The 57,671-nt window shown below is 57.9% G+C and carries 43 protein-coding genes and 4 pseudogenes (2 of these 47 cut by a window edge); 24 read left to right on the top strand and 23 right to left on the bottom strand.

What is annotated here, in order from left to right:
• The 5 genes in view from dpdH to dpdD are tightly spaced (at most 15 nt apart) and all read left to right on the top strand, a layout consistent with a single transcriptional unit that may run on beyond the window.
• On the top strand, positions 1–2,293 hold the 3' portion of the coding sequence (dpdH, locus tag SOP95_RS03970; RefSeq protein WP_323606238.1) for a protein DpdH. 806 nt of this gene lie to the left of the window's left edge; only the last 2,293 of its 3,099 coding nucleotides appear in the window; its start codon lies off the left edge, out of view; the stop codon is at positions 2,291–2,293.
• Complete coding sequence (dpdI, locus tag SOP95_RS03965) at positions 2,284–3,000, top strand: protein DpdI (RefSeq protein WP_323606236.1); 717 nt, start codon at positions 2,284–2,286, stop codon at positions 2,998–3,000. The genes dpdH and dpdI overlap by 10 nt, the downstream gene beginning before the upstream one ends.
• 15 nt (positions 3,001–3,015) lie before the next feature.
• Complete coding sequence (gene dpdJ / locus SOP95_RS03960; RefSeq protein ID WP_323606234.1) at positions 3,016–7,584, top strand: protein DpdJ; 4,569 nt, start codon at positions 3,016–3,018, stop codon at positions 7,582–7,584.
• Complete coding sequence (gene dpdK / locus SOP95_RS03955; RefSeq protein WP_323606232.1) at positions 7,581–8,114, top strand: phospholipase D-like domain-containing protein DpdK; 534 nt, start codon at positions 7,581–7,583, stop codon at positions 8,112–8,114. The genes dpdJ and dpdK overlap by 4 nt, the downstream gene beginning before the upstream one ends.
• Positions 8,111–10,357, top strand: a complete 2,247-nt coding sequence (dpdD, locus tag SOP95_RS03950) for a protein DpdD (RefSeq protein ID WP_323606230.1) — start codon at positions 8,111–8,113, stop codon at positions 10,355–10,357. Before dpdK ends, dpdD begins: the two co-directional genes overlap by 4 nt.
• 484 nt (positions 10,358–10,841) lie before the next feature.
• Here the strand turns inward: dpdD and queE are convergent, their stop codons facing one another.
• The 6 genes from queE to SOP95_RS03920 all read right to left on the bottom strand — a co-directional run bounded on the left by queE (position 10,842) and on the right by SOP95_RS03920 (position 16,671).
• Positions 10,842–11,477 carry a 7-carboxy-7-deazaguanine synthase gene (gene queE, locus SOP95_RS03945; RefSeq protein WP_323606228.1) on the bottom strand — a complete coding sequence of 212 codons (636 nt, stop codon included), beginning with the start codon at positions 11,475–11,477 and terminating at the stop codon, positions 10,842–10,844.
• Positions 11,478–11,540: 63 nt separating this feature from the next.
• Positions 11,541–12,242, bottom strand: coding sequence for a 7-cyano-7-deazaguanine synthase QueC (gene queC, locus SOP95_RS03940; protein ID WP_323606227.1), 702 nt, complete (start codon positions 12,240–12,242; stop codon positions 11,541–11,543).
• 28 nt (positions 12,243–12,270) lie between these two features.
• On the bottom strand, positions 12,271–13,326 hold the full coding sequence (gene dbpB, locus SOP95_RS03935) for a DGQHR domain-containing protein DpdB (RefSeq protein ID WP_323606226.1): 1,056 nt from the start codon (positions 13,324–13,326) through the stop codon (positions 12,271–12,273).
• Positions 13,323–14,621, bottom strand: coding sequence for a tRNA-guanine transglycosylase DpdA (dpdA, locus tag SOP95_RS03930; protein ID WP_323606225.1), 1,299 nt, complete (start codon positions 14,619–14,621; stop codon positions 13,323–13,325). Before dpdA ends, dbpB (SOP95_RS03935) begins: the two co-directional genes overlap by 4 nt.
• Positions 14,618–15,739, bottom strand: a complete 1,122-nt coding sequence (gene dbpB, locus SOP95_RS03925; RefSeq protein ID WP_177048106.1) for a DGQHR domain-containing protein DpdB — start codon at positions 15,737–15,739, stop codon at positions 14,618–14,620. The genes dpdA and dbpB (SOP95_RS03925) overlap by 4 nt, the downstream gene beginning before the upstream one ends.
• Positions 15,736–16,671 carry a hypothetical protein gene (locus SOP95_RS03920; protein WP_323606223.1) on the bottom strand — a complete coding sequence of 312 codons (936 nt, stop codon included), beginning with the start codon at positions 16,669–16,671 and terminating at the stop codon, positions 15,736–15,738. Before SOP95_RS03920 ends, dbpB (SOP95_RS03925) begins: the two co-directional genes overlap by 4 nt.
• A gap of 180 nt (positions 16,672–16,851) precedes the next feature.
• Between SOP95_RS03920 and dbpB (SOP95_RS03915) the strand changes: the two genes are divergently transcribed.
• The 4 genes from dbpB (SOP95_RS03915) (at position 16,852) to SOP95_RS03900 (ending at position 19,381) form a co-directional block, all read left to right on the top strand.
• Positions 16,852–17,907 (top strand): DGQHR domain-containing protein DpdB, encoded by a 1,056-nt coding sequence (gene dbpB, locus SOP95_RS03915; RefSeq protein ID WP_323606221.1) that lies wholly within the window; start codon positions 16,852–16,854, stop codon positions 17,905–17,907.
• Between the two features lie 32 nt (positions 17,908–17,939).
• Positions 17,940–18,377, top strand: a complete 438-nt coding sequence (locus SOP95_RS03910; protein ID WP_323606220.1) for a hypothetical protein — start codon at positions 17,940–17,942, stop codon at positions 18,375–18,377.
• A 44-nt stretch (positions 18,378–18,421) separates the two neighbouring features.
• A complete protein-coding gene (gene queD / locus SOP95_RS03905; RefSeq protein ID WP_323606218.1) occupies positions 18,422–18,784 on the top strand; it encodes a 6-carboxytetrahydropterin synthase QueD in 363 nt (120 codons plus the stop codon).
• A gap of 249 nt (positions 18,785–19,033) precedes the next feature.
• On the top strand, positions 19,034–19,381 hold the full coding sequence (locus tag SOP95_RS03900; protein WP_323606217.1) for a hypothetical protein: 348 nt from the start codon (positions 19,034–19,036) through the stop codon (positions 19,379–19,381).
• 109 nt (positions 19,382–19,490) lie between these two features.
• Here the strand turns inward: SOP95_RS03900 and SOP95_RS03895 are convergent, their stop codons facing one another.
• The 9 genes and pseudogenes from SOP95_RS03895 to SOP95_RS03855 all read right to left on the bottom strand — a co-directional run bounded on the left by SOP95_RS03895 (position 19,491) and on the right by SOP95_RS03855 (position 28,112).
• Positions 19,491–19,775, bottom strand: a complete 285-nt coding sequence (locus SOP95_RS03895; RefSeq protein WP_323606216.1) for a hypothetical protein — start codon at positions 19,773–19,775, stop codon at positions 19,491–19,493.
• Positions 19,776–19,902: 127 nt separating this feature from the next.
• Positions 19,903–20,043: pseudogene (locus SOP95_RS03890) on the bottom strand (transposase domain-containing protein); the annotation flags it as partial.
• A 468-nt stretch (positions 20,044–20,511) separates the two neighbouring features.
• Positions 20,512–20,799 (bottom strand): hypothetical protein, encoded by a 288-nt coding sequence (locus SOP95_RS03885; protein WP_323606215.1) that lies wholly within the window; start codon positions 20,797–20,799, stop codon positions 20,512–20,514.
• Between the two features lie 150 nt (positions 20,800–20,949).
• The gene (locus tag SOP95_RS03880; protein ID WP_323606214.1) at positions 20,950–23,250 is read right to left on the bottom strand and encodes a phage/plasmid primase, P4 family; all 2,301 of its coding nucleotides are present in this window, start codon (positions 23,248–23,250) and stop codon (positions 20,950–20,952) included.
• 14 nt (positions 23,251–23,264) lie between these two features.
• Positions 23,265–23,483 carry a helix-turn-helix domain-containing protein gene (locus SOP95_RS03875; RefSeq protein WP_323606213.1) on the bottom strand — a complete coding sequence of 73 codons (219 nt, stop codon included), beginning with the start codon at positions 23,481–23,483 and terminating at the stop codon, positions 23,265–23,267.
• A gap of 86 nt (positions 23,484–23,569) precedes the next feature.
• Positions 23,570–24,127, bottom strand: coding sequence for a hypothetical protein (locus tag SOP95_RS03870; RefSeq protein WP_323606212.1), 558 nt, complete (start codon positions 24,125–24,127; stop codon positions 23,570–23,572).
• Positions 24,128–24,130: 3 nt separating this feature from the next.
• Positions 24,131–25,513 (bottom strand): tyrosine-type recombinase/integrase, encoded by a 1,383-nt coding sequence (locus SOP95_RS03865; protein ID WP_323606211.1) that lies wholly within the window; start codon positions 25,511–25,513, stop codon positions 24,131–24,133.
• A gap of 422 nt (positions 25,514–25,935) precedes the next feature.
• Positions 25,936–26,793, bottom strand: a complete 858-nt coding sequence (locus tag SOP95_RS03860; protein ID WP_323606210.1) for a TauD/TfdA dioxygenase family protein — start codon at positions 26,791–26,793, stop codon at positions 25,936–25,938.
• Positions 26,794–27,080: 287 nt separating this feature from the next.
• On the bottom strand, positions 27,081–28,112 hold the full coding sequence (locus SOP95_RS03855; protein ID WP_323606209.1) for an AraC family transcriptional regulator: 1,032 nt from the start codon (positions 28,110–28,112) through the stop codon (positions 27,081–27,083).
• 151 nt (positions 28,113–28,263) lie between these two features.
• On the opposite strand from SOP95_RS03855, the gene SOP95_RS03850 reads away from it, so the two are divergent.
• Both SOP95_RS03850 and SOP95_RS03845 read left to right on the top strand, forming a co-directional pair.
• Positions 28,264–29,589, top strand: coding sequence for an MFS transporter (locus tag SOP95_RS03850; protein ID WP_274075974.1), 1,326 nt, complete (start codon positions 28,264–28,266; stop codon positions 29,587–29,589).
• A 97-nt stretch (positions 29,590–29,686) separates the two neighbouring features.
• Positions 29,687–30,453 (top strand): annotated as a pseudogene (locus SOP95_RS03845) (putative sulfate exporter family transporter).
• A gap of 159 nt (positions 30,454–30,612) precedes the next feature.
• On the opposite strand, the gene SOP95_RS03840 reads toward SOP95_RS03845, so the two are convergent.
• Positions 30,613–31,626 carry an AraC family transcriptional regulator gene (locus tag SOP95_RS03840; protein ID WP_274075975.1) on the bottom strand — a complete coding sequence of 338 codons (1,014 nt, stop codon included), beginning with the start codon at positions 31,624–31,626 and terminating at the stop codon, positions 30,613–30,615.
• Positions 31,627–31,986: 360 nt separating this feature from the next.
• Between SOP95_RS03840 and SOP95_RS03835 the strand changes: the two genes are divergently transcribed.
• Complete coding sequence (locus SOP95_RS03835; RefSeq protein ID WP_274075976.1) at positions 31,987–33,048, top strand: alpha/beta fold hydrolase; 1,062 nt, start codon at positions 31,987–31,989, stop codon at positions 33,046–33,048.
• Between the two features lie 107 nt (positions 33,049–33,155).
• Here the strand turns inward: SOP95_RS03835 and SOP95_RS03830 are convergent, their stop codons facing one another.
• The 5 genes from SOP95_RS03830 to SOP95_RS03810 all read right to left on the bottom strand — a co-directional run bounded on the left by SOP95_RS03830 (position 33,156) and on the right by SOP95_RS03810 (position 41,118).
• Positions 33,156–34,805, bottom strand: a complete 1,650-nt coding sequence (locus SOP95_RS03830) for a 3-(methylthio)propionyl-CoA ligase (RefSeq protein WP_323606208.1) — start codon at positions 34,803–34,805, stop codon at positions 33,156–33,158.
• A 175-nt stretch (positions 34,806–34,980) separates the two neighbouring features.
• Complete coding sequence (locus SOP95_RS03825) at positions 34,981–35,460, bottom strand: 2,4'-dihydroxyacetophenone dioxygenase family protein (RefSeq protein WP_323606206.1); 480 nt, start codon at positions 35,458–35,460, stop codon at positions 34,981–34,983.
• Between the two features lie 106 nt (positions 35,461–35,566).
• A complete protein-coding gene (locus tag SOP95_RS03820) occupies positions 35,567–36,439 on the bottom strand; it encodes a TauD/TfdA dioxygenase family protein (protein ID WP_323606429.1) in 873 nt (290 codons plus the stop codon).
• 453 nt (positions 36,440–36,892) lie between these two features.
• Entirely contained in the window at positions 36,893–39,496 is a 2,604-nt protein-coding gene (locus SOP95_RS03815; protein ID WP_323606204.1) for a LuxR C-terminal-related transcriptional regulator, read from the bottom strand.
• A gap of 254 nt (positions 39,497–39,750) precedes the next feature.
• Positions 39,751–41,118: a DUF1329 domain-containing protein gene (locus SOP95_RS03810; protein WP_323606202.1), complete on the bottom strand. Its 1,368-nt coding sequence runs from the start codon at positions 41,116–41,118 to the stop codon at positions 39,751–39,753.
• Positions 41,119–41,367: 249 nt separating this feature from the next.
• On the opposite strand from SOP95_RS03810, the pseudogene SOP95_RS03805 reads away from it, so the two are divergent.
• The 6 genes and pseudogenes from SOP95_RS03805 to SOP95_RS03780 all read left to right on the top strand — a co-directional run bounded on the left by SOP95_RS03805 (position 41,368) and on the right by SOP95_RS03780 (position 51,280).
• A pseudogene (locus SOP95_RS03805) lies at positions 41,368–43,268 on the top strand (DUF1302 domain-containing protein).
• Between the two features lie 183 nt (positions 43,269–43,451).
• Positions 43,452–45,953: a LuxR C-terminal-related transcriptional regulator gene (locus SOP95_RS03800; RefSeq protein WP_323606200.1), complete on the top strand. Its 2,502-nt coding sequence runs from the start codon at positions 43,452–43,454 to the stop codon at positions 45,951–45,953.
• Positions 45,954–45,989: 36 nt separating this feature from the next.
• On the top strand, positions 45,990–47,030 hold the full coding sequence (locus tag SOP95_RS03795) for a saccharopine dehydrogenase family protein (protein WP_323606198.1): 1,041 nt from the start codon (positions 45,990–45,992) through the stop codon (positions 47,028–47,030).
• A gap of 187 nt (positions 47,031–47,217) precedes the next feature.
• A complete protein-coding gene (locus tag SOP95_RS03790; RefSeq protein WP_323606197.1) occupies positions 47,218–48,864 on the top strand; it encodes a DUF1254 domain-containing protein in 1,647 nt (548 codons plus the stop codon).
• Positions 48,865–48,950: 86 nt separating this feature from the next.
• Complete coding sequence (locus SOP95_RS03785) at positions 48,951–50,426, top strand: DUF1254 domain-containing protein (protein WP_323606195.1); 1,476 nt, start codon at positions 48,951–48,953, stop codon at positions 50,424–50,426.
• Between the two features lie 194 nt (positions 50,427–50,620).
• Entirely contained in the window at positions 50,621–51,280 is a 660-nt protein-coding gene (locus SOP95_RS03780) for a MarC family protein (RefSeq protein WP_274075979.1), read from the top strand.
• A 64-nt stretch (positions 51,281–51,344) separates the two neighbouring features.
• Here the strand turns inward: SOP95_RS03780 and SOP95_RS03775 are convergent, their stop codons facing one another.
• On the bottom strand, positions 51,345–51,791 hold the full coding sequence (locus SOP95_RS03775; RefSeq protein ID WP_323606193.1) for a hypothetical protein: 447 nt from the start codon (positions 51,789–51,791) through the stop codon (positions 51,345–51,347).
• A gap of 104 nt (positions 51,792–51,895) precedes the next feature.
• Complete coding sequence (locus tag SOP95_RS03770; RefSeq protein WP_323606428.1) at positions 51,896–52,690, bottom strand: transporter; 795 nt, start codon at positions 52,688–52,690, stop codon at positions 51,896–51,898.
• Between the two features lie 230 nt (positions 52,691–52,920).
• Between SOP95_RS03770 and SOP95_RS03765 the strand changes: the two are divergent.
• From SOP95_RS03765 to SOP95_RS03740, 6 genes and pseudogenes are all read left to right on the top strand, one after another.
• Positions 52,921–53,263: pseudogene (locus tag SOP95_RS03765) on the top strand (DUF3313 domain-containing protein); the annotation flags it as partial.
• Positions 53,264–53,383: 120 nt separating this feature from the next.
• Positions 53,384–53,749 (top strand): hypothetical protein, encoded by a 366-nt coding sequence (locus SOP95_RS03760; RefSeq protein ID WP_406591676.1) that lies wholly within the window; start codon positions 53,384–53,386, stop codon positions 53,747–53,749.
• 14 nt (positions 53,750–53,763) lie between these two features.
• Complete coding sequence (locus tag SOP95_RS03755; protein WP_323606190.1) at positions 53,764–54,222, top strand: glycine zipper 2TM domain-containing protein; 459 nt, start codon at positions 53,764–53,766, stop codon at positions 54,220–54,222.
• Positions 54,223–54,481: 259 nt separating this feature from the next.
• Positions 54,482–55,714 carry an acyl-CoA dehydrogenase family protein gene (locus SOP95_RS03750; protein WP_323606188.1) on the top strand — a complete coding sequence of 411 codons (1,233 nt, stop codon included), beginning with the start codon at positions 54,482–54,484 and terminating at the stop codon, positions 55,712–55,714.
• A 10-nt stretch (positions 55,715–55,724) separates the two neighbouring features.
• Complete coding sequence (locus tag SOP95_RS03745; protein WP_323606187.1) at positions 55,725–56,969, top strand: thiolase family protein; 1,245 nt, start codon at positions 55,725–55,727, stop codon at positions 56,967–56,969.
• Positions 56,966–57,671, top strand: partial view of an AMP-binding protein gene (locus tag SOP95_RS03740; RefSeq protein WP_323606186.1) — the 5' end (the start) only. Its footprint extends 899 nt past the window's final position; the window shows 706 of its 1,605 coding nt (coding positions 1–706); the start codon lies at positions 56,966–56,968; the stop codon falls past the right edge of the window. Before SOP95_RS03745 ends, SOP95_RS03740 begins: the two co-directional genes overlap by 4 nt.

Genomic DNA, 57,671 nt, shown 5'->3' with positions numbered 1-57,671 from the left:
TACAGCTACTCGCCTGCTCAACGAGAGCAAGGTTGTCGACCAAGCGATTCGCCAGCTATTCAATCTGCACCAATCCTTGGGTGGTATGACTTTGCAAGAAGTCATCCAGGAGATTCGCCGCCTGTTACTTCAGCAACAGCGCGAACTGGTGATCTTTGTGGAAGACTTCAAGGCACTCACCGGTATCCAGGATATATTGCTAAAGGTGCTCATCCAGGAAGGTGTGCGCAATGGGGTTAGGGAGTTGGCGACGATGCGTTCTGTCATCGCAGTGACAGATGGCTATCTAGATTCCGAGGACACAATCGCAACCCGTGCGAAGCGTGAATGGAAAGTGGAAAGCGAATTATCCACCGAGCAAGAAGTTTTGCGCCGTACTAAGGCGCTCGTTGCTTCTTATTTGAATGCTGCGCGCTGGGGCTACCGTGAGTTAGTGCATCACTTTGAGATAAAGGGTGGTGCGCATGCCGGGCAGGAAGCCTGGATCGGGCCATATGCCGACCATGAAGATACTAGCGATGACCCTGTGTTGGCCGCTTTTGGGAAAGAGGGCGAGATTCCGCTATTCCCATACACAGAGCAAGCCATTGAACAACTCGCGCGGTCTGTGCTCACCCGGAACAATGCCCTGGTCTTTACTCCGCGGTTCATTATTGACAATATTTTGCGTGACTTGCTTTTGTCAGGCAGGCCAGCATTCGAACGTGGGCAGTTTCCGCCACCAGACGTCAATGCCCCTGGGACGAATGCGGAGGTCACGCAGTGGCTAGCTTCGCTTCCAGTGTCTGAAGAAGTGCGGGAGCGCTACCGGCGTGTCGTCGCGATCTGGGGCAATGCTCCTCGTACGTCGGAGGAGATCGGCTGCATTCCGAAGGAGGTATTCGATGCCTTCAAGCTGAGTCGGCCGAACATCGAGTTCCGCAGCGCCCTACAACGTAAGCCGAAGATTGATCCGATTCAACCGTCTCCGAATTCACAACCAAAGCCGAAGGACGAGTACCTCACTGAGGCTCTTGAGAGATGGGCGCAAAAAAGTGAGCGTCTACCCCAGCAACCAGTTGCTAACCAAATCCGGAAATCGATCGCGTCCGCTCTCAATGAGCGGATCGATTGGTCAGCCGAGCGTTGCATCAAGTCGCCTATTATGCCCACGGATGTATTCATACCGAACGCCGGGGGGGGAGGTAACAAGGGGGAAAATGCGTTATTGGTGGCGGACGATCACACTGATCCCTCCGGCCAATTGCGAACAGAACTGGCCGCCGTGGTTCGCTTTTACGAATTGAATGACGGGAAGATGTACTACGAAGGAGCTGACGACGACCTGGTTTGGATCGGCAATCTTATTGACCGACTGATGCCGCAGGCGCTGGCGCTTCTGCGGGCTAAAATACGGCAGAAACTCGGCATGGCAGTACGATTGCTATCCATAAATAGCAGGATCCTCGGTCTTATGGAGCGCTACCGCACCCCAGCCAGTCTCGCTGCATTCTTGTTCGGTGCGCCAAGTATCCCCCAACGTTTGCCTGACGGGGTACCTGCAGAATTCGGCGATTGGCGCGCCTTGCAGGAGCAGGCGTTACGAATACGTCCCGAGTTACTCCAACTCGTTGCCTTCTACTGCGGCAGCTTCCAAGGTGCTGGTAAGACGCCATATGCCATAGACATGGCGAGGGTAACCGACTACTTGTTGCCTGAGAGCGAAGTGACCAATCTGAACTCGCTTGACTTGATCTCTGCCGAGTTGAAGCAGGCGCTCGCGGTGATGAGCGAAGCGCGTGTGAAGCTCCTAGTGCGCAGAGTATTGCAGGGGGCGGGTAATATTCGAGCAAAATTAACATCAGAACTCGGCGAAAGCTTCGACAAGCAAGAAATTGCAGTAGAACTCAAGGCGCTCGCAGATCAGTTGAAGGAGTCCGGCGTCTGGAACTTGGATGAAATTGGCATGGGCCACATGGCCTTCAAGAATTTGTGCGAAGAGTTCCGCAGCGGCGCGCTGCTCGAGGCACTGTCCGTGCTTATGAATTCCGGAGCAGGGGAAGCGGGGGAGAGCGATGGCCAGTTGATCAGTCGTATGGGGCGTTTTGACGTCCATCCGCTCATCGTGGCGTCGCGTTTCGTCGAAGCGGCGGGCAAGGTGGTGCGCGCTTCGGAGAAGCGCGCTAAGGGATTGGAGGACCAGTTCCAGGGCGTGGACCCCCAGGCGCAGGCTAGTGAGATCCAGATCTTGTTCGAAAACCTCATGAGTGAAATGAATGCTCTGGAATTGGAAGGAGCAACCGCATGCTCTTAAACGATGCACGAAATGTCCGCGTGCGTTTGATGCATGCTGAAGCCGCCAGCAGTGGCATCGAGGAAGCTGAGGCGTTGGCGGCAAAGCGGAATGAACTGCAGGAACTGGCCAATCGGATCGTGACCGTGGCACGCCGAAACACCTTGCTTCGGGAGGAGAGCGTTCCCCTGTCGCGAATTGAGGCCATCGATAAGGCGAAACAACTGATCAGTCAGATCAATGCCCGCTTTGTCGAGTCACCTAAGGCCACTACCTTGGTGAACAAGCAGCGCTGGAGTAAGTTGGTGTCGACACTAACCGAGTTCAGAGCTTCGGCAGAGGCACAGCAGAAGCAGGACTGGAAAGTCTACTTCAGCAGCAAGTTGTTTGGTGGAGTCCCTCCCGAGCAACGCAAGCAGACCATTCTGCAGGCACTGCCGGAAAACCAGATATCTTTGGATCGTTATACGCGCCTGTATCAGCGTTTCAATCAATACCGTAATCTCGTGCCTGCTACTGTTGAGGCTTTGCGCGAGGTGCTCGCGTGTTCGAAGGACTTAGCGAATATCCAGTTTGTCGAGAGTAACGACGTGCCAGTTCCGGTTAAGGCGTTCTTTGACGCCACCGCCACTGGGAACGGAGCTAACCTCGACCTGCTGACCCAAGAAGTCATTGAATGGCTACGCACGAATAACATGCTGGCTAACTATGTAGTGCGGGCACGCTAATTGAACGGAGTCATCTTGGAAGCACGCGAACGTTTTCTTGCCTCGGTACTGGATTGCATCGAAGAGCGTGAAGCAAGGTTGCTGGTTTGGGGCATCGTCGATGGTGTCTTCAGTCAAGAAGAACTCAGCGACTTGTTCAATCCCCTGATCGACGAAGCCATCGATGATGGTATCGAAGACTTTTTCTCTGCTGAGGATGTCCTGGAGGAACTACGACTACGCAAATGGATTGTCGAGGTGCCCAGGAGTGGTGGCGCAATCGGTTACCGATCACGCATGGCGGAAACCGTGCGCTTACTGCAGCGCTTGCGGCAGTTGTTCCCGAAACACTCAGGTTCAAGTGGATGGCAGCAGGCCCCTAGCTTAGTTGCCGACTTCCGTTTTCTGCGTCGTCGTCGTCGTTATCCGGCGCGAGACATCTCCGTCGACCAAGCGTTGGCCATGATAGGTGAGGCCTCCTCGAGTCCCGCGCTGCTAGCGGCTGTAAAAGCGCTGCTAACGCCCCCCGATCGCACTGTCCGTCTGTCCGGCTTCCAGGTACGCGCTGCCCAGCGCATTTTGCGCGCGATCGAAACTGGGAAGGACTTGGCGACCATCGTTTGCGCGGGTACTGGCAGTGGTAAGACGCTTGCCTTTTACATACCGGCGCTAGCATCGATGTACCGCCATGTGCTGGCAGAAGGCAAAGCCGAGCGCTGGGTCAAGGCGGTCGCCTTGTATCCCCGCACCGAGCTGCTAAAAGATCAGTTGCGCGAAGTCTTGCAGCGCACCCGAAGCCTCCAAGCCGGTTTACCGCAAAAGGATCAGGTGTCGATTCGCGTTGGTGCGCTCTATGGCGATACCCCGTTTTCCGCACAGTTCTGTGAGTGGGCAAAAATAGGCAATGATCAGGTCTGTCCGACTCTTGCCTGTCTCGACTGTGGCGGTGAGTTGCGTTGGTTGCACAAGGATCGAAAGGAGGGACGCGAACGTTTGGTGTGCGCTGTTTGCGAAGCAGTGTTAGACGGCAGTGTGTTTCCGCTCACCCGGGAGTCGCTCAAGAACTCCGTACCAGACATCCTATTCACCACCACCGAGATGCTGAACCAACGCCTCTCGGACAACTCGATGATGCATCTTTTCGGCGTTGGCCCCAGGGCGCTGCATGCGCCGGAACTGGTGTTGATGGATGAAGTGCATACTTACGAAGGTAAGCACGGTGCGCAAGTCGCATATCTAATGCGGCGCTGGCAGCGACTACTCGATCAATCGTTGCGCTTCGTCGGCTTGTCGGCGACCTTGCGCGAAGCTTCACAGTTCTTTGCGGCGCTAACAGGTTGTCGCACGAACCTTGTAGATGAAGTGTCACCGCGTGCTGACGAGATCGAATCCGAAGGTGCCGAGTATATGATTGCCCTGCGCGGCGATCCGGTCTCGCGCACGGCATTGCTGTCCACAACCATTCAGACTGCCATGGTGCTGCAGCGCTGCCTCGATCCAAAAGCCGCGCAGCCGGCACAGTCGGTCAGTCGCGGCGTTTTTGGCCAGCGCACCTTCGTCTTCACCGATAACCTAGATGTGATCAATCGTTTGTATTTCGACTTGCTCAGTGCTGAAGGACGCAATAGCTATGGTGACCCTGACATGCGCAATGCACCTGACGGCGGTTTGGCAGTGCTGCGCGAGGCCGGCTCCTCTCTCTTCCGCTATGCCAACGGGCAAGACTGGCGCTTCTGCCAAGACTTGCATATGGGCCTCAAGCACCGTTTAGTGATCAAGCGTGTTAGCTCCCAGGATCGTGGTGTTGACGCCAGCGCGGAAGTTATTGTCGCCACTGCCGTCCTGGAAGTGGGTTTCGACGATCCGGTCGTTGGTGCAGTAATCCAGCACAAGGCGCCGCGCGGAATCGCGGGCTTTCTGCAGCGTAAGGGCCGCGGCGGCCGCACCCGCGGCATGCGGCCCTGGACGGCGGTCGTGCTGTCTGATTATGGTCGCGATCGCGCTGCTTACCAGAGTTACGATTTGCTGTTCGATCCGGAACTGCCTGTTCGTACATTGCCCTTGGCGAACCGTTACATCACCCGAATGCAAGCAGTGTATGCCACCATAGATTATCTGGCATTGCGACTGCAGGACGGTCCTGCAGGTAGCGTTTGGAGCGACCTGAGCGGTGGCGACAAGCTCAATGCGCAGCGTCGTCAGCGCCTAATACGTGAACTGCGTAGTATTCTTGAAACCGAAGCAGGTAGCCGGCGTCTCTCCGACTATTTGCGCCGTGCGCTGCGCCTGTCTGACGAGGAGTTGTCGGCAATACTGTGGGAGTACCCGCGACCGTTGCTGACAACTGTGCTGCCGACCGCGCTCCGGCGTCTAGCGAGCCACTGGAGTGCAGACGGTAACCCGCAGGAGGATTACAAAGCCTTCAACACTCCGTTACCGGACTTTATTCCGGGTTCTCTTTTCGCTGACCTCAATTTAGCCGAGGTCGCCATCGATCTGCCAGAGTCGCACTCGGCAAGTCCTTCCAATGCATCTGTTATGTCAGTGTTCGCCGCACTGCGCGAGTTCGCGCCCGGTCGCGTCAGCCGGCGCTATGGCGTGCGCTATCGTACTGAGCGCCACTGGATCGCACCGTCGCCGGACTTCCAAAGCGGATCGGGCATCTGCAGCGATGTCTTGGGCCTCGATGTCGATGCCATCGGTAACCACGTGCTGCTAGGGGAGTATCTGGTACGCCGGGGCGGTGAAACGGTAGCTCTGCCAGTTTACCGCCCGGTACGCCTGGTACCGCAATCCCCCCCGGCGGCAGTTAAAGACTCGTCGAATGCCTCCTTGGAATGGCATAGCCAAATCGTCGCCACCATCGAACCGGGCTGGCTGACGCCGCCCGCAGGCAGTCGGTGGGCAGAGATTGTCACCCGTATCGGCTTTTTTACGCACTCGCGCCATGCTTCAGTAGAGATTCGACGCTTCGCGGTGGGCGCTTCGGCGGAGATTGGTGTTGGCGCGGAGAAGGTGCGGACCGACACGGTGTTTCAACGTGAGAACCAAGCGGTGGGGCTGGGTGCGCAATTTGCCGCCGACGGTATGGTGTTCCAGATCGATATCCCCCCCGATTTACACCTACGCCAGATTCTGGGCGACGAAGCGAAGTGGCGCGCAGTACGCAGCGCTCGGTTCATTGACCTTGCTTGGCGCGGTGAGCGATTAGCCATGATTGCGAGCCCCTTCATGCGCGAGTGGATAGCACAGATTTACCTGTCTGCCATGACCTATGAAGCGATGCACCGACAGATCGGCTTGGCCGAGGCCGACGCTTCTATTCGACAGGGTCAGGCATCGATCTCGCTTCCAGATGTGCTGGGCCTGTTATTTCAGTCGCAAGTGGTGGAGGTGCAGGGCGGCGACGAGACGGTGGGCAGCCCAGAAAAGTTACGCCAGGAACTGGATGCCTGTCTGCGCGATCCCATCGTGATTGCGGAATTGCACGAGTTTGGCGCCATGCTTTGGGAGCCAATCGATTCCGGCTGGGAACTGTGGCTACGTGGGGTCTACCATTCCACGCTTGCTGCAGCACTTCTACGTTCGATTACCGACCTATGCCCGAGCATCGATCCGGAAGACCTGACGGTCGACTTAGAACGCGGCCCGGCACTCCCCGGCCAAGCCGTCGGCTTTGACTCAGAAGTGGTGGAGGCGTGGTTTACCGAGCGTAGTCCAGGGGGCAACGGACTGATCGAGGAGTTTATGCGGCGCTACGCGGAAGACCCGCGGCGCTTCTTCGCTACAGTACGCGCCAATCTGAGCATGGGCGAGTTTGAGTTGATCGACCATCAACTCAAACAAATGGTCACCGTGCTAGCCGAGGACAATGGTAACGGAGATTCGGAAAGCGCCTCACTGGCGCGCCAATTCCGTGCCGCCGCCAGCCAGGAAGAAATGACACAGTCTTTTCAACGCTTACGTCGGAAGTTGTTGCAGGAAGGTTTTTCCCCCTTCCACGGCTTTTTAGTGGCGCTTGGTAACCGTGTTCTGCGACCGGGATCGGGCGCGGCGACGGATCTCTACCTTTCCCGTGTGCTTGATCATTGGCAGAGTGAGGAGGCGCGTATCGGCATAGAGGTCGATCTGCGCGTTATGAGTTATTACCTAAGCCAATCGGACGATATCGATCGTATTGTGTCCGATATCGGCTCCCCTCCAGGCAACGACCGCGCGGCCTGGCGCATTGGCGCTATCTATGGCCTCTTATGGCCCCGCGGTCGGGCGATTCGCCAGTCCGCACTGAAGATAAGAAATCCCTTCAGTGAATTGCCTTTGATCGAGCGCCTCTTGGTGGTGGAAACCATCGGCGACGACCGTGTTTGCATTTCGCTGCTGGACCGTGACTGGTTGCTGCGATCTGCCGAGCAACTCAACGCCGGCCGCCAAGTTACGTTGACCTGCCCGGAAACCGAACGTGCTCGCCTAGCTTCCGCGCTCAATGCACTGGTAACCAATCCGGTCGAATCCGGCTACTTGCGCGCTTATGCCCGCCTACAGGGCATTCGCCAAACCCAATCAATGATCGAAGCTGATATTGAACTCGTCGAGGCAGTGCAATGAATATTCTCCATCGGCGCATTTTCAAGACGCAAACCACTGGCGTCACCACGATCCAGGAGTTATTGCAGACTATGTTCGTGGCCGAAGTGTTGCAACCCGGCCACGACATTTGGATCGTTTCTCCTTGGATCAGCAATGTTGTCTTGATCGACAATCGGTCCGGTAGCTTTGATGCCCTCAATCCCGAATGGGGGAGGCGAGAGATCCGCCTCGCCGATGTCCTTGTGACTCTGATGAATTACGGTACAAAAGTGCATATCGTCACCCGGAGCGAAGCCAGCAACGATGCCTTCCGTACCCGGATCGCCGATTTGACTCGTGAGCATAGTCTGGAAGATCAACTCGCGATGCACATCCACGGCCAATTGCATACCAAGGGCATCCTGCTCACGCGTTGCCTGTTGATGGGTTCAATGAACCTGACCTACAACGGCATGATGATCAATGACGAATGGGTCGAGTTTTCGCTCGATCAGCACGATCTTGGTCGAACCCGCCTTGAATTCGCCCGCTACAGGGAGGCTGCATGATTGACGTCTTGCCCTCTCAGGAAAAGTCCTGGCTAGGGCGTTTTTTCTTTGGGCGCAATGCCCTGCACTGGGAAGCCATTGTCGGTGGTAGCGCGCCGGCGGCATGGCTGGAGCAGGTAAACCCGTGGATCGCAACTTTTGTTACTCAAGACTACCAATCGCCTATTGTGCTGCCGGTATTCGATGCTGATGGGCCGTCTCATTGGTATGCAATGGCTAGCAATGAGGCATCGGCAGTAGCATTGGTGCAGGAGTTGACAGCTGTTGTTGGCCCAAGTTACAGCGATTTCCATGGCCAACCACTGCAGGTCGATTGTGGCGACGAAATCGAGTGTGCCTTGCAGAAACGCTTTGGCCGTTTCGTATTCTGCTTGCGGCCAGTGAATGCGGCAGCGCGCAGCGATGTTACACAATCCTTGCAGTTGTATCTTAGTTTGCTGCGCCGCCGCCCAGACATCCCTGACCGCACCCAACGTCCGTTCGGCAAGATACGTGCTGAGTTTGATCGGGCGCTACTGGCCGGTAACGAGGCAGATGCTCAACGGTTACGCCACGAATTGGTTGCCAGCGGCCGTATTGATGTTGAACAGCACAAGTATTTGGATATTCGCATGTTGGCCGGTCTCGGTCGCCAGCATCAACTGGCGCACGATTACTCGCTGATCAAGTCTGTTCTAGGTCTGTCTTTACCCGCTCAGACCATCACCGACTTGGTCGAGGCGCTTTATGCAACTTATATCGCAGCCATCGAGGATGACCCGAACGTCGAAGCCATCCTGACAGTTTTTCGAAATGACATCGCACGTCACTTCGGCCCGCTGTTTAAGGAACGGAAAGGTGTTCGTCAACCTAATGTACTGAAGGCCTTCCTGCTTCATGAACTTGTGCAGGACGAACCGAATATGGCGCGTTGCGGGGCGATTGCTGCCGCTTATCCGGCTCAAGCCGGGCCAGAACTGATCGAGTATTGGTCCAGCCGTTTGGTGTCTGCCCCATCGTTGCGTTCCGATGTCTTTGAATTGGCACGTCAGGCCTTAGCTGATGACGACTATGAGTTGGCGCTGCAGTTGTCGTTTGAATCCTTCCCTAGCGCTTGGACGTACAGTGCCATGCTGCGTTGCGCAGTGGAACTAGAGGATATTGAAACCACTCGGCGGGTGCTCGAAGCGGTGGGTAATGCACCCGAAGCCGCGCGGGCAACATGGACAAAACGTGATCTGAGCAGACTGCAGCAGTTGCAGTCAGAACCGTCAGAAGCGTCGCAAGAGCGTCCTGACACCGATTGGATGTCCTGGGTTCGCTATGTTGAAGCCGGGCGCTGTGAGCGTCCTCCGCTGCAGATCCTGGAGGAGGCACTCACGCGTTGGAGTGCTGAGGCCTATGCTTCGGATCCAGAGGCCTGCCGTCAGTTGGCCGAGAAGATCGGCAACGCGAGCGGTGAGGCAGAATGTGTGTTTCGCGATGCCTTCGGCGCCTTGGTGGAGTTCTTTGTCGATCGCTTGGCACATCCAGTGCGTGGCTTCATACCGCTTTACACCATGCTAATCCGCATCGTTGCATGGAATGGCGTGGTCTCGGCAAATGAACTCGAATTGGCATCTGCTCTCATACAGGCGTTGGTCAGCCTTGGTCCCTCGAAGGACGACTACGTCGAAGCGCTCGATGCCTACTCTGAGATAATTACAGCGAACAGTACGCCCGGTAATATCGACTGGGCGCTCAATGCAGCTGAAATGCTGGCCTTGCACGGATCTCCAGACAGTGAATCGCGACTGCGGCTTTTTATGGCAGTCGTGGAGTTGGCGCGCACCCAGAACCATCGTCTCAAGCCGACTCAACATGCAATCCTGTCTCTACTGGCAAAGGATTACAGTTGTACCAACTTGCTGGAGTCCTTTTCCTTTCAGGAAGAGGGGCATGCGGAAACAGCGCATGCTGATTTCGACGGTTTAATCGGCATCTATACGCTGACTGAATCCGCCGGGCAGCGTGCGCGTCAATTCCTGCGAATGCTCTTGCCGCTGGCACGGGTAGAGTTGAATGCCGACGTGGTAGCAACTGACAGGCTTAAGCATCTGGCAGTAACCGCCGATATCTTCGTTTTTGCCTGGAGGAGCAGTAAGCACCAGGCCTATTACGCGGCGAAGGAAGCACGCGGCGACCTGCAAACCCTGCTCCCCATGGGGAAGGGAAGTGCCAGCATTTTGAGTTGTGTGTTGACGGAACTCGAAAGGCTGGGATGAAGCGTTTAAGCATCGAAAAACTGCAGATTGGGGTGGCGGCGAGAAAACTAATTGACTCTATGCCTGTGGAGTTTTGGAAGGAGGAGTGGATGATGAAAAATTTGAATACTCTGCAGGCAGGGACATTGTTAGTCGCGGTGTGCGTGAACTAAAAAAACAGCTTATAAGTAACCATTATAGATTTTTTTGGTGTAAGGGCAGTCCTATTAATCTAAATGTCAATGAATAAAGGTGGGGTCTTTTTTGATTTCTAGTAGATGGAAGTGCTTGGAGGACTAAGAGATATCAACGAATATCGCTGGTGTTTCTTGGTCTGCACGACATTGCTTGTTGTTATCGGTGTTGTGTTGGGGTTTATGTTGTGTTGGTTAGGCGCTAGCTATAAATTTTTTAGTGCCTCATTAACTAGCGTTTGGTTTTTTTATCGATTTTATAGGTTTTGTGGTGAGGTGGCTTTGGTTGGTTATGAAAGTCTATTGGTGGTTTAAGGTATTTTTAGTATTTTATGTTGTTGCAAGCCTAGACGCCATTTAGGATTGCTTTTGCAGTATTTGATTGTTTCCTCAATATTATTTTTGGTATTTTGGTTGTCCATCGGTTGGAGGTAGAAGTTTTTGAAGTCAAGGTGCTCAAATTGATTGGGCATCGAGTCGGGCTGCGGGAATACGAGTTTTAATTCGTCACCTTTAGTTATCTTTAGTTGTGCGGTGGATTTTGGGCTTACACAGATCCAGTCAATACCTTTGGGTGGTGCGATAGTTCCATTCGTCTCAACGGCAATCGTGAAGTCTAACTCATGCAGAGCGGCAATCAATGCGTCATCGACCTGAAGCAAAGGTTCTCCGCCGGTTAATACCACATATTTATGATGTTGATGGGATATAGGCCAAAATGAATCAATGGCGCGGGCGAGAGCTTCAGCATTTTTGAATTTATCGCCACCATCCCCATCTGTTCCGACGAAGTCAGTGTCACAGAATGTACAAATCGCGTTAGTCCTGTCCTGTTCCCGTCCCGACCAGAGGTTACAACCAGAGAATCGGCAGAATACCGCGGGTCGACCCGCTTGGTTGCCTTCCCCTTGAAGGGTGTAAAACATTTCTTTGATGCTGTAAGTCATTTGGTTTACTCATCTGATTCAAATAGGTGGCGAGTGCTCTGATTCGCCACCGCTGAACCATCGTCAATCTCGTTCTTGAATGTACTGCTCGTACCCAGTTTTGCGCAGTTCGCAAGCTGGGCACGTTCCACACCCGTAGCCCCATTTATGTTTTTGTTGTCGAATCCCGAGGTAGCAGGTGTGGGACTCTTCTTGAATCAGGTTCACAAAATCTTGATTTCCTAAATCTTCAGCCAGACGCCAGGTCTGCGCTTTGTTGAGCCACATTAAGGGCGTTTCTATGATCACAGGAGCATCCATCCCGAGGCTCAAGGCCACCTGGGTGGCTTTCAGGGTGTTGTCCCGGCAGTCAGGGTAGCCTGAGTAGTCGGTTTCGCACATGCCGCCGACCAGCACTGTGAGGCCCCGCCGGTAGGCAATCGTGGCTGCGAACGTCAAGAACAGCAGGTTCCTCCCGGGTACAAATGTATTGGGAAGTCCATTCTTTTCAAACTCTATGGTTTTCTCAGCGGTCATCGCTGTATCGCTGATCTGGCCGAGTAATTTGAGGTCAAGCACGTGATCCTCACCGAGTCGCTGGGCCCAGTTCGGAAATCTGTTACGTACCTCCTGCAAGATATTCAGCCGACATTCGAGTTCGATTCGATGCCTCTGGCCATAATCAAAGCCAATGGTCTCGACGTGCTCGTAGCGTTCCAGCGCCCAGGCAAGGCAGGTGGTTGAATCTTGTCCGCCTGAAAAAAGAACTAAGGCTTTGGTGTGCATACTGCTCTCCTCGGAACTGGGGCTGGATTTAGCGCCGTTTCAGTTCTTGCTTGAGTTTTTCGGTCAGATACTTAGTGAGCAATCCGATATCAGTGGGCGTGTTCTGGATACCATTCCAGGGGCGGCGGTCGGTTTCAGAAATGTGCCAATCGCCACTTGTCCATGCCGTATGAGGTTTCAAAAGTTTTAGACCTTTGATAAAGCCTTCCTTGCTGGTTGTGCCTTGATCGGAGTAAAGCAACTCCATAACGAAGCTCAAAGAAACCAGCCCCGCCCCGTGCTTCAAACGTGAATTCCTGGGAGATAGTCCTTCCCATTCCGATTTGAAAACTACACGCACTGCATGGAAGAAGTTATTGATAAGTTCGATGCTGCGCCCCTCAAAGTCATCAAACTTCATGAAGCTACGAATCGCGCCATCATTCGCAGAGTTCATCACGAACTTCTGCATCGCCATGTCGCTTAGTACTCCTCTAGGATTCGTATGTTGTTTGATCTCGCCAAATAGAGAGGAGTTAGGAAGAAAGTTCAACAAATCAATAATTCGAGCAGCAAATTTACGACTCGTGAACCGTTCTGGCAGGCCGTCAACAGTCGGTAAAAGTTCATAGATCAGCGATTTTGGCAGCGGTCGCGTATTGTTGACGAGCACAAACTGCTGTCGCAGTTCGTTGTAGTCTTTACAAATCAATGCAGATACAAATACCTGGAATCCAGGTTTTTCCATCGTCGCAAGGGCGCTGAGTCGTTGTTGTCCATCGACTACAAAGCCTGGCTTGGATTCGGTAGCATCAATAATGATTTCTACAATACCCTCGCCGAGGTCTTTAATCGTTACTCCATCCAGAAATGCCAAGATAATTGCGTTAGGAAGCAATGCATCGTCGCGCTGAAGATAGTCACGAATATCTCTGATGTGCGACGCGACTTGATGGCGCTGAAAGCCTTTGAGGTGGCCTTCTTCATCACGGCCGACTCTCTCAATTTCAGAAAAATCTAAAATTTCATTTGGAGTGGCCGCAAACGAAAATACATCATGCCCGGAGGCCTGTTGGGCGCGCACACCCTTAAATCGATAGATCATTGTTTCGAAAGTTCCAGAGTTTTCTGAAGGTGGCGGTGGTACACGCCTAAATTATGAAATCCGCGTCTTTTGTTTCGATTGCTGGCTCGAAAGATAATAGTTTCGATACCCGCTGACTGACAAATCGAACATTGGCATTTTTGCCAAGGTTTATCTCTCAGCGTAGGTGAGATTAGTCGAACATGCTTGGCGATTTCTTTTTCCATTTCTACTGATGATGATATCGAACCGGAAAGAGTCAGTCGGAGATAGTCCACTAACACGGCTAAGGTTGAATCAAAGTCGAGTAGATTTTTATCGTAGTCGCGGATCGCTAGTAACGCTGCTTTTTCTTTGGTTTGTAACTCTTCTGCGCTCAGAGTGCCTTTTTTTATGCCTTGCATTAAGCGTGGGTTTTCAATCGACTGAGGAATACGGATGGCAGTGTAATAATCCAGTTTTTTTGTGTTGTTGCCCATGTAATAATTACACTTTGCATCTTTAAAAGCGCGTATAAGGGGGGAGGTTGAATCAAAACTGGTAATGCCATATCCAGTGAATTCATGGATGTTCTCAGCTTTGGCGAAACCTAGCAGATGAATATTTGTCTCGGGCTTAAGTACCGCTCGAAGTTCTTTCAGAACCTCATGAATTTGATCGACTTTCAAAGGTACTAGACCTCCGATCGCCAAGTAGCGATAACCCATGTCTTCGAGTTGTTTTGCCGCGTTCGCCATGCTTTGAGGAGACCAGCCCTGTACCGCTCCAAGAGGTTCGAAAGGCCATTCCGCCTCCTTCACTAAACGCAGAAACTCTTGCGCATTTTTGAGCGTAATTTCGTACCGAAACAGCACATCTTCCGACTGGCTCAGTGCTGGAGGATTGCTGGAATCGTAGTTGAATATGATATGGTCCGGCGAGCAACCGTGGGTGAATCCCGCATCTGAGTAGAACTCTACTACTTCGCTTGGGCTATACGCAGGGGTAGGGTGCTCTACATAGGCGAAAGCCCCGCAGTCACCTAGGACCATCGTATCTTTGAACTGAATGCCATCGAGTCGTAGAAATTTGCGCGCGCCTTCTCTGAGGAAGCGCTGCTGCTCGGAAGTCGAGTACCGAACCTTAGAATTAGCGACGCCATTTGCAGGTCGCACTGCGCTCATCGAGACCAAGAGCCCATCATAAGGGACGGGGGTCATCATTTCGTGCGCATACTGGTCATCCCAGTATCTCTTCCGGCCTGGCGCATTTCGATCGTTGATGAAATCGTAGTCCGGGTCTACGTAGTCTTGGGTGTCGGCGTATAAAAATTTCATTGGTGAGCGCTGGTCATATAGAGGCGGATCAAGGTTTCTTGCAACGCCTTGATATCTTGAGGGGTGCTTTGGATTTCATTCCACTGGACATTAATCATCGGCCACTGACCTGTTGTCCATGCGCAGTAAGGGGCTACTCTGGCCAGTTCTTGTAGCACGGCTTCGTAGGTTTCGCGCTGACCACCGATTTTGGCGTAGATCCGATCCATTAGCACGCCCATGGCGATGATCCCCGCTGAGTGCATGAGTCGACTGCTCTTGGATTCAAGTGCCCATGCCTCTGGAAACGTATCACGCACTGCCCGCCAGAAGGTCGTCAGTAGGTTATACATGGACTCAACGTTCGCTGCTCCGTCGATGCTGGAGGTATAGGGGGCCAACGCCCCCAACGGATTACCGATGCTGTTGCGGATCATCGTTATTACAGCGGTGTCAGTGATCACTGCTTTACTATTTTGCTCGGACGACCGCTTTATAAGTTTGTAGAAAGGGGAGTTGGGGTCGCGGCTAAGGAGCCCGCACAACTCAGCTGGCGCTTTGCGAGCACTCAGTTCGCGGGGCAAAAGGATGCTGCCTGTCTCCGGCAGTAGTTCGTTGATCAGTCGGGTGGGCAAGGGTTTGGCCTTGTTGACCAAAATGAATTGCTCGCGCTGGGTGGTTAGGCTGTCGGACACAAAGCCGATCACAGGCACGGGAAGATCCGAATTAGCCGCTTTCGCCAACGCCAATGAGCGTTGTTGCCCGTCTACGATCCAGGCAGATCTCATTCCTTCCTCCCGGATAGGGATCGTCAGTGTACCCGCTTGCGAAAGCCCTGCATCGCCTGTCGGCTTGCTCCCGCGCGCTGCAACAAAACGCAGGTCAGGAGACAGCGCTAAGATAATTGCATTGGGAAAAAGTACATTTCCCTGATTGAGGTACTCGGTGATCCCTTTGACATGACTCTTAATCTCAGGGCGCTGAAAACCCTTGAGGGGGCTGCTGTCTTCACGCGACAGGCGGCTGATGTCAGCAATTCGGACCAGGTCAGATCCCCTGATGAATAATGCATACACATCAAGGTTGTCGCCTTGCGTGGTGCGTAGTGCGCGCACCACGATCGCATCTTCGCTCGTCATGCTTTGCTCTCTATGCTGTCTTGGCCTTTGATGTCCTGCCAGATCCTCCGAAAGCGCGATTGCTCGCACGACACCAGGGCCTCGTCCCTTAAGTAGCGTAACAATCGGGTGGAGCTGCCTTGGTAGTCAGCCCACACACACTCAAGCATGTAGGCAATTTCACTGTCCGATGCGCGCCGCCGGATGGTCGTTTTTGCTAGGGATAAAAGATCCATCGCCGCGCTGACGCTCTTTCGAGCGATCTCAGCAGGAGCACTCGACAGTTCAAGAATCTCAATGAAATGACGCAGGGCTCTCTGAGGGAAATCGTTGCGAGTGCCTGGTAGTGTTGAGGTTTCAAGGCGTTCGTCATAGGGCATCGCTATGCGTTGTAAATGGCTGGGAAGCATCTCGATGCCTGGGCGCGAAGTGAATATTCTGAGCTTGTCGATCTGCGTGTCCCTGATTTTTCCAAGGTCTTCGCCTATCAACTGTACATAGTTTGAAGAGAGGGCAATGAGCACCAAGTCGATCTCGGGTTGGCTGACGAGGTCCGCTAGGGCGCTTGCCTTTGATTGGGTGACATTCACGGCTTCCCACCAATCTGATGCGCGCACACCCAATTTTTCGAGACGCGGGATGATAGAATTCGGATCCTGAGCCACCGTCAGGTTGTAAGGTGGACATCTCTGATCGCCTTCAATCAACCCTAAGCCGGTCGACGCAAACATTAGCTTCGCGTTCAACTTCGTTGCTACGCGCCTCGCGTCAGAAACGCTTCTGCCCACGTAAAGTGAAGATGCCATCAGAGTGGTGGGACGTTCATCTATTTGCCCCTTCCACGCCTGTGCCATGGCTGCAATCGATGAATAACACTCGTCGTTCAGCACCACCGGCGGCAGGCCGTCGAGACGTTTACGATTGGTGCAGTTGGTGATGATGACGGTTCTCATGGGAAAACTGTAGACCTGCTTTGACGGGTGTTACATTTATCTGAGGCTGACAATTTACCATTTAATAACTGTATGGGCCAATGCGCTTAAGCTAGTTTTTATGCGAAAGGGTTGGTATAAGAGCCTCAATACTGCTGCTACCCTCTTTCTGGGGGGCCGTTCGATGAAGGAAGAGACTCATTGCTTAAGTTCAGCGCAATCAAGGCGTTACAGAGCCCAACCCACCAAGTGGTATCGTTTGCGGCTACCGTTGAGCAGATTTTGGCGATCGCTAGCATCGACCGAGTCAAGCGTGATGATCGTGGCGCCCTTCATGGCTTTCAGCGGCCACAGGTGTCCAAGCACATACGAGAGATCCGCGACTACCTCTCCCGTCCCGATGCGGTAATGCCCAATGCTGTGGTGTTAGCGTTTACCAGTGGAGTCCGGGTGGTGGAAGGAAATGGAGCCTATGCAGAAATTGAGGTGGATATCTCATCCGGCCCTCCTGGGTTCGTTGTGGATGGTCAGCAGCGCCTATCTGCGTTAGCTGGGCTCGAGGGGAGTTCGTTTCAGCTACTGGTGTCTGCTCTTGTGTGTGAAAATCAGGAAGAGCTTCGCCGGCAATTCATTCTCGTCAACAACACCAGTCCATTACCGAAGTCGCTGGTATATGAACTGCTCCCGTCTGTCAGCGGCCTTCCATTCAGAATGACCTCCCGCGCCCGCGCAGCTCGCATCGTGGAAATGCTGAATTATGACGATCGATCTTCTTTGCAAGGACAGATTAAGCAGCATACCAACCCCTCAGGGGTCATCGGTGATACGTCGCTCCAGAAACTGGTAATGAATTCCCTATCTGACGGTTACTGTCGGGAGGTGATTGAGTTGTCGGGAGGTGAGGATCGGTGTTTCTTGGCCATCAGTGAGTTTTTCCAGGCGGTCCAGGAGGTGTTTGGAAATGCTTGGCATGGTCACACACCTAAAAGCTCTCGTCTCGTCCATAGCGCGGGGATTATTTCCATGGGGTTCGTCATGGAGCAGTTGTGTGTTACAGGAGCACCACTGGCCCCAGTATTCAAGTTAGGCCTTAGAAAGCTACAAGGATATACAGCTTGGACGCTCGGTTCGGGAGAGTGGTCCTTTAAAACAGGCAGCCGGCCATGGAATGGCGTTCAGAATTTACATGGTGATATTCATCTTTTGACTGATCATTTGACCAAGGTGGTTCGAAGTTCGGAGCTCGTACCTAGCTAACTGGTGCTCATTACTAATATTTAGGACGCATTATGACTACTTTAGTTTCCTCGGATCAGTCTCCAGCCCTGGCCAGTGACGCCAGTGTAAAAGAGTTCTCAGAAGTCGTTCTTCACCTATCCATGGCTTTTCAGGAGGCATTGAGGAGGCTTGCAGGGCAGGACGAAGCTTTCCCTTCGGAAGGGTATGGCATGCTGACTGAAGCCTACGGTTTACGGACGCGTGCGAATATTCTCTACCTGACGCCATCTACCCATGTAGTGCAGGCATTAAATTTTTCCCAGACGGCTATGCTGGGGAAATTCGAAGAAATATTGAATTGTCTGAGCGATGTGACCGATTTGCACACTGTTAACTCCATTTTGGTTTCGGTGATCACCATTGCATCAGCGCTGGGTGAGGGGCGAGCCAAAGTTGTAGGTTTTTTGTTTGAAACGTTATGCGTCGATCTTGAGTCTTGGAAGGTTTAGTCTAGCTGTTTTGTTTTTTGTCGCGTGAGATCCGGGAGGAATTAGTGGAGATTTTCAAAGAGTTCGTTTTTGAGGCCGCTCATCGACTGCCCAATGTTCCAGAAGGGCACAAATGTGGGCGTCTGCATGGTCATTCCTTTCGTATTGCAATTTATATTGATGGTCCTGTTGATAAAGCGTCGGGATGGGTCAGGGATTTTTCCGAGATAAAGGAGATTTTCGCGCCTCTATATGAACGCTTAGATCACAATTATCTTAATGAAATTCCCGGACTGGAAAATCCGACGAGCGAGGTTTTAGCCGTTTGGGTTTGGCAGGAGCTAAAGCCATTGCTTCCAGAGCTATCCGCAGTACGCATTCACGAGACATGTACAACCGGATGTATTTATAGAGGGCCGGAGGTATAACCACTCTCGTGTAAAGAAAGTGGAACTATGCGCAGTGTGTAGTTCGCAGGATAGGTCTATGCTTTCATTGTCGAGTCTGGTGGTGCTTTTATTGTCTAGCTCGGCACTCGCCCCTGTAGAGAGGTGGATATGGTCAAGCCTAACAACGGTCGAGGTAAAAGTGTTAGACGTGCTCGGACTCTGTCACCATATTCTCTTGAATGGTACCAGGCGAAGATTACTTCTTGGGACTTTTCGTGGTCATTTCGAATGGCTACCCGGCGCGAAGTATCGTCTGGGGAGGACGCTATCCAAGAATGCGCTGTCCTCACTTTCAAAGGCACTGTGGTTTATCCAGAGGAATTTAAGTATCCGGAGATAGTGATTCAATTGGTGGAAGGGTTTGCCTTCATTCCCAAAGAATCTGTTACTCCAAGTATTGGCTCAATGAGCGCAAATGGTCGATTGCTCTCGGTTTACGTCTCAGTTCCTGTGGAACGGATAAAGACATTGGTGTCCGTTGCACCTCACGTGCTGGTCGTTGATTTTCATGCATCGCCTTTACATTATCGTCGAGCGTTAGTCGTGTCGATACAATTAGATACTGCGGTGGAATAATGTTTGGGCGCTGATCAAGGCGTATGTATCGAGTGAGCAACGCGGGTCATGGCGTCAGGCGATCCCGTGCCAAAGGTGCTAATCCGGCAACGTTGCATTACACCGAAACTCAGTTCTCCCCATCCAACAACTTAGCCGCCCTGAACCTCTCTTCGAGCACCAGCACCACACCGGGGTAATACCTGAGACCAGAAATGAAGCCTTGATGACCGAGGTGTGGAAAAGTGTAGGCATAACTGGTTTCTTTGCCTCCGGGGCGTACAAATCCCTGCTGCCCTTCTAGCCAGGTATTTAGCAGCGCCATGACTTGTTGCGGGTCCACATTCCCACATCGTCCCGGGTGCAGGTCGCCCGATTCCACGCCATCTGCTTTAACTTTGTGGCGCTTGCCCATGGAGAACTCCTCTAAGGCAACCCAGTTTTCCATGGACCAGGCGGCGCCGGCCAGCGAGCTAAGAGTGGCACGCTCTTTGTACGTATGCGATCCGTGAAGCACACCTACCGTCAGATGCGCTTCACGTTTACCGTGGCATTTCCGGTGAGCAGTTCCACGGCAGCAAGGCCTCGTTATCTTCTACCGACGACGAGTGGGGCAACCGCTCAAGTACGTGGCGCAGCCACGTATAGGGCTCTTAGCCGTTGGCTTTGGCAGTCTCGAACAAGCGTGCTGGCGATCTGGGTCGATCAGGCGGCGGATTTCGGGAGTTTTCAGGGTTCAAGCCCCTCAACAGACACTGAGTAGATACGGAAAATGGCTGCTTCCCGGGCAACTCGCCGTAAAGCCACATATTTTGCTGGCTTAGCAGTTATTACTAAGGGATTAGAAATCCTATGCGTTAGCTTTTCAGCACCGATGGGCCAGTGACATTGAAACCGTCAAAGAGTTTCTGTTTTGCCCCATCCGTAGCCTTGTGTAAGCCCGTAAGCATCAAACACGTCTACACCGGGCCATTCAAACCAGCTATCAGCGGATCAAAGGTCCGTTGGTGGTCACATTTCCAGAGGCCGAAATGCTTTCCTGCACCAGCGCCATAGCTTCGACCTGCTGCACTGCCGCAGCCAGGGCGTTCGGCCTTCCATACGGGAATCTGAAAAATTTCCCAAATGTGTCCCAGTTGTCCCAGATTTCACTAAAGTAAACATTGTTTTTTTATCAAACGAATTAGCAGTTCGGCATAACTTTCTCCAGGTTGTAGCGTTGCCTTAACCGCTGCGACATCTTCAGGTGCCAACCATAGCAAAAGCGTTTGCCACCCCTCGGCACGGCGGCGAGCGCGCAATACGCGCATCGACTTAGCCATTGCCGTCTTGGGCTTCGGAACACCAATCAACCAGCCCTGACTGAGCAGCCGCTCAATCTCCACCGCGTTATCCAAGGTCCGACAGTGGGTTGGGTGGACAAGCAGTTTGGGTTTCATAATTTTCCACCTCATCACAATGGGCGGTTGTTGCCGCCGTATCCCGGTATCCTAGGTATCCCAGCAAAACCCCATTGTTACTTCTACATTTAGTATTTTTAAAAAGTAGAACCTACAAATTGATTTTGCTAGGCAACGCTAGGATACCGACTACAACAGAAGGGCCCTCTTTCTGTCCCTCTCAGCGTCTAGATCAACCACTTCGACTGTTCCGGCAGCAAATTCCACCGCTGTGGTCGTGACGGTGGCCAGTCCAATGCCCCTATAAATCCAATGTTGATTACCCTTCGGGCCGACCCTTTTTCGCTCCAGATTCGATAGTGCAGCATGCAGCGAAACGCCAAACGAGGCTTTGGTTGGTGCGCGCTGCCATCCTTCTTGACGGCAATACAAGTCGTAAACGTTATAAAGCGCGTCGCACCGCACCTGCGCATTAGGATCGACCACGCACTTATCTTCTATAAATGCACTGATCGGCGAACTCAGCTTTTCCAATTCCTGCACCAATTCCAATGCCGAAGCCGGCTGACGAAATGCCCCACGCGTATTAAGCCGTTCCAGACCATCCAATGCCCAATTCAAAATGGCCGGTAGTTCCTGTAAAAGCCGATCCGCCAGTCCCAAATCTTCGCGACCAAAAAAGTTATTTGTCAGGCGTAATATGATAAAGCGCGAAGCCAATGCGCCACTGTCATCGAGAATTTTTGGTAATTCGTTGCTGAACATTAACAAGCGTGTTTTTAATGCCCCGGTCCAGGTGGATTTATATTTCCGGTCGAACGTCAGCATGTCCTCGCCAGATATAGATAACAGATGGTCCGCCAAATGCTTCTGATCGATGTGACCACTCAGGCGCACATCGGAAAAAATGGCCAACCTTTTGTTGATAAGCGGCTCCAACCCGAAATTTGTAGACAAGATGGCCAGAGTCGAACCTACGCAATTCACTTCGCCAATCATGTTGCGCAATACGCGGGCGATTGTCCCTTTACCCCCACGCTTGGGACCAACGATCATCGGGATTTTTTGCTGTGACGTGTCGCTGGTCAGCACATAGCCGAAGAATTCTTGCAGCGTCTCGATGCTCTCAACATCGTCGCCCCACAGATCATTCAGGAAATGCAGCCACGCTTTAGGCGCACCGGCATTCGGTTCGTAGGGGAACGGTAAAGCCGTTGTGGTAAACAGCTTTGGGTCATGCGGATAGAGGGTACGACTCGGCATATGCAAGATACCGTTCGCCATGACCAGCAGATCTTTAGGATCGGGCAACGCTTGCGCTGACGCCACGTCCAGCCAACACGGCATCACTTTGTGGCTACCTAGATGAGCCGCTGCTTTTATTGCGCCCAACACATCGCCGGACCTTGCTCGGTTGACCCCAAATGACGCAGTTTTCTTCCCGCTCTTGCCGATAAAGTGCCGTGCGCTGCCCAGGTATTCCCAGACCTTGGCCGCCACGTCGTCTTCTTTGCGCATCTGGTACGCGCCATCACACCATGCGTAGGCGTCACCATTCCAGTAACGCAGCAGGCGCGTGCCGTCATCAGTCGTAAAGCATTCTGCGATCAGCCTGTGAGCCGTAAACCACGGCTCGGTTCGTGACAGCGTGCGGTCGGCCCGTGCCTTGCGGATCATTGGGTTTATGTAGTCGTCGCCACGACCGTCCTGCACTACCTTGCCGTACGGGAATGCGTGATGGATCACCGTAATCTCGGCATCGTTGAGGCCGCGCTTCACCGCCAGTGAGGTCAGCGACATGTCGAGGCCGTTGCGGCTAGGATCGTCCAGCCCATCGGTGATGCCGCTCCAGCGCTTTTGCAGGTCCGCGTCACCCGCCAGCAGTTCGACGAAGCGCTCAGGTAGATCGTCAGAGCATGGTGCACCGGTTGGCTTGCTGACCTGCTTTCCGGTAGTCAGCAGACCCTGCCAGCAGGCTAGCAGTTTCGCGGGGATCAGCGGGATGGCGCCGATGTCGCCCTCAAGCGCATATGGCCGTCCGGTGTCCGGATGGACGCTGGGTGGCAGCACGTCCTGTACGGTCAAGCCCCCCTGCGTGCCACAGCGGAAGTCGATGATGTCTTTCTTGCCGACCTTCGCCTTCTTTTGTGGCAACGGCGCATCCAGCCGGTACAGCAGCTTGGCCCGTCCTTCGCGGCCTGAGTTGATACGTACTGCATCCGGGGCGCTCAGCAGCGCATCCAGATCAACCTCTAGTGCTGCCAGCCATTGGCGTGCTTCGGCCATGTCATCAATGTCGATGGCGCAGGTCGGTGGATCACTATAGGCGTGCATCAGGCCGAGGTTGCTGCTGCCGTCGATGCGTGCAGCCGCTTGTTCGCTAGTGCGAATAGCGTTTTCCGGCAAGTTCCATCCCCTATCAGTGAGGCCCTTTTTTCCGCGCGGGATCGACACCAGCGCCAACCCGGCAGCGATGTACGCGTCGATCATTGCGCCGCGCGTCATCACAGCAAACCAATCTTGTCCGCTTTCGTGATAGCCGGCACGCCCTCGCTCGCCAGCCGGTGTACCTCGGCGGCAGGAATGCGCCGGTCGGCGCCAAAGGGCACCCACGCCAGGGCACCATTTTTCATCAGCGCGTAGACGGTGCTTCGCGACACGTCGAGCATTTGGGCCGCAGTGTTCGGGCTGAGGAGAAGGGGTTCGACGATAGGGCTGTTCATCTGGGTTTACCTGCAACTCGTGAATTTAGGTAAACCCTATCCCCGATCCGCAGCAGCAAGAGAGGACAAAAAATCCGGAGAATTTTCTAGGATTCGGGCTCGGGACCGGCTGCGTCGGTTTCCTCTTTCGTCCATTCACGCTCAGGCTTCGTTTGGTTGTGCAACCGGCGCAACACACGCGGGTCCGCTCCAGCCTTCGCGCCGCGCTCCTCTTGATGCACAGTGTCCAACAATGTCAGCAGCGGCCGGCCTCTACGCCTGCTGGCAGCGTGCAGGAAGAGGGCGGCGATGGCTTGAATTTGGTCGGGCGCCGGCTGGCCTGGAAAGAGTTCGTCTTTCGGCGCATGCCGCCAAGGGAGCCGTTCACCAAACTCGTACCAACCGCCGTCGCGGGTGAAACTGGCGAACCAGCGCACCAGCTCACTTCGTATCCCCAAGTTCAACGTGGTGCTACTGCGTTTCCGCGCTGCGGCCTTGTGCAAGATCTGGCCGAGTTGGGCTGCCAGCTGCCGCTGTGTATCTTCCCAATCATGGCTCATGTGGTAGGGCGGCATAACTGGTGCGTAGTCATCGACCAACCAGCGCGACGCCTCTGCCGCTTGCGATTGGCTTAGCTGGACTTGGATCGTTCCCTTGATAGGCATGGTTCACGCATCCGCGTGCAGCAGTGGCACGACGTTTGAGCGGGCCTTACCAGTGGCGATTTCGTCGAGCTTCGCCGCCCAGGCGTTCAACGCGACGCGTTTCTCGTCCAGGTATTCGTGCATGTCGTAGTGTTCGCTTTGAATCCCTGCGAAGCCGTGGCTCAATAATTGAGCGCGCACGTCTCTGCTTATGCCCATTCCGGCCAGCATGGTTTCGCAGGTCCGGCGAATGTCGCGCAGTTGGAAGGGTTCGCGCGCGGTTTTGTCCTTTACCATGGCGGTGCTGATTTCAGCCACCACTGCACTGAGTTTTTCAGGGCGCACAGCGACCTCGTGCAAGGCGAACAGGAACGCCTTGCTACCATTGGTCGCTAGCATCCTCTTGACGATACCAAAGGCTTTTTCATTCAGTGGCACCACATGCACATAAGGCGTTTGCCTTTTACCCTTGGGATCGAGCAAAACGATGGTGCGACCATCAGGGTCCACGTCAGCTGGCCGCAGGCGCAGCAGTTGGGCGAGCCTTTGCCCGCCAAGGAACAGCGCCAAGGTAACGATATCGCTGTATAAACTCTGCTGCTGGTCCAGCGCAAGCATAAAGGCGCGAAGCTCGCTCTCATTGAGCGTCCGCTTCAACGCCCGGTTATAGCGCTTGAACGCCTTGGCCGGTATGGCCGCGACCGGGTTAGCTTCCAGATTGAATCCGTGCAGGTCAGGATGGACGGTTGGGTCATATTCAGCATCGAGTGCGAGGGTGTAGGCAGCGCGCAAGTAGCTTCTCAATTTGCCAGCGGTGCGCCCCTTACTGCCGACGATCAGCGTAGACAACACAAGGTTCACATCCTTATGAGTGATGTGCCGCGCACGGGTGGCGGCCAGGTGTGGGAATGCAACGATCACGTTTTTCCTGAACAGACTTCGCACTGCCCCAGCGCTGGTCTTGCCCAACCGTTCCAAATGCGCGACATAGCCATTGCACAACGCTTCGAGTGATCCGCTGGCAGCCTGCCGTTCCGCCTCCTCGCGAGCGTGCCGGGCTGCCTTGATGGCAGCTGCCTGCTCGGCCTCCTGATGCGCCAGATACGCATGCAGGTCGCGGTGGCCATCCTGATACAACCGTGACAACTCGCCGGCCCGTGCCGTGGCATCCCTGAGCGCAAGGCCGGCTTTGCCATCGCTGTCATAAATTCCAAGCGGAAGCTGGGCCTGTTTCCCGTCCGGGCTGGTGTACCTGAAATAGAAGGCAGCTCGCCCGTTCGCATTCGCACGTACGCGCAGCCTGCCAACGCCACGCGACTTCGCGGCATCCGTCACCCACACATCCGCGCCGGCCGCTTTGGCGTCGCGGATTGCTTTCTGAACCGTCCGATCAGTCAGGTTTGACATGATCATTCCTCCTCAGTCCCATGGCTTCCCGTGTCTATACCGTGTCTGTTAGACGCCAGACACGAGTAGACATAGAGAACCAGACACACACTAAGGATAGGCCGGATTCATTGATTCACAAGGGTATTTTTTTATACAGGGAGACACTGGCGGACAGTGCTGGAAGGAACAAATAGGGACTTAAAATCCCCCGCTCGTAAGGGCGTGCCGGTTCGATTCCGGCTTCGGGCACCATATATATCAAAGGCTTACGCTTGATGGCGTAGGCCTTTTTTGTTGGGCGCAAACGGGGTCGAACTCCCGGAAAAACGCCGTAACAGCGGTTTGGGTGACGGGCAGCTATTGGCCGTTTCGTCCAATGGTAAAGAACGACCCAAAGGAGACGCTCAGCAGCGTCTCTGGGGTCTGAACCGGTTGACTGATCAGTAGGGTTTGTCACCGATAATAGCCGCGCGCTCCATCTTGCGATGGCAAGGCGGATAGTCCATCACGGCGTAGTGTTGGGTGCAGCGGTTATCCCAAATCGCCACGCTGTTTTTCTTCCAACGCCAGCGCACCTGATACTCGGGATTGTAGGCCTGGCTGATCAGGTACTTGAGCAGGTCGACGCCGGCCTGGTTGTAATCCTGGCCGAAACGGACACGGCCATCGCGGTGGTAATTGACGAAGTGTGTGGCGTAGGCATTGACGAACAGCACCTTCTCGCCGGTTTCCGGGTGGGTGCGCACGACCGGATGTTCAGAATCCGGGTACTGCGCCTTCATCGCCAGGCGCTTTTCCCTGGGCATGGCGGCGGCGAAGGAGGCGTTGAAGCTATGGCTGGCGATCAGGTTGCCAATTTCCTGTTTCACGTCCGCCGGCAGCTTGTCATAGGCCAGCACCATGTTGGCCCACATGGTGTCACCGCCGACCGTAGGGCATTCGATGCAACGCAGCACCGCGCCCATCGGCGGTGATTCACGCCAGGTGGCATCGCAGTGCCAGGCATTTTCATAGCGGTCCGCCGGGTTCTCGGGGGTCTTGTAGATTTGCACGAGGCCGGGCGCTTCGGGATGGCTGGGCAGCATCGGGTGGGTTTCGAGCTGCCCCATGCGCAGGGAAAAAGCCTCGTGATCGCGACGGGAAAGTTTGTCCAGATCCTGGTCACGCAGGAACAGCACCTTGTGTTTGAGCAGTGCGGCGTAAATTTCGTTGAACAGGTCGTCATCGCGCACTGCGTCGCCCAGGTTCACATCGAGCAGTTCCGCGCCGATGGCGCAGGTCAGTTGTTCGACTCGCATTGCGTCTCCATTTACTTGGTCTATGGCCGGGCCGTGGGCGTGACAGGTGAAAGCCATGCCTTGAGTGACGGCGGCGCTTGTTATTGTTGATCCAGTTTTTTGGCTGCGGCGGTGTGGGACAGGTGAATCCGCGGGAGTCTGCGGCAGGAGCCGACAGCGATGCCGCGCGCCTATCCTAGTTGGCAGGCACGGGCAATCCTGTGCATTTCAGGACGTTTTCTTAGCGTATTGGGACAAAGTCGGTCCGCTCGCGGGCGCGCTCCCTTGGGACCGCCCGTTCCACTTACTCAGGTGAGTGACCCGGGTGTCACCTGGCTCTCTCGGTAGGCTGTGACCCAACTCGATGGCGTCTGGCCAAACTGGCCACGGAACCAGCGGGAAAAGTCACCGGCAGAGGAAAAACCAAGCAGCTCGGCGACCTCATATAACCGGCGCTTGCTGTTGGCCAGGTACTCTTCGGCGAGTTCGGAACGCACGGCATTGATGATGGTGGTGACGCTTTGCCCTTCCTCCGCGAGGTGCCGGTTCAGCGTGCGTCGATGCACGCCGAGGTGCTGGGCAACGCCATCGACGGAACACAGCCCGCCCGGCAACAACATCTTGACCACCTGGCGCACCTGCTGCGCCGGCTCGTCGCGCAGGTTGGCCAACAGCAGGTCCAGGGATCGCTTCACTTCGCGATGCAGCGTCGGGTCTGCCGCGGGAATGGCCGCGTCGAGATCGCGGGCGCGGCAAACGATGGCATTGAACTCCTGGGAAAACTCGATCGCCGTGCCCAGCACGCGGTGATGGACTTCCAGGCTGGCGGGTCGCTCGTGGGTAAAGCTGACCCTGACTGGCCGGAAAGTCTGGCCGCTGAGATTGTTCAAGGTGCGCACGATAATCCCCGTCGCCTGTTCGATCGCCTGGCGCCAAACGCCATGATGACCCTGCATGTTCACACCCATATGCAACAGGACCAGGTCCCCGACATCTTCAAGCCGCAGCTCCACGCCGGCGTTATGCAACCGGGCGTAACGCGCGCAGGACAGCAAGGCTGCGCGCAGGGTCGGCTCTTCGCGAATGAGCAGCGCCAGCATGCCGAAGTTGGACAGCTGCCTCGATTGCGCCAGCAACAGCCCGAACGCCTCATGGCCAGACAGGCGCGCCGACTCTTCCAGCAGCCAGCCGACCGAATCGCTGCTGATCATGATGTTCGGATCGGCCAGGGTACTGGCCGGCAGCTTGGCCAGGCGCAGCATGCGAAACGGGTCGAGCCCTACGGAGCGGGCCACTTGCTCATAGTGGGTCAGGCTGGCACTGCGGGTCAGGGTGTACATGCTGGGCTGTCCCAATTTCACAAGAATGTGTCCTGCGAAGCTTAGTGCAGGACGCCCCGCCAGAGCTACCTTCAGGTCACTGATAATAGTGGAGGCAGAGCCGTATTGGCCATCCGCTTTATAACAACAATAAAACCCATGAGGAGGCTGCATGGCCTTTCACCCAATCGCCGACGATGACGACGCTGGTTGCGTCAACGTTGCGCGTAGATATGCCTGGATTGTCTTTGCACTGACCTTCGGCCTGTTGATTTCCGATTACATGTCGCGCCAAGTGCTCAATGCGGTGTTCCCGCTGCTCAAGAGCGAGTGGGCACTGAGTGACGGCCAGCTCGGCCTGCTCAGTGGCATTGTCGCCCTGATGGTCGGCCTGCTGACGTTCCCGCTGTCGCTGATGGCCGACCGTTTCGGCCGGGTCAAGAGCCTGGCGCTGATGGCGCTACTGTGGAGCCTGGCCACTTTGGGCTGCGCCTTGGCGCAGGACTACCCGCAGATGTTCATCGCCCGGTTCATGGTCGGCGTCGGCGAAGCCGCCTACGGCAGCGTGGGCATCGCGGTGGTGATTTCGGTATTCCCAAAACACATGCGCGCCACCCTGGCCAGCGCGTTCATGGCCGGCGGCTTGTTCGGCGCTGTACTGGGCATGGCCCTGGGCGGCGCGATCGCCGCCAAGCTGGGCTGGCGCTGGTCATTTGCCGGCATGGCGTTGTTCGGCCTGTGCCTGGCGGTACTGTATCCAATCATCGTCAAGGAAGCGCGCATTGCGCCGCAACGTGCGGCGCGGGCCCTGAACCAGGGCGCGCAGGTCCAGCGCCCGTTGCGTACCCTGTGGTCCAGCCGTTCGGTGGTGGCGACCTATTTCGGCAGTGGTTTGCAGTTGTTTGTCGGCGGCACGGTGATGGTGTGGATTCCCAGCTACCTGAACCGCTACTACGACATGCCGACGGACAAGGCCGGCGGCCTGGCAGCGCTCATTGTGCTGTGCAGCGGTGTGGGGATGATTCTGTGCGGCATGCTCAGCGATCGGCTGTGTCGCAACTCACCGGAGCGCAAGGTCAGCCTGGCCATCGCCTTCTGCCTGGGCAGTTGCCTGCTCTTGTCGGCGGCGTTCGCGCTGCAGGCGGGGCCCGTGCAATTGCTGTTGATTTGCCTCGGCATGCTGATTGCCACCGGGACCACGGGCCCGGCTGGCGCGATGGTCGCCAACCTGACCCATTACTCGGTACACGGCACGGCGTTTGCCACGTTGACCCTGGCCAACAACCTGCTCGGCCTGGCCCCGGGGCCATTCATTACCGGCCGGGTTTCCGACCTGATCGGCCTGCATGCCGCGTTTCAACTGGTGCCACTGGTCAGCCTCGCGGCCGCGGCGGTGTTCTTTTACGCCAAGTGTCACTACCACAAAGATATTGCCCGTTTAACGGGTGACAGCGTCGCAGCCCCTGTCAGTGACGCCGCGTTAGAGGTGAAGTTGTGAGTCGTTTTTCAAGTGTTGATGTGTTTTTCGATCGCCCCTGGAACCTGATCGGCAAGCGCAAGCTGGAGCAGATGCTGATTTGCGAGGAGTCCATGCCATGAGCGCCATTGCTCTCACCCAAGCCCATACCCGCGTGCGCGAATTGGCACCGGGTTTTATCGTCAGCCTGATCGTGGCGGCTGCCGCTTCGTTTTTGTCCGAGCACTATGGTGCGCCGCTCATGCTGTTCGCCTTGTTGCTGGGCATGGCGCTGAACTTTCTGGCGGACGAAGGCTCGTGCAAGGCCGGTGTCGAGTTTACCGCGCGTATGGTGCTGCGCATCGGCGTGGCGCTACTGGGCATGCGTATCACACTGGAACAAATGGCGGCGTTGGGCTGGAAGCCGATGGCGCTGGTGGTGATCCTGGTGGTGGTGACCATCGGCGTCTCGGTGATCGCCGCCAGGCTGCTCGGCTTTGTTCGGCATGCTTACCGGTGGCGCCACCGCCATCTGCGGTGCATCGGCAGCCTTGGCCCTGGCCGCGGCGTTGCCTAACCATCCGCAGAAAGAGAGTGCGACCCTGTTTCACGGTGATTGGCGTGTCGGCGTTGTCGACCCTGGCGATGATCGTCTATCCAATGATTGCTCACGGGTTATCACTGATGCTGGCCTGCATCAACAGCACCGTCTGGATCGCGCCGGCGGTGCAGGGCGGGGTCAATGAGTTCTCGCGCTGGTGCCTGGTGATTTCCATCAGTGCCCTGGGCATGAAAACCCGGCTCAAGGAACTAGCAGCGGTTGGGATCAAGCCGATCCTGCTGATGGTCGGGGAAACGGTGTTTCTCGTGGTGCTGGTGCTTCTGTTACTGCACTGGGGTTCCTGAAAACAGGCTTCACACAGGTTTATGGCAGGGCTTCACTGGGCTGGCTCCTCGTTACAGTGAGGCTCACCACCGGTGTGACAAGCACCGGTTTTCGCGGCGACTGTACCAGCAGTCGCCGTTTTTTTTGTGTGCGTTGAAAGGCGGGAACAGCGCTCCCTGTCAGGGAGCGACCGCTTGTTTCTGCGCGCGACGCCACGCCGCTGGCGGCATGCCGAACTGGTTGATGAACCAGCGGGTGAAGGAGCTGGCCATGGAGAAGCCGAACATGTCGGCGATGCTACTCATCGAGTGGTTCGGGTTTTCCAGATAACGGAGCGCCAGGTCACGGCGCACCTCGTTGATCAGGTCGTTGAAGGCACAGCCGTCGTCTTGCAGGCGGCGTTGAAAGGTGCGCACGTTCATGCCCTGTGACAGCGCGATCTGTTCGATCGTGGCGCGGCCCATGGGCAACAGCAGGTAGATTGCCTTGCGCACTTCGAACAGCAACGAAGTGTTTACATCGCTTTGCAGCGAGTCGATGTAGTGTCTGGCATAACTTGCCATGGCCGGGTCGGCATTGGCGTTGACCATGTCCAGACTGGCATCGGAGCAGACGATGCCGTTGAAATCGCTGCCAAACTCCAGGTTGCAGCCGAACAGGCGCCGATGCAGATGCAGGTTCTCTGGCGGCTGGTGCATGAAGTTGACGCTGTACGGGCGCCACTGCGCGCCGAGCAGTGTCGAGCACAGGCCGAACAGCACACCGATGACCAGTTCCGAGGCCTGGCGGCTGGGCAGCAGCGATTCGGTGACCATCTCGGCACGAATGATCACCATCCGGCCGGCTTCTTCAACGAAGATCCCCAGGGAGTCATTCATCAGATGACGATAGTGCTCCATTACCTGAAAGGCCTCACGCAGGGTGCGTTGCTGGCTGAGCAGCAGGCTGACCGCGCCGAAGTCTGAAAGCTGACGCGACTCGGCCATGCGCAGGCCGAGGGTCTGGCAACCACTGGCGACGGCAGAATCTTCCAGCAGGCGCACGGCGGAATCGATGGGTATACGGTTTTCCGGGACTCGCAGTTGAGCCTTGCTCAGCCCGACGACGGTCATGATGTCGCACGGGTTGAATCCGAGGTCCTGGGTGACTTCCAGGTATTTGGTCAAGACGGCGGCGCGAACAAGCTTGGGCATGTGCAGGATCTCCCTCGGCCGATGGCGGCGTTGCTTTTTTCATCGAAGGTGTTTTGCGCGGGAAGAGGGCGCTTGTGGCGGAACTGCTGGCGCCAGCGATCTTCAACCCTGGTCTGGCGTGATGCAGAGCAGGTAGCGCGGATCCATTTTAGGGAGCATGGGCCCGGTGGCATGGGCATGGCGGGATAATTTCTTAGCATACTGGGACACAGTCGAAGAGCCTGGAACGATGGCGTAAGGCGCCGCGCTGCAGGTGTTGGCGCTGTCCCAGTTTCACAAGATTGTGTCCCGGGAAGCTCAGTGCAGAGCACCCACACGGCGCTACCTTCAGGCCCACAATTGATAAGATGGAGGTAGAAAATGGATACGCGCACTTCAATGCGTATCGGTCAGCCGCTCGCTGCAATGGCGCCTGCGGATGCCGACGATCCTGATGCATTCAATCACTGCTTTGCCGAAGTCAACGGCATCCGCATGCATTACATCGACGAGGGCCAGGGCCCGCTCGTCATCCTGCTGCATGGTTTCCCCTACCTCTGGTACATGTGGCGGCGCCAGATCGTGGCTTTGGCCGAGGCCGGCTTTCGGGTTGTCGTGCCCGATCAACGCGGGTTCGGGCAGTCGGACCGACCCGATGCCATCGAAGCCTATGACATGAGCCAGGCCGTCGGCGACATGGTGGGCTTGATGGCGGCCCTGGGCGAAACGTCCGCGGTCATCATTGGGCACGACCTGGGGGCCTGGGTGGCTCAAGCGTCGGCCCTGTTGCGACCGGATCTGTTCCGTGGCCTGGTGATGCTCAATACGCCGGTGCCACCGCGCGGCAAGGTCAAGCCGACCGTGGGTTTGCAGGCCATGGCGAAAGGAAGGGTCTACCACCACCTGTATTTCCAACAGCTCGACAAGCCGGATCGCGAGTTGGCCCATGATCCGCGCAAGACCTTGAGCAGCGTCTTCTATTCGATCTCCGGCAGCGCCGTCGGCGCCGAACGCTGGCGTCTGTTCGTCGAGGCCGGTGAACCCATTCTCAATGCCTTCACCGAGCCGAAGGGGGAGTTTCCGTCCTGGTTGAGCCCGCGGTCGCTGGACTACTACGTCGCCGAGTACACACGCACGGGCTTTACCGGAGCCCTCAACTATTACCGCTGTCGTGACCGCAACTGGGAAATCACCGCGTTTCTCGACGGCGCGAAGGTCAGCCAGCCGAGCCTGTTCATCGGTGGTGCTGCCGACCCTTCCCTGGAGCCGGTTGAAATCCGCGGCCTCTACGAGCAGATGGACGCCTACCTGCCCGCGCTGCGCAAAAAGGTGCTGCTACCCGGTGTAGGCCATAGCGCCGCAGAGGAAAGCCCCGCCCAGGTCAACGAATTGCTGCTGGAGTTTCTCGAGCAGTCGATGTCCTGTGAGCCAGCGGCACGCTAAGCCACTTCATGGCGTCAACGCAAAAGGCAGGGCGAACGCTAGCGGCATCTGCCGTAACGTCCGCCCTGCCTTTGCACATGGACAGGGCTGGATTTTTACCTGGCTACTCAGCTGACAACCTTGACCAGCAGATGATCGCCGAACTGCTCGCGCAGACGGTTCTTCAAGACCTTGCCCGTAGCACCCAGTGGAATCGTATCGACGAAGACCACATCATCCGGCGTCCACCACTTGGCAATCTTGCCTTCATAAAAGGCCAGCAGTTCATCCCGCGTCAGGGCTGCCTGCGCTTTCCTGACGATGACCAGCAACGGCCGCTCATCCCACTTCGCATGTTTGGCCGCGATGCAGGCCGCCTGGGCGACTGACGGATGGCTCAGCGCAATGTTCTCGAGGTCGATGGAGCCTATCCACTCGCCACCCGACTTAATCACATCCTTGCTGCGATCGGTGATCTGCATGAAGCCATCGCCATCGATGGTCGCCACATCGCCGGTCGGGAACCATGTCTGGCCGGCGTGCTCGAGAAGCGGCGAGCACTCACCTTCGTTTCTGAAATAGTCGCGTACCACCCAGGGGCCACGCACCATCAGGTCACCCGACGTCGCGCCGTCCCAAGGCAGTTCCACGCCGTCCGTACCGACGATCTTCATGTCGACGCCAAACACTGCGCGGCCTTGTTTGGACTGCACGGCATTACGCTCGGCCGCGGACATGACCAGGTGCCTGGCCTTGAGGGTGCCGATGGTTCCGATCGGGCTCAACTCCGTCATCCCCCAGACGTGCAACACCGCCACGCCGAAGGTCTCCTGAAACCTGTGCAGCATGGCCGTGGGGCAGGCTGCACCGCCAATAATGGTGCGTTTCATGCTGGAGAAAGACTTGTCGGTTTGCTCCAGATGCCCCAGCAACCCTTGCCAGACTGTCGGTACGCCGGCGGAGAGGGTCACCTGCTCCGCTTCCAGCAGGTCGAACAGCGATTGGCCGTCCAGCGCAGGTCCGGGAAATACCAGCTTGGCGCCGACCATGCACGCGATGTACGGGAGCCCCCAGGCATTGACATGGAACATGGGCACAACCGGCAGGATGACGTCCCGCGCCGAGCAGTTCAGGGCATCCGGCAGTGCGGCGGCATAGCTGTGCAATAGCGATGAGCGATGACTGTACAGGACGCCTTTCGGGTTGCCCGTGGTGCCGGAGGTGTAGCAGAGCGTACAGGCGGCTTCCTCGTCGAGATCCGGCCAGGCATAGTCGCAGGCGCCCTGTTGCAGCAGATCTTCATAGCACAGCAGGTTGTCGATACCGGCGTCCGTTGGCATGTGGGCCTGATCGGTCATGGCGATGAACGCCTTGACCGTATGGCAGCGGCCAGCGATGAGCTTGATCAACGGCAGGAAGGTCATGTCGAAGAAGATGTATTGGTCTTCGGCATGATTGGCGATGTAGGTCACCTGGTCTTCATGCAGGCGCGGGTTGATGGTATGCACGATGGCACCCATGCCGCTGATGCCGTAGTACAACTCCAGGTGACGATAGCCGTTCCAGGCAAGCGTTCCGATGCGGTCGGCCGGCTGCACGCCCAGGCCGGTCAGGGCGCTGGCCATCTGGCGCGCGCGACGGTGGCAGTCACGGAAGGTGTAGCGATGGATATCGCCCTCCACCCTGCGGGACACAATCGGTGTATCGCCATGATGGCGGTCGGCGTGTTCTATCAGAGAGGAAATCAACAGCTGCTTGTGCATCATCAAGCCATGCATGGCATCGCTCCGTTCATGAGTCTGAGATCGGGGAGCGGACAGGGTTCTCTGTCAGATTCCACGTCAAGACCGCGAACCGGGACAGCCTGTTTTCCTCCCCTGGATGTTGGCGCTCAGGTAACCGACCCGGCTGCCCCGTGAATCGGGGCGTGCCGGGAGCGTTGCTGGAACCGGATCAGTTGAATGCCGTGAGATCTTTCGGCTCGATGTCATGCAGCTCGCAATAGTCGAGATAACGCTTGAGCCCGGACTTCCAGTTTTCCAGCGCGACGATGTTGTCGTTGTCATCGACAAACGCAAGATCGCCATTGACCTGGACCAGGGTCAGCACATAGCCGTCGCCATTGCCGGTGCTGACGACTTCCGGTGTGTGAGTCGACCCGGCCGTCTCGTAGACGATGCTGCCCGGACCTGCGACCCAGTCATGTTCCTTGTATTTCCACTGGCCTTCGAAGGTGTAGACCATCACCGTGCCCGTGTGGTGATGCTTGGGCAGCTGCATGTCGATCGGCGCCTTCATCATGACGATCCATTCGCCGCGGATCGGGTCGAGCTTGAAGTACTTGAGCAATACGTTTTCCGCATACGGGGTAAACGGAATCCAGGGCAGGGATTCGCCATCGATGACGGCGGTGTCGACGTGTTCGTAGAGCATAGGTATCTCCGTTGATTGTTGTTGTGATCGGGAATTTTTCGGCGGCCGGGATCGCCCGACCCTCACGGAGGGTCGGGTGTTCTGGCAGCCTGTCAGGCAGTCAGGGTCAGGTCAGCGGGGTGCCCGCCAGGGTCGCGCGCAGCATCTTGCGTGGTGCATTGCCGTAGTCAGCCACCGCGTAGTGCTGGACTTGCAGGTTGTCCCACATGGCAACGGTGTTGGTGCGCCATTTCAGGCGAACCTGATATTCAGGAATGGCGGCCTGGGAGATCAGGTAGTTCATCAGATGATGAGCCTCGGGCATGAAGTCCTGGCCGTAACGGATGTCGTCGAAGTTGAAGAAATTCGAGAAATGGGTGGTGAACGCCGAGTTGACGAACAACACCTTTTCACCCGTCTCGGGATGGGTCAGCACAACCGGGTGTTCAGCGCCGGGACTCTTCAGGGCCATCGCGTGACGTTCTTCGCGTGGCAACTGGGCGCCAAAGGTCTGCTCGGCGCCGTGCTTGGCATACAAGCCCTCGATCCGTTGCTTGATGGTGTCGGGCAGATTGTCGTAGGCCATCACCATGTTGGAAAACAGAGTGTCTCCGCCGGTTTCCGGACCCAGTTCGCAGCGCAACACCGCGCCGCGGGGCGGCGCCTTCTTGTAAGTGACATCGGCATGCCAGAGGTTCTCGCGGCTGGCCTTTTCGACATAGTTTTTAGGCTTGTTCGGATCGAGGTTGCGGTACAGCATCAGCAGCTTGTCCGCCTCCGGATGGCTCGGCGCAAGGGGATGGGCTTCCAGTTCGCTGAATTGCGCGGCGAAATGCTGTTGCTCCATTGGAGTGATGTTCTGGTCGCGGAAGAACAGCACTTTGTGCTTGAGCCACAGCTCCCGGATTTGCGCGATCAGTTCGGGGTCCTGAGCGGCGTCGACAAGGCTGACGTTGCTGAGCTCGGCGCCGATGGCGGGCGTGCATAGCTCCACCTTGATCGAATGCTGTCGCACCGACGACCGGATGATGTTCGGTGCCGAGGGAGAGGCTGGTGAAGGGGTGTCCTGGATTTCGGCGATTTTTGTCATTGTTGTCTCCAATCCGTGCTTGTACGGCGGTGCGCAAGATATGCGCCCGTTATAGGTAACTGGCCCCCGCTGATGGGGCGGAGGTAGTGGTCCTATCGTAGATATCCCGGGCACGAGGCTATGAGCGCAGCGGGACAGTTTCTTAGCATGTTGGGACAACGAGCCTAGCGGTCAGGACTCAGGTGAATGATGACCAATGCTCCGGCGCTGTCTTGCTTGCCAGATCGGAATTAGTTGAGATCGACCGTGTGCCTGTGATTGGCCGAATTGGCAGCGCAACCAGTGCGAGATCTGCTGCTTTCATCGAAGGACTTGTTGTTTCCCATGTGAAGCCTTGCGCTACTGCTGAGCACAGGCGGGGTACTAGATAAAGCCGCTCGCCTTGGCCGCCACGGCAGCCTGGGCGCGGCTGTCGACGTTGAGCTTGGCGAAGATGTTTTTCATATGGCTCTTGATGGTCTCGGGCGTGATGCCGAGCAGTTTCGCCATCTCCTTGTTTGACTTGCCCTCGGCCACCAGCTTCAACACATTGCGTTCCTTGCTGGTCAGGCTGATTGCCGTGCGTAGCTGGCTGGCCAGTTGCGTCGCGCTGACCGCGCCCGGCAATAACTGCTGCAATTGCGCTTGCTCGCTCAGGCTGATGTCTTGCTGCAGCGCATAGGCTGCAAGCTGCTGCAAGCGCTCGCAGGATGGCAGATCCGCGAGCAATTGCCTGGCGCCCGTGGCTTCGACCAGACTGCAGGCCTCCAGCAAGGACCTCACCGCACTGTCCGGCTGCTGGCGTTGCCAACTCACCAGAGCACGACTGGCAGCCAGGCGGATCTGCATCAATCGATGATTGTGCTGCATCGCCAGTTGGCCGAGGTGCTCGGCCTTGGCCAGATCGGCCTGGCGTGATAGACCGGCGGCCTCGCACCACAGGCTGGCAAGGCTGGCGAGGCACTGGTACTCATCAAAACTGTCGCTGGCTGGCGGCGGATGCCCGAGCTGCAATGCCTCGAGTTGCTGGGCACAGGCCAGCGCCTCGTGATGTTTGTGTTCAAGCAAACTGATGCGCGTGCGCTCCAGCAACAGCTGCGCATGCATGCGCGGCCACTCGCGGGTGTGCGCCAGCCGCTCGCCATCTTCGAGAAAACTGCGCGCACCTTGCAGGCTGCCACGGTTGCTGCTCAAACCACTGGCGGTGACAAACACGCTGGCGGCGCAATCAAGAAAGCCCCCCAGTTTTGCGATCTCGATGTTTTCCAGGCTGAGCCGGGCGGCTTCATCCAGGCGCCCTTGCATGTATCGAACATTGGCCAGGAAGCTGGCGGGCATTGCCCGCAGGACCGGCGCCTGGGTCTGCTCGCTGCCCTCCCGGGAGCTGCAACGCAGTGCCTCCTCAAGGATGGCCGCGGCTTGGGAAAAGCGTCCTTGCAAGATCTCGCCAAGCCCCATCAGCGTCAGCCGATAGACCTGGTTGGCCAGGTAGCGGCTGCGCTCCAGTGGTGCGCAGATCGTCGGCGGCACACTGTAGAACGCCTCCCAGCGGCAGGCCCCCAGATGACCATAACCGACCACGCATTGCAGGGTATTGCAGATCCAGGGGTGCTCCTTGAGATGTGGCAGGCACTGTTCGGCCAGGCGCCCGGCAATTTCCGCCTGATCGTCCAGTGCCAGCAACATGGCGTGCAGGGCCTGGCATTCCCAATAGAGGTCATCCTGTTCATTGAAGCGCTGCAGTTCGGTCCATTCGGCCTTGACCTCGTCGAGTAACTGGCGAGAGTTGCTGCGCGTCATCGCCAGGCCGGACGCCCAGGCCAGCGCCAGTTTCAACTGCGGCGGACTTTGCAACAGGTGGTCCTGCAACTGGCGTTGCCAGTCCAGCAGGATGATGAAGTCGGCCCTTTCGACCAGCATGATGGCGCAATGCGTGATCCATTCCTGGGCGCTTTCGTTGTCGCCGGCAGCCAATGCGCACCGCACGGCGTCGGTCCAGAGTTGCTCTGCGGCGAACCAATGCGCGGCGCAACGCAGCGCCGTGTTGAGTTCCCAGGCTTGCAACCGGCGACGCAGGTGTTCGCGAAACAACGGGTGGAAGCTGAACCATTCGCCGCTATCGTCCAGCCCGGTAAGAAACAGCTGCAGGCGTTCGATGTCTTCGATCAGGGCATGCCCGTCGGTATGGCCCGTCAGGGCTTGCGCCAGCGTTGCATTGAAGCGTTCCACGCTGGCCAGGTGTGGCAGTTGCCCGGCCAGTTCAGGCGGCAGGCGTTCGAGCAATTCATCGAGCAGCCCGGAAATGCTCTTGGGCAACCGAAAACTGCCCGCAGGTTGTTGGCGCAGGGACAGCAGGCTGGCGCGCAACGCTGCGATCCAGCCTTCCGTGGCCTTGTGCAGGTCCAATACTTCGCCAGCATCGACGGCTTCCAGGCCCGAACGCAGCAGCAGGTCGCGTGTTTCATCGAGATCGAAACGCAGCTGGCCGACGTCTATTTCAAGGCAGGCGTCGCTATAGAGGTGCGCGTACAAGGCGGGTGGCAAGTCGCTGCGCCCACAAAACACCAGGTGCAGGTTATCCGGGGCATAGCGAATGATCTTGTCGAAGGCGCTGATCAGGACCTGCGGCGGCACGCTGTGGTAGTCGTCGATAAACAGGAAACTGCTCTGCGAACTGCGCTCCAGTTCGTTGAGCAGCAAGATCCCCAGCTGGTCGCCGGGTAGCAGGAGCAGGTCCTTGATCAGGTCTTGTTCCAGATCGTCCTTGAAACCCCGTTGGACCGCCGCAGCCACATGCAACAGCAGGCGCTCGGGCGTGGCATCGGTTTCATCGAGCGTTAGCCAGGCGACCCGCGCGCCACGGGCCAACGCCGCCTGTGCCCAGGCGCTGGCGAGGGTGCTCTTGCCGAATCCGGGCGGGGCCTTGAGCACCGTCAGGGTGGCGTGGGCAATCTGTTCGATCAGTTGCTCCAGACGCGGCCTGGGCAAGGTTCCACGGCCGCGGCGCGGAGGAATGAGCTTGGTCGCCAACAGTGGCATTGTCGTTATGGCTGACATACTGACCCGTATTTTTCTTGGAGGAGGGCGTACCTGGGAATGACCCTTCGACAGTATAGGCATGCACACCGGGAAACCGGGTTGGGCGCACGACGCGGCGCAGGGCACCTCAGTTTGGGCCGGATACGAAAAAAGGCCACCGCTAGGGGTGGCCTGGTGCCGGGTATTCGGCGAACGGTTGCGCTTCAGCGTACGCCAGCGTTACGCAAGGCGGCGGTGGAGTAATCGGCCTTGCTGGCCTGGAAGTCGAAATCGTAGAAGCGTTTCTCCTGGTTGGTCATGCCCAGGGCCAGGTAGCGGCCCGACTGCAGGTCATACAGGGTCTCCAGTGCATAGAAGGGAACTTGGTGATCGTACAGTTGCATGGCATGGGCTTCGGCTACGCGCCACAGTTGGCCGCGGCCATCATAGTGATCAACTTCGGCGGCTTGCCAGGTGTCCTCATCGATGAAGAAGTGGCGCTTGGCATAGATATGACGCTGGCCGGGCTTGAGGGTCGCTTCGACTTCCCAGACGCGGTGCAACTCGTAGCGCGTCAGGTTCTGGTCGATATGGCCTGGCTTGAGAATGTCGTCATATTTGAGCTTGGTGGAGGCCAGTTTGTAGCTGTTGTACGGCATGTAGATTTCCTTCTTGCCCACCAGTTTCCAGTCGTAGCGATCGGGCGAGCCGTTGTACATGTCGTAGTTGTCGGAGGTACGCAGGCCATCGGTGGCCAGTCCCGGTCCATCGTAGGCAACCTGCGGGGCCCGGCGCACGCGGCGTTGACCGGCGTTGTACATCCAGGCCAGGCGAGGTTCTTTGACCTGGTCGATGGTTTCGTGCACCAGCAGCACATTGCCCGACATGCGTGCCGGTTGCAGGACGTTCTGGGTGAAGTAGAACATGACGTTGCTCGGTTCTTTCGGATCGTAGTCCTTGAGCTGCGTGCGATAGGTGAACTGATCTTCAAAGGTCACCAGGGTGCCGGCACCGTTGGCCTGAGGGGTGGCCTGGGTAATCACCCGGCGAAAGCTGCCGCCGCGGTAGCGCGTGATGTGGTTCCATATCACCTCCACACCGCTCTTCGGGATTGGAAAAGGTATCGCCGTGTCGAAGTTTTCCAGGCCGTTTCCGCCCTGGATCAGGTTCGTCGTGGTGGCGTTCTTTTTCACGGCGGCATACACCGAGTCCGGGTTGGCCGCACTGCGGCGCGTCTGGTAGACCGGCATTTTGTAGGTGTCGCCATAACGCTTGAACATTTCCAGCTGGCCCGGCGTCAGGTTGTCCTTGTACTGCGCCAGGTTGTCCTTGGTGATGGTGAACAAAGGTTTGTCCGAGGCGAAGGGATCGCTGAGGAATCCGTTGGCATCCACCGGGGCGGCGGTTGCCGGCAGGCCACCGGTCCAGGCTGGAATGCTGCCGTTGGCATTGCCGGCTTTCTCTGCGCCCATGGGCGTGAGTTTTGTGCCCAGTTGTGCAGCCTCTTCGGCAGGAACTGCCGCCATCGCCGCGGTGGACAGGGCAGTGAGGGAGAAAGCTCCGGCTTTGAGCCAGGTTCTTATTGTTTGCATTTCAACTTTCCTCGACAACGTAAGTGGGCCCGGACTTGCGCCGCAGCTCGCCGCAAGTCATCGGCCGAGCAAGAAAGATTGCTCTTGGAACACGCTAACGCACTGAGGCGGCGGGAAATCTCCCCCGTTTGGGGGGCGTCGAAAAGGCCGGGCAGGTATGAGTTTTTGAATCACTCTTTCGTCGCTTACGTTCGGGCGGGGAGAACTGATTAGCTGCGGCGACCAACAAAAACCCAACAGGGGAGCCGCATGAAAAAAACAATAACGCGCGCAGAATTCAAGCTCACGGGGCTTGCTGTAGCCATCGCCCTTGGCTGCGCGGCCCAGGCCCAGGCAGCCAGCTTCAATATCGGCGAAATCGAAGGTACGTTCGACACCTCCCTGTCGGTGGGCGCCAGCTGGTCGGTGCGCGGAGCGGACAAGGATTTCATCGGTTCGAACAACGGCGGCGATGGCCTGGCGCAAACCACCGATGACAGCCACCTGAACTTCAAGAAAGGCGAAACCTTCTCGAAGATTTTCAAGGGCATTCACGACCTGGAGCTCAAATACGGCGACTCCGGTGTGTTCGTGCGGGGCAAATACTGGTACGACTTCGAACTCAAGGATGAAAGCCGTCCGTTCAAGGACATCAGCGACAACGGACGCAAGGAGGGCGCCAAATCCGCCGGTTCGCAATTGCTCGATGCCTTCGTCTACCACAACTACAGCATCGCTGACGCGCCGGGTTCGGTGCGCCTGGGCAAGCAAGTCGTCAGCTGGGGTGAAGCACCTTCATCCAGAACGGCATCAACGCGATCAACCCGATCGATGTCTCGGCTTTCCGCCGCCCCGGCGCGGAAGTCAAGGAAGGCCTGATCCCGGTGAACATGTTCACCATTTCCCAGAGCCTGACCGACAACATCTCCGCCGAAGCGTTTTACCAGCTGGAATGGGACCAGACCGTGGTCGACAACTGCGGCACGTTCTTCTCCCAGCCGGACGTGGTGGCGGACGGTTGCAATCGCAACCTGGCGGTGCTGTCGCCTGGCCTCGCGCCCTTTGGTCCTGCGTTCGGTTACCAAACCACGTCGGAAGGGGTGATCGTGCCGCGCAGTGGCGACCGCGATGCGCGCGACAGTGGCCAGTACGGCCTGGCACTACGCTGGATGGTCGATTCACTGAATACCGAATTCGGTGGCTATTTCATGAACTACCATTCCCGTGCACCGATATTCAGCGCCGAGGTGGCGAACCAGGCCACCTATCGCGAATCGGCGGGTATCCTGGCCGGTGCTTCGTCTCCCACCGTGCCCGGCGCAGCGCGCCAGGGTGTGGCGATCGCCAATGTGGCGGCCGGCAGTCAGTATTTCATCGAGTACCCGGAAGATATTCGCCTGTACGGCTTGAGCTTCGCGACCACGTTGCCCACCGGTACTTCCTGGACCGGCGAGATCAGCTATCGTCCCAATGCCCCGGTGCAACTCAATACCACGGATGTCCTATACAGCGGCGTGCGTGGCCTGGCGCAGTTTGGCGGGCCGTTCTCCAGCTTCTCCAACTTTTCGGTCCTTGGGGGCGATCCGGCATCCATTCCGGGTAGCACCGTCCATGGCTATGAGCGCAAGGAAATTAGCCAGTTGCAAAGCACCTTCGTGCACTTCTTCGACCAGGTCCTGGGCGCCGAGCGTCTGACGGTGGTCGGTGAAGTCGGGGTGACCCATGTGGGCGGCCTGGAGAGTAAATCCCAGGCACGTTACGGGCGCGATGCGGTGTTCGGCCCGGGCGCCTTGCCCGCCGATACCTGCCAGGCCATCAACGCGGGAGCAGTGGGCGCCAACGGTAAAAACGTCGACAAAAACTGCAACAACGACGGTTTCACCACCGCCACCTCCTGGGGCTATCGCGGCCGTGCAATCCTCGATTACACCAACGTATTTGCCGGTATCAACCTCAAGCCGAGCGTTGCCTGGTCCCATGACGTCAACGGCTACTCGCCCGGTCCCGGCGGCAACTTCGAGGAGGGGCGCAAGGCCGTCAGCCTTGGCCTGGATGCCGATTACCTCAACACCTACACCGCCAGTCTGTCGTACACCGACTTCTTTGGTGGCGAGTTCAACACCTCCACTGATCGCGACTTTGTCGCCCTCAGTGTCGGGGTGAACTTCTAACAGTTCTCCGGGAAACATTGACTCAGTCCCAGGGCACCGGGGCGCGCACTTGAAAATGGCTCATGGCGAGTCGGCTATCCCCCATTGCGGGGACTAAAGCCTGCAAGGCCATCGACTAGCATGAGCGGCGATCAAGCTTGCGCCCCCGGGCCTTTGGCGAGACAGGAGAGCAGAGTGTCCAGAATGCCCCCCCTTCCTAACGGATTCATTCCCCGTGGCCGGCTGCGCGATGCGTTGCTTGAGGCGCGCTGCCGGCTACGCCTGATCTGGGCGCCGGCGGGCTGTGGCAAGAGCTTGCTGTTGCGCGAGTGCGCACGACAATGCCCGGCCGATGTCCCGCTGCTGTGGTTTGATCTTCAGGGTCGGCAACTTCAGGAGACGGCGTGGCTGGATTGCCTGGCTGCGGCCCTGGGTCTGGAACACGCAGATTTTCAATCGGTGCAAACCCACCTGCAGCAGCGGCAGACGCCTGTCTGGCTGATGCTCGACGGTCTGCCCGGTGCCATCGAAGGAAGTCTTGACGACTGTTTGAACCGGCTGATGCAGGCGTCGTCCTGCCAGGTTCAGTGGTGGATCGCCAGTCGTCGCCGGCCAGTCTTGCCTCTGACGCGCCTGTTGCTGGAGGGCGAGTTATTCGAGTTGGGCGCCGCGCAGATGGCCTTGACGGCCGATGAGTTGACAGCCGTTTTGCACAATCGCGGACAGACGGTACAACCCTGGGCTGTCGACGAACTGCTGGCCCGCACCGGGGGCTGGTACACCGGGATCCGCTTGCACTTGCACGGTGCCGGGCAGGGCCATGCGCCAGGCCATGAAACCGACGCCGCGTTGCTCCAGCGTTACCTTGAAGAAGAAGTGCTAGCCGCCTTGCCTGGGGCCTGGCAACAAACCCTTTGCACCCTGGCTTGCCTGCCTGGCTTCGATGCCGGGCTCTGCGAGCATCTGCTGGTATCGGTCGAGGGAGCCCCACCCATCGACCGGTTGTACGAGAGCGGTCTGTTCATTGAGGTACTGGACAACGGACATCAACGCTTTCGCGTTTGGCCGGCCATTGCAGGCGTACTCGCCAGGCAAGTGGCCGAGGCGGCGAAACAGGCGCTGTACCGCCGTGCGTGTGACTGGTATCGCAGCCAGCATCAGGTTCGGCCCGCAATTGAACTGGCCCTGTTGGCAAGCGACGGCGAGTTGGCTGCCGAGCTCTTGCAGCAATTGCCGTTGGAAAGCTTGTTCCAAGGCCGTGAGCTGGCCCGCGTATTGAGTGGATGCAAGATCCTGCCGCGCGACCTGCTGTGCCGTACGCCGTCGCTGTTGATCCTCGATGCCTGGGCACTGTTGCTCAGCGGCCGCCTCGAAGCGGCAGCGCAAAGCGCCAACCGGTTGCAACGATTCATGCCTCAACCCGGTGCCCGGCAGCAGCGCGAACTGCTCGCACAATGGCAAGTGCTGATCGCCATGATCGCCGCCCAACGTGGTCAACCCTTGCCGTCGAACAGCGACTTGGGCGAGGCACTGGCGTTAATGCCGCCAGCTGCCTGCGCGCAACAGCTCATGACCAGGATGGCCTTCATCGAACTCGCCCAGGTCGACGCTCACCTGGAAACCGCCCATGACCTCAACGGCACGGCCACCCGCCTGGCACGGGAACGCGGCAGCCTTGGTCTGGAGGCGCTTCTGGTCCTGCAACACGTACAACTGCTGGGCATTCGCGGCGAATTGACCCGGGCCGAGCGTCTGCTGCGCCAGTTGCAGGGCGAACTCAATGGCACCTGGGCGGAGCCTGACCTGCTGTGGGGCCGGACACAGGTGCGCCTGGGCGAGATCCTGCTCAAGCAAGGGCGATACCCGGAGGCCGCGAGGTATTTCCAGAATGGTTTGCACGCGGGTCTGGCCTGCGAAGACCCGCTGGTCATCGACGCCTACATCGGCCTGGCTGCGCTCGATGCCGCGGCCGACGATCTCGACCAGGCCTTTACTCGCCTGGCACAGGCCAAGCGCCTGATGCAACGGCGCAACATCGTCGAGCCGCTGTACATGGGGCCGCTGGTGCTGGCCTACGGCGAACTGTGGCTGCAGCAAGGACGGCCCGAGCGGGCAGGGCAGGCACTGGAAAAAATTCTCGCCCACTACCGCGGTGCCGGTGCTTGCAAGCCGCCATTTGGCAGTCCGGAGCTGGTCCAGCGCCTGGAACTGTTGTTCTGCCAGGTACGCACGGCGTCGGGGCAGGATGTGCGCGTGCAGCTGGAATCCATGCTCAAACGGGCCCTGGCCCAGGGGCGACGGACCCTGGCCTGCGAACTCTGGCTCAGTCTGGCCGAAGCCCAATACGCCCAGAATCTGCAAGGCAAAGCGCAAATGAGCCTGCTTGATGGTCTGGCGCTGGCCCGACAAATCGGCCTGAAGCACGCACTGCGCGTTTGCAGTCAGCGCAGCCCCGGCTTGATGCGCTGGGGCAAGGACGTCTTCAACGACGCCACGGTCTGCACCACGGCTGTCCTGCTCAGTCAGCGGGAACTGTCGGTACTGGAAATGATTTCCCGGGGCTTATCGAATCAGGAAATCGCCGAATCGCTGTTTATCTCTCTTCATACCGTGAAGAGCCATGCGCAGAAAATCAACGTGAAACTGGGTGTATCGCGCCGGACTCAAGCGGTGGTCCGCGCGAAGATGCTCGGTCTGGTGGCGTGACCCGGCAGCACCACAAACACAATCCTGAGGTGACGAATGAAAAACAAGCTGTTGATTTACGGGGCCAATGGCTACAGCGGCGAACTCATGTGTCGCGCAGCCACGCAGAGAAATCTCGATGTGGTGATTGCCGCGCGTTCCGACACCAGGCTGCGCCCATTGGCCGATGAGCTAGGCATCGAATATCGGGTATTCGCCCTGGAAGATGCCGTGGGCGCTCTGGACGACATCGCTGTCGTGCTCAATTGTGCCGGGCCGTTTTCGGCCACGGCACGGCCGCTCGTGGAGGCGTGCCTGGCCATGGGTATTCACTATGTGGACATCGCCGGCGAGCTGTCGGTGTTTCAGATGTGCCATGAGCTGGATGCACGGGCCAAAGCGGCCTCGATACTGCTCTGCCCGGGATCGGGTTTCGACATTGTGCCGACCGATTGCCTGGCCGCCAGCCTCAAGGCGCGCATGCCCGACGCCCAGCGTATTGACCTGGCGTTTTCGTTCGGCACGCGACCCAGCGCCGGCAGCCTCAAGACCCTGGTCGAAGGCATCCGCCTGGGTGGCCTCATCAGGCGCGACCATCAACTGAAAAAAGTTTCCAATGGCTATCGCATTCGCCGGGTTCCCTTCAAGGATCGCGCCCGCTGGAGCGTCACCATTCCCTGGGCCGACGTCTATACCGCGGGTGTATCCACCGGGGTGCCCAACGGCATGGTGTACACCGCGCTGCCGTTAGGCGTGGGGATTTTCCTGCGTCTGACTTCGGCCATCAACGGCCTGCTGGCAACCCCCACGGCGCAACGCTGGCTCAAGCATCTGATCGACAGATTCTACACGGGCGGGCCGAGCCACGCAGAGCTGGACAATCACCGTACCCAGTTCTGGGGAGAGGCGGTGGACACCGATGGCCGCAAACTCACGGCAGTACTTTCGGCGCCGAGTGTCTATCGACTGACCGTGGAAGCCGGGCTGGCCATCGCTGTGCATTGCCTGAAAGGGCCTGTCGCCGGTTTCCATACCCCGGCCATGCTGATGGGCAACGAGTTCATTCAATCGTTGCCCGGAGTGGAGTGGGAACACTAAGCGTCTGCGGGGCAGGGCGGTGCGATTATTGATCTACACTGCTTCGTGTCTTTCCTGACCTACCCCGGCAGTGCATTTCGTAGGCCACGATTTCAGTCAACAATTGATGTGCTCCCCAAGGCAGGATTCCTGGTGCGCGTGATTCATGGCCAGCCATTCTGCGGGAGCCAATGCAGGGAGACGCTCAATGCATCAACGCACACTTCTGGGGGCAATCATGGTTTCCGCCATCCTGCCCCTGTGTACGGTTGTCCAGGCCGCGGCGGCCATTCCACCCTCGATTGCCACGCCCGACCGGGTCGAATCCAGCCTCGGCCCCCTCGAATACAAGGATGGTGCACCGACTAAAGAGACGGTCACCAAGGCCTATGACTACCTGGACCTGATGCATGGCGTCGAAGCCTTCGTCAACGCCTACCAGGGCGCCTCGGTCGCCGCCATCTTCAAGGGTTTCCAGGAGGCCGGCATACCGAACAACACCGCCTTGATCTTCTCCGGACTGATGGACGCCAAGTCGCTGTTTCTCACGGCCAACGCCGATACCGTGTATTTCTGGGTCAACCTGGACGTCAGCAAGGGCCCGATCGTGGTCGAGACGCCACCGCTCTCGCTCGGCGTGGTCGACGACATGTGGTTCCAGTGGGTGACCGATTTCGGACTGCCCGGACCGGACCGTGGCGAGGGCGGCAAATACCTGTTCCTGCCGCCCGACTACAAGGGCGAGGTGCCGGAGGGCGGTTACTTCGTGAAGAAGATGGGCACCACGCGCGCCACGCTGCTCGGGCGTTCGTTCCTGGAAAAAGACGACCCGAAACCGGTGGTCGCGCGGATCAAGAACACCCTCAAGGTCTATCCCTACCTGCCCGGCGGCTACGGCACCAGCATCGGCACGGCCTTGCAGGGCAACGCAACGCTGGCGCGCACACCGGAGCACCAGCTGGACTGGTCGTTCCTGCGACCCAAGGAGCCAGTGCAGTTCACCGAAGGCACGGGCAAGGTCATGAACACGGTGCCACCGAGCGACTTCAGCTATTTCGAGTTACTCAATGATGTGGTGCAGAAGGAACCGGCGACGGCATTCTCCACGGAAATCATGGGTTCGCTGGCCGCCATCGGCATCGTCAAGGGCAAACCCTTTGCGCCCGATGAGCGCATGAAGAAGATCCTCACCGATGCGGCGCACATTGGTAACGCGGCGGCGCGCAGCCTGAATTTTCGCTTCCGGCCCTCGGACGGCGGCTACTACTACCCGGATTCCACTTCCTGGTTCAACCCGTTGTTCCTCGGCGGCTACAACTTCGAAACGCCACCGCCACAGGTCAGCCCGGAAGGCGCTATCAGCGTCAATCCACCGACCGGGGCGCGCACCCTCAATGTGCGCACGACGATGTTCTTCGGCTACACCTTCATCACCCCGGCGATGATCATGCGCCTCACCGACATCGGCTCGCAGTACCTGGTCGGCGTGGCGGATGCCAAGGGTGAGTATTTCGATGGCAGCAAGACTTACAAGGTTACGCTGCCGGCGAAGATCCCGGCCGGGAAGTTCTGGTCGTTCACCGTGTATGACAACCAGACCCGCTCGATGCTCGACACGCCGCAACGCTACCCGCGCGCAGGCAGCCAGAACTATCCGACCCCGGCTGCGGTGCCGAGCAGCGATGGCTCGACTACCGTGTACTTCAGCCCGAACAAACCCGACGGCGTGGAGGCGGGCAACTGGATTCAGACCGATCCGAACAAAGGCTGGTTCACCATCCTGCGACTGTACAGCCCGCTCGAAGCCTTTTTCAGCAAGACCTGGAAGCCCGGCGATATAACGCTGGTGCAGTAGCGAGTGCAACGGCGCGCGGGCTGCGCGCCGGGAACGCATGTGAGTTTTAGTTGACCCACATCATCAACCAGCAAGGGAAGTGAATCGTGAGAACAGCACCCACTACCATGGCCTTGAGTCTTGCGCTGGCGGCGATCATCGCCCCGCGCCTGAGCCTGGCGCAAGCGCCGGACATCCAAGTACCGATTCCTACCGCCGTCAACCAGGTGCCTGGCCCTGTGGCCGGCAACGTGATGACCCAGTCCTATGTCGAGATGGTCGGTCGCATGGCGTATGTATGGGGTTACCCCATGGTCAACGCCTATAACCGCCGCAAGGCCTTCTCCGAGGCACCGAAGCCCGGCTTGCTGGGCGGTATCATTCCGGTCGCGCCGGTCGGCCAGAACGCGATGCTGACCAGCTATGTCGAGCCCCAGCAACGCTTCATCGCCTGCCCCAACCAGGACGTGGTCTATGGCGCAGGCTTCACCGCGCTCGATACCGAACCGACGGTGATCCAGGTGCCGGACTTCGGCGACCGCTTCTACGTGTATGCCTTGTACGACGCTCGCACCAACGAAGTGGCGCGCATCGGCAAGCAGTACGGGACCAAGCCGGGGTTCTACCTGATCGCCGGGGACAACTGGAAGGGCACCGTGCCGCCGGGCATTACCGCCGTCGCCCGTTCTTCGACCGACCTGGTGTTCGTGATTCCCCGGGTGTTCAAGGATGACACGCCGGCCGACACCGCGGCCGTGCAGCCGTTGATCAACCAAGTGGTCATGTACCCCTTGAGTCAGTTCGACGGCAAGATGAAAACCGTGGACTACGCCAAGCTTCCGCATTTCCCGGCTCCGGCGGGCAGCGGCGGCGAGACCAAATGGGTGAGGCCGGCGAGCTACTACGAGGATCTCGCGGACGTATTGAAGCGCGTGCCGCCGCTACCGGGCGAAGAAGCCCTGTACGCGTGGATCCGCTCGGTGTGGGAGGCCGCGGCGAGCAACCCCGAGACCAAAAAACAGCTGGTGGACACCTTCGCCAAGGCCGATGCCGACCTCATCGACCCCCTGTTCCACTTTCGCTACAACGGTCGGCCCATCGGTCGCGGCTGGACCGCTCCGGCCAACGCGTCACAGTGGGGCACCGACTACCTCAACCGTACCGCCATCTCCAAGTCGAGCATGTACCAGAACACGCCCGAGGAGACCCAGTACCAATTCAAGGAAGACGACAGTCAGGGGCAACCCCTGGACGGCAATCATCAATACACGGTGACCTTTGCCAAGGGGCAGACGCCACCGGTCAAGGGCTTCTGGTCGTTGACGCTGTACAACGCCGAGCACTTCTTCCACGCCAACCCCTTGCAGCGCTTTTCGCTGGGCACCAAGAACAAGACGCTCAAGGACAACCCGGACGGTTCCCTGACCCTCTACCTCGGCGCCAAGTCCCCGGGCGCGGACAAGGAAAGCAACTGGCTGCCAGCTCCCACGGGGCCGTTCTCGTTGCTGCTGCGCAATTACTGGCCTGAGGCCTCGATCATCGACGGCAGCTGGACGCCGCCTGATGTGGTGAAAACCAACTGACCCTGATGCGGTTTGCCCGTGTAGCGACAGTCATTCACTTGCCTGCCCGGCAATCGGGCAGGCAAGGCCTGCACAGGCATCTACGTTTTCAGGCGGACATTCGGGATCCGCTGTTTTTTATGCCCATGATTTGAGGCGCGCTGTTTTTGATCAGCTATGGTAAGCCGGTACACAACCCACTTGGCAGATCATCCATGAACGCCTACCTCACACTGTTCTTCGGCATGTTCACTACCCTGCTGGCAATCATCAATCCGCTTGAGGCCATTCCGGTATTCCTTGGCCTGCTGCAAGACAAAGACGCTGTCGAACGGCGTCGAGTGGCGCGCAAGGCTTGCCTCTATGCGCTGCTGCTGATGTTTTTCTTTTTGATTTTCGGAAACCTGCTGCTGCGCCTGTTCGAGGTTCCATTGAGTATGATTCGGGTGGTCGGTGGGCTGATCCTGATGCGCATCGGCTTCGAGCTTTTCGCCCCTTCGCCCAACAGCAATCTGATTCCAAGCGCTGGCAAAGGCGACCAGGACGTATCCTTCATCCCCATGGCCATGCCGATCATGTTCGGCCCCGGCGCTATTGCCACCGTGATCGGCTTGACCAGCACCATAAAAGATTCCGACCGCGCCATACTGTCCTTCGCCGTGGTGGCACTGGCGATCTGTGCCACTATGTTCACAACCTACCTTTCTTTGGCTTACGCCAATGTCATCCTGAAAAAGATTGGCCCGCAAGGCATTGACGCAGCGACCCGCATCGTCGGCTTCTTCGTTTCGGCGATGGGCGTCGGCCTGATCTTCCACGGGACGGTGGAGTTTCTTCAGTCATATGGAGTGCTGCTTGACGGGGTAGCCAAGTAAGGCGACGCCTTGCGCAGCGAATGGCGAGGTCAAGAAGCGGCCGGTCAGCGCTGTCATAATCGCTTCACCTGACCGCTTGTGCGATATCTCCGCAAAAAATATCGACGCTGCCATCCTCGGGAGTCGTACGCACGACGATGGAGTACTTCCCGGACAGCAGTTCAGGGACGGCGACAGGCGCAGTTCGGTAATAAGTCCAACCGGCTTCAGCAGCACGTTGAGTGGTAATCCTGTTGTTCATGTCATAAGCGGCTGGGCCTGGCTGCTGGCAGCTGCCTTTGTTGACAAAAGTGTAGAGACGCAACGGCAGAGTGGTTCCGTCCGGGACACCAGAAATGTAGAAGTCAAAACTGGTTTCATTATCCACAGTGGTCAGAGTCGTACTGCCGATCTGGCCAGTATTCTGTTGGGTAGCGGTCAACGGCAGTGTTACCGGATGGCTGGAGGAACTGGTGCAGCCCAAGAGGCCTGCCGAGCCCAATAGCATTACCAGCGGGGCGCTGTATTTCATTGGCAATCTCCATCAATGAGTTGGCTGAGGCTCGAGCTGTTATCTACACCGTCGAGGGCATTGCAGTAGCGGTGAAACAGAAATTATTCCGGCCTGAATTAAATCTACTTTGGAAACAACAGCGTAAACGCTACCCGAAATCCCCAGCCTTCAGCACCGTCTTTCGGGCTGTCAGCCCAGTAGCGCGGTCCGGCCTGCAAGCTCATGGGTTGATGACCTACTTTGAACAACTGGGTCACGAACAGGTTGATCGGCACCGACCATTCGCGGGTTTGCCAGTCGTAGGTGGATTCGGTGTTGATGCCAAAGGTTGTGTAGGTATGGGTGGTGTAGCTGAAGAACGGTTGCAGGAACGTCTGGTTGATCTTTTCCTTGTCGTCGGGCGGGCTGCTTTCCACGGACCAGATGTGGTTGGCCAGAATACCGCGAGTCCAGCCATTACTTTGTTTAAGCGCCACCACCGTAGGCCCGGCGCCCCATTGTTCAGCGCTCAGCAGGTCATCACTGCCGGTCGGCACCAGAATCACCGGGCCGGCCCCCAGAATCCAGCCGCTGGCGGTGGGTTCCTTGGGTGAAAAGAAGAAGCTCTGAGTGATATCACCGATACCGGATTTGTCGGCTTGCCCGCCGGGTACCAGGCCATGTTGGTCAATGACCGGCAGGATGGTTCGGGAAATCAGGTTCCATTTCTCGTTGATGCTAAATGGCAACACGGGCTGGATATTGGTGACGCTTTGATAACCCTCGCCGCTGGGCCCGAGCTTCTGGTTCCAGTTGTATTGAATGGGCACGCTGTAGAGCGCCGCCACCGGGTTCAGCGATTGCTTGGCCAATTCCGCCTGGCTGTCGGCGGAGAACCCGAGGTGGGGCCAAAGGGTTGCCAATGTCATGACGGGCATGAATTGAAGAGCTTTATTCATACGTACACCTTTCCGATCTCGAAAACATGAACTACCACTTAGTGGTCTGTCCCCGGCTCCGTCCAGCGTAGTTCAGACTTTCTGAATCAGAACTAATTTGGGTGTTCGAGAAAGCTTTCTTGTCGAGGTAAGTCCATGCAACTAAGGAAGGCTGCGATTCCAGCTGTGCTTGTTCTGTTCTGCCATCAGGTGCAGGCGGGCGGCATCAGGTGTCGAACATCTCAGAAGCGCCGACCGGCTCAAAGCCCCTGATCATACGTGCGGCGGTCACCGGCGTGAGTGCCTCCAACGAAGGCATGAAATGGTATGAAGTGGTGCCCATCGCCGCCGTTGTCGGAGCCACACAGGCGGCCACCGGTCACCGGGATCAGGACACGAACCTGTTCATCGAAGCCGAACTCATCGATGCGAAAACCAATCAAACCGTCGCCAAAGTGGTTCGCAAGGTCTTTGGTAGCACCTTGGAAAATGAGCCAGAAAATTACCGCCCAGGACTTCAAGGCCGCCATCGATAAATTGAATGTTGATCTTTGGGCGTTCATTCGCAGTTGAACCTTAGCGTAGCCGTCACGGCGGCTGCTCGAAACCCTCAAGCAGAGGATTGCTGACATGCGTCTTTATTCATCGCTTCGATGCGCAAGCTTGCAAAGACCGTTACTAGTGGCCGCGCTGATGACCAGCGTGCTGATGCTCAGTGCCTGTGCGTCGGTGGATGCGCAGACAACCGCTTACGTCGGCGTCGAGCACCCCGCGCCAACCCTGGCCAGTGAGGTGCAGATCCTCCGTACAGCGCCGACGCGGCCCAACGTGCGGTTGGGCGAAATCCTGATCGATGCCAGTGTCGACCCGGCACCGCCCATCACCCAGGTCGAACAAAAGCTGCGCGAAGAAGCATCCAAGCTTGGCGCAGATGCAGTGGTTGTCGTTTATGACCAGATCCAGCCCGTCGCTGCCTACGTGAGCGGGCCACTCTGGAGCCGTGACATCGAAACGATTCAGGGACGCAAGCTCAAGGGCATTGCCATCAAATATCAATGACGAGGTACACCGCTATGAAAGCAATCATGTCCTGGCTGACGATCACATTGGCGGCTGTACTGATCAGTGCCTGTTCGGCCGTCAGCTCAACCGACGGCGGCGCCGGTGAAGTTGAAATTCGCTCAGGCACAATCGAGCAGATTTCGCTGACACAAATGCAGACCAATCACGACAGTGGCGTCGGTGCTGTCCTCGGTGGCCTGGGTGGCCTGGGGATCGGCAGCCTGATTGGCCGGGGCACCGGGCGGGATGTTGCCATGGTCGCCGGCGCGCTCGCCGGGGCGGTGGGTGGTAATTACGCCGAGAAGAAAAAGTACGATCAACCGGTAGAGGCGCAGCAGATTATCGTGCGGGTCAACAGTGGCGTGCTGGTCTCAGTGACCCAGCCGATCAATCCCTCCCTGGCTAAAGGGATGAAGGTGTATATCCAGGGCTCAGGCAACGATGCTCGTGTGGTTCCGCAAGGTGGTTAAGGTTCATCCGAGGTTTTTGAGCGCTGCACTGTTCCCCAGGCACTTGTAACAAGGACCTGGGTAACCGTAGTTATTCACTTGCCTGCCCGGCAATCGGGCAGGCAAGGCGGGCCCCTTGATCTGCAAGTCTGAACACCCCCCATCCCCCATCAAGGGGGTCAATCCCCGTCGTTCCTGCGCATACCATCCAGCTCGTCCTTGTCGCGACAGCCGCGCCTTGCGTGCGGCCCGCTGCCGCCATTTCCCGAGAGAAACAATAATGACTGGGTATGCCTTGCGAGTGGAACTTGAACCAACCGGCCTCGATGCCGACCTCAACGAGCTGGAATCGGCGATGCAGCAAAGTGCGCGGCGCTTTGCCTGCAATGTGATGCGACCGCTCGGCCAGCAGCTCGACCAGATGACCCCGGCGCAGGTGATCGCCACCGACTCGCCGTTGTGGCAGGTGTTCGAGGAGTTCGCCGGGCTCGGCCTGAACCTGGCCGATCTGCAGGCTTTGCCGGCGGCCGATCGCGCACGCCTGATGAGCCTGGTGTTCGAGGAATTGGGGCACGGTGACGGGGGCCTGGCCGTGGTGCTGGGCGCCGCCATGCTCCCGGGCATTGTCCTGGACCTGGTCGATCGGCAGGACCTGATGCAGCGCTACATCGACCGCCCGCTGGGCTGCTGGGGCATTACCGAACCGGACCATGGCAGCGACATGCTCGACAGCAGCGGCCACGTACGCCACCCCGGCGTGGGGCATGGCCGATTGAATTGCAACGCGAAAATCCAGGGCGAGCGCATCGTCATCAATGGGCAGAAGTCCGCCTGGGTGTCCAATGGACCGATTGCGCAAACCTGCATCCTGTTCTGCGGTTTCGACGATGGCTCCGGCCGCGACCAGCGCTGCGTGGTGCTGGTGCCGCTCGACAGCGCGGGTGTCAGCCGCGGGGCACCGCTGGACAAGATGGGCCAGCGTGCGCTGCCGCAAGGTGAATTGTATTTCGACAACGTCAGCCTGCCGCTCGACCACCTGGTGGCCGGGCCGGAAGACTACGCCAGGGTCGAGCAGGGCGTGCTCGCCGAGGCCAACGCATTGATGGGCGTGATCTGGACCGGCGTGGCCCGTGCTGCCTATGAGCTCGCCTACACCTACGCCCACCAGCGCAAGCAGGGCGGGGTGCCGATCATCGTTCACCAGAACGTGCGCTATCGCCTGTTCCACATGTTCACCCGCGTCGAGGCCTCCCGTGCCCTGGCTCGCCGTGCGGTGCTGTTCAACCAGCTGGCGCCACGCCCGGCGCTGCAAGGTTCCATCGCCGCCAAGATCACCGCGACGCAGACCGCCTTCGACGTGGCCTCGCAAGCGATCCAGCTGTTCGGTGGCAACGGCGTCACTCGCGAGTACCCGGTGGAAAAGCTGCTGCGCGATGCCCGCGCCTCGATGATCGAGGACGGTTGCAACGAAATGCTCGCCATCAAGGGCGGCACCCTGATTTCACGGATCTGAGAACCTCGACATGAAGATGAATGCATACGTTGCCGGTGTGGGCATGGTGCCGTTCGGCAAACACCTGGACAAGACGCTCAAGGGCTTGGCCGGACAGGCGATCCAATTGGCCTTGAACGATGCCGGGCTGGACAAGACGCAGCTACAGGCGGCGTGGATGGGCAATGCCGCCGCCGGTGTGGTGACCGGCCAGGAAATGATCCGTGGCGAAGTGGTGCTGCGGGGCATGGGCATCGGCAAGATTCCCGTGGTCAATGTGGAAAACGCCTGCGCCTCATCGTCCACGGCCTTTCAGCAGGCCTGCGCCATGGTCAGTGCCGGCTATTACGACATCGTCCTGGTGTGCGGCTACGAGAAGCTGTTTCACGAAGACAAGGCCCGCAGTCTCGGGGCGTTTTCCAGCGCCATCGACGTCGAAGACCCCGAAGGTGCGATGAACGTGGTGAAGAAACTCGCCGAGGCTGCAGGCGAGCCGTTCGACGTCGCCGGGGCGGGCAGCAGCCGTTCGGTGTTCATGGACATCTACGCGTTGATGGCCAAGAAGCACATGAAGCAGTACGGCTCGACTGCCGAGCATTTCGCCATGATCGCGGCGAAGAATTCCTTCCATGGCAGCCTCAATGAACGCGCGCAATTTCGTGACGTGCTGACTGTAGAGCAGGTGCTCGGCGCCCGCTCGATCGTCGATCCCTTGACCTTGCCCATGTGCTCGCCGATTGGCGATGGCGCGGCGGCCGTGGTGGTGGTCAGCGAGCGCAAGGCCCGGCAACTCGGCCTGCGCAATCCGGTGCGGGTGGCGGCTTCGGCGCTGGTGTCGGGCTGGGACTTCGAACAGGCCGGCGAAAGCGTCGGCGCCCTGGCGGCTCAACAGGTGTACGCCGCCTCCGGTATCGGCCCGCAGGACCTGTCCTGTGTCGAACTGCATGACGCGTCGGCACCGTCGGAGCTCATGGCCTACGAATACCTGGGCCTGTGCGCGCCCGGTGGCGGTACGCGATTGCTCGAATCCGGGGCGACGCATCTGGGTGGGCGCTTGCCGGTGAACGCTTCCGGCGGCCTGTTGCGCAAAGGCCACCCCATCGGCGCCAGTGGTTGCGCGCAGATCGTCGAATTGACCGAGCAGTTGCAAGGGCGCGCCGGCGCACGGCAGGTCGATAACGCGCGAATCGGTTTGGCCCACAACGGCGGCGGGGCCATCGGCCTGGATGCCGCGGCCACGGTTGTCACTCTATTGGTGCGGGAGAATCTGCGATGAGTCATTACAGCGATCTGAATCTGGCCGGGCTGCTCGGCAACCGGGTTGTGAGCGACCCGCAGCGCTGCGTGCTGACGGTGGAGAACGGCCCGGCAAGCCCGGCGCAGACCCGCACCTATGCGCAGCTGTGGCGCAATGGCCACCGACTGGCCTGGGGCCTGAGCCGGTTGGGACTGCGGCCCGGCGACTGCTTCGCCTTGCTGATGGCCAACCACGCGGAGTTTGTCGATGCGATGGTGGCGGCGGCGATCACCGGCACCGTCTTCGTGCCGATCGACCCGCGGGCCAAGGGCGAGAAGCTGGCGTTCTTTCTCAACAATGCGCGCTGCAAAGGAGTGATTGCCGCCGACTACGCACTGGGCAATCTGCTGGCGGTCCGCGAGCAGCTCGACGATCGCCCCTGGGTGCTGGTCTTGCCCAGCGACGAGGCCGCCGGTGAGTGGCGGAACAGCTCCGATGTGACGCTGTACGCCGATGTCCTGCAGACAAGTCTCGACGATCATCCGTTGGCGGATCTGGCCGACGATGCGCCGATGCAGTTGATCTTCACCTCGGGCACCACGGGCGATCCGAAAGGCATTGTCATGACCCACAGGCGCTATTGCGAGTCGGCCTTGATCACCGACCGCGCCTTTGGCTACCACGCCGACGACCGTCCCTACTCGGGACTGTCGCTGACCCACGCCAACGCCCAACTGGTCA

Origin of the sequence: Pseudomonas sp. YuFO8 (genome assembly GCF_035065025.1) — a bacterium.
GTDB classification, from domain to species: Bacteria; Pseudomonadota; Gammaproteobacteria; order Pseudomonadales; family Pseudomonadaceae; genus Aquipseudomonas; species Aquipseudomonas putida_AE.
This window is presented reverse-complemented; position numbering and strand designations above follow the sequence as displayed.

Bases quoted from the DNA above. Each gene is read 5' to 3' on its own strand.
- queC (WP_323606227.1), bottom strand. From the start codon at position 12,242: ATGCACACCAAAGCCTTAGTTCTTTTTTCAGGCGGACAAGATTCAACC.
- SOP95_RS03900 (WP_323606217.1), top strand. From the start codon at position 19,034: ATGGCTACCCGGCGCGAAGTATCGTCTGGGGAGGACGCTATCCAAGAA.
- queE (WP_323606228.1), bottom strand. From the start codon at position 11,477: ATGACTTACAGCATCAAAGAAATGTTTTACACCCTTCAAGGGGAAGGC.
- SOP95_RS03880 (WP_323606214.1), bottom strand. From the start codon at position 23,250: ATGATCGACGCGTACATCGCTGCCGGGTTGGCGCTGGTGTCGATCCCG.
- dbpB (WP_323606226.1), bottom strand. From the start codon at position 13,326: ATGATCTATCGATTTAAGGGTGTGCGCGCCCAACAGGCCTCCGGGCAT.
- SOP95_RS03875 (WP_323606213.1), bottom strand. From the start codon at position 23,483: ATGAACAGCCCTATCGTCGAACCCCTTCTCCTCAGCCCGAACACTGCG.
- SOP95_RS03755 (WP_323606190.1), top strand. From the start codon at position 53,764: ATGAAAGCAATCATGTCCTGGCTGACGATCACATTGGCGGCTGTACTG.
- SOP95_RS03860 (WP_323606210.1), bottom strand. From the start codon at position 26,793: ATGCGAGTCGAACAACTGACCTGCGCCATCGGCGCGGAACTGCTCGAT.
- SOP95_RS03800 (WP_323606200.1), top strand. From the start codon at position 43,452: ATGCCCCCCCTTCCTAACGGATTCATTCCCCGTGGCCGGCTGCGCGAT.
- SOP95_RS03865 (WP_323606211.1), bottom strand. From the start codon at position 25,513: ATGTCAAACCTGACTGATCGGACGGTTCAGAAAGCAATCCGCGACGCC.
- SOP95_RS03885 (WP_323606215.1), bottom strand. From the start codon at position 20,799: ATGAAACCCAAACTGCTTGTCCACCCAACCCACTGTCGGACCTTGGAT.
- dpdD (WP_323606230.1), top strand. From the start codon at position 8,111: ATGATTGACGTCTTGCCCTCTCAGGAAAAGTCCTGGCTAGGGCGTTTT.
- dpdA (WP_323606225.1), bottom strand. From the start codon at position 14,621: ATGAAATTTTTATACGCCGACACCCAAGACTACGTAGACCCGGACTAC.
- SOP95_RS03895 (WP_323606216.1), bottom strand. From the start codon at position 19,775: ATGGGCAAGCGCCACAAAGTTAAAGCAGATGGCGTGGAATCGGGCGAC.
- dbpB (WP_177048106.1), bottom strand. From the start codon at position 15,739: ATGACGAGCGAAGATGCGATCGTGGTGCGCGCACTACGCACCACGCAA.
- SOP95_RS03790 (WP_323606197.1), top strand. From the start codon at position 47,218: ATGCATCAACGCACACTTCTGGGGGCAATCATGGTTTCCGCCATCCTG.
- dpdI (WP_323606236.1), top strand. From the start codon at position 2,284: ATGCTCTTAAACGATGCACGAAATGTCCGCGTGCGTTTGATGCATGCT.
- SOP95_RS03850 (WP_274075974.1), top strand. From the start codon at position 28,264: ATGGCCTTTCACCCAATCGCCGACGATGACGACGCTGGTTGCGTCAAC.
- SOP95_RS03770 (WP_323606428.1), bottom strand. From the start codon at position 52,690: ATGCCCGTCATGACATTGGCAACCCTTTGGCCCCACCTCGGGTTCTCC.
- SOP95_RS03760 (WP_406591676.1), top strand. From the start codon at position 53,384: ATGACCAGCGTGCTGATGCTCAGTGCCTGTGCGTCGGTGGATGCGCAG.
- SOP95_RS03780 (WP_274075979.1), top strand. From the start codon at position 50,621: ATGAACGCCTACCTCACACTGTTCTTCGGCATGTTCACTACCCTGCTG.
- SOP95_RS03745 (WP_323606187.1), top strand. From the start codon at position 55,725: ATGAAGATGAATGCATACGTTGCCGGTGTGGGCATGGTGCCGTTCGGC.
- dpdK (WP_323606232.1), top strand. From the start codon at position 7,581: ATGAATATTCTCCATCGGCGCATTTTCAAGACGCAAACCACTGGCGTC.
- SOP95_RS03750 (WP_323606188.1), top strand. From the start codon at position 54,482: ATGACTGGGTATGCCTTGCGAGTGGAACTTGAACCAACCGGCCTCGAT.
- SOP95_RS03835 (WP_274075976.1), top strand. From the start codon at position 31,987: ATGGATACGCGCACTTCAATGCGTATCGGTCAGCCGCTCGCTGCAATG.
- SOP95_RS03840 (WP_274075975.1), bottom strand. From the start codon at position 31,626: ATGCCCAAGCTTGTTCGCGCCGCCGTCTTGACCAAATACCTGGAAGTC.
- SOP95_RS03825 (WP_323606206.1), bottom strand. From the start codon at position 35,460: ATGCTCTACGAACACGTCGACACCGCCGTCATCGATGGCGAATCCCTG.
- SOP95_RS03810 (WP_323606202.1), bottom strand. From the start codon at position 41,118: ATGCAAACAATAAGAACCTGGCTCAAAGCCGGAGCTTTCTCCCTCACT.
- SOP95_RS03920 (WP_323606223.1), bottom strand. From the start codon at position 16,671: ATGAGAACCGTCATCATCACCAACTGCACCAATCGTAAACGTCTCGAC.
- SOP95_RS03775 (WP_323606193.1), bottom strand. From the start codon at position 51,791: ATGAAATACAGCGCCCCGCTGGTAATGCTATTGGGCTCGGCAGGCCTC.
- SOP95_RS03910 (WP_323606220.1), top strand. From the start codon at position 17,940: ATGACTACTTTAGTTTCCTCGGATCAGTCTCCAGCCCTGGCCAGTGAC.
- SOP95_RS03870 (WP_323606212.1), bottom strand. From the start codon at position 24,127: ATGCCTATCAAGGGAACGATCCAAGTCCAGCTAAGCCAATCGCAAGCG.
- SOP95_RS03830 (WP_323606208.1), bottom strand. From the start codon at position 34,805: ATGCATGGCTTGATGATGCACAAGCAGCTGTTGATTTCCTCTCTGATA.
- SOP95_RS03795 (WP_323606198.1), top strand. From the start codon at position 45,990: ATGAAAAACAAGCTGTTGATTTACGGGGCCAATGGCTACAGCGGCGAA.
- SOP95_RS03855 (WP_323606209.1), bottom strand. From the start codon at position 28,112: ATGTACACCCTGACCCGCAGTGCCAGCCTGACCCACTATGAGCAAGTG.